The sequence below is a fragment of the Streptomyces sp. NPDC001492 genome (assembly GCF_053597275.1).
This window is the reverse complement of record NZ_JBSFHW010000004.1, coordinates 340481-387888: the sequence shown is the minus strand read 5'-3', so window position 1 is coordinate 387888 and position 47408 is coordinate 340481. Positions and strand designations below refer to the sequence as shown.

Genomic DNA, 47408 nt, shown 5'->3' with positions numbered 1-47408 from the left:
GTGGTTGGGTGTTTTGTTTTTTTCTTTTTGGTTGTGTCTTGGCTCGACGTGGGGGCGGCGGCGCCCGGGGGGCGCGCCGCGGCGGGCGCGCCCCCCCCCGCCCCCCCCCCCCCGCCCCTCAGCTGTCGGCCGGGTCAGACCTTCAGCGTCCTGATGGACGTCGGGGCGTGCCCCGGCTCGGTCGCGAGCTCCTCGAACTCCACGACGTTGCTGATGTCGTTGGTGGTCGACATGGCGATGTTGGTGACGCGCTCCAGGATCGCCTCGACGACGACCGGCACCTGGAACTCGGCGGCGAGCTTCTTGGCCTGCTCCAGTGCCGCACCCAGCTCGTTCGGGTCGGTCACCCGGATCGCCTTGCAGCCCAGGCCCTCGACGACCTTGACGTGGTCGACGCCGTAGACGCCGAGCTCGGGCGAGTTGATGTTCTCGAACTCCAGCTTGACCTGGAAGTCGATGTCGAACGCCCGCTGCGCCTGCCGGATCAGGCCCAGGTAGGCGTTGTTCACCAGGACATGGACGTAGGGGATCTTGTGCTGCGCGCCGACCGCCAGCTCCTCGATCATGAACTGGAAGTCGTAGTCGCCGGACAGGGCGACCACCTGCGCCTCCGGGTCCGCCTTCGCGACGCCGAGCGCGGCCGGGATGGTCCAGCCGAGGGGGCCCGCCTGGCCGCAGTTGATCCAGTGCCGTGGCTTGAAGACGTGCAGCATCTGGGCGCCGGCGATCTGCGAGAGGCCGATCGTGGAGACGTACCGGGTCTCCGGGCCGAACGCCTTGTTCATCTCCTCGTACACACGCTGGGGCTTGATCGGGATGTCGTCGAAGTGCGTACGGCGCTGGAGCGTCGCCTTCTTCTCCTGTGCGGAGGCCGCCCAGGCGGAGCGGTCGGGCAGCCTGCCCGCCGCCTTCAGTTCCCTTGCCACCTCGACGAAGAGCTCCAGAGCCGCCTTCGCGTCGGACGCGATGCCGTAGTCCGGGGCGAAGATCTTGCCGATCTGGGTGGGTTCGATGTCCACGTGGACGAACGTGCGGCCGGCCGTGTAGACGTCCAGCTTGCCGGTGTGGCGGTTGGCCCAGCGGTTGCCGATGCCGAGGACGAAGTCGGACTCCAGGAAGGTCGCGTTGCCGTAGCGGTGCGAGGTCTGCAGGCCCACCATGCCGGCGTTCAGCTCGTGGTCGTCGGGCAGGACGCCCCAGCCCATCAGGGTCGGGACGACCGGGGTGCCGGTCAACTCGGCGAACTCGACGAGGAGTTCGGCCGCGTCGGCGTTGATGACACCTCCGCCGGCGACGATCAGCGGCCGCTCGGACTCGTTCAGCAGCCCGATCGCCTTCTCGATCTGGGCGCGGGTCGCGGCCGGCTTGTACGCCCGGAGCGGCTCGTACGTCTCCGGGTCGAACTCGATCTCCGTCAGCTGGACATCGATCGGCAGGTCGATGAGGACCGGGCCGGGACGGCCCGAGCGCATCAGGTGGAAGGCCTGCTGGAAGACGCCGGGGACCTGTGCCGCCTCAAGGACCGTGACGGCCATTTTCGCGACCGGCTTGGCGATCGAGGCGATGTCGACGGCCTGGAAGTCCTCTTTGTGGATCACGGCGGTCGGGGCCTGGCCCGTGATGCACAGGATCGGGATGGAGTCCCCGGTCGCCGAGTACAGGCCCGTGATCATGTCGGTTCCCGCGGGCCCCGAAGTGCCGATGCAGACACCGATGTTGCCCGGGTGGGTGCGGGTGTAGCCCTCGGCCATGTGCGAGGCGCCCTCGACATGGCGGGCGAGGGTGTGGTTGATGCCGCCGGAGGCCTTGAGCGCCGCGTAGAACGGGTTGATCGCCGCGCCGGGCACACCGAACGCGTTGGTGACGCCCTCGCGCTTGAGGATCTCAACTGCCGCGCGGGCAGCGGTCATACGTGCCATCGAGTTCTCCTGCTTCGGCTGTCGGACCAGCCCTCCCGTCGCGCCCCGCGGTGAGCTCTTCCGTAATCGACTTCCTAGCTAGTTTCCACAATGCGGAAACTGTTTTCTACTATCTGGAAGCAATGTAGGTGGGTGAAGGAAGGCCGTCAAGAGACGGACAAGCGGGGGCCCGCTGGAGGACGATGTGGGCCATGTCAGAGAGCGTCTCGGTGCGCTGTCCGGCCTGCCGGCGCGAGCACCTCTATGCGGCGCCGTCGTATCCGTGCACGTGCGGGGCGCCCGTCGCCCCGGAGCTGGACCGGCACGGGACGGCGGTGGCCGTCACCCATCGGGCCTGGGCGGAGGACTGGATCACGTTGCGGTGCGGCTCCTGCGGCCGCCGGGACCAGTGGCCGCGCCCGGAGCTGGGCTGCGAGTGCGGGACGGTGCTGCGGATCCCGGTGGCCGGGCAGACCGCCACCGCGGAGGCGGGCACCGAGGCCGCCGCCGCCGCTCCGGCCAAGCGCCGCCGGCCCTTCCAGCCCGTCACCATCCGCACCGCCCGGGACGCGGTGACGGCCGCGGCCGTGTATCTGCGCTGGCTCGGCTACCGGGACATCCGCCGGGCCGACCAGCGGCCCCCGTCCGGCATCGGCATCGCCGCCCGCGGCCTGCTGGCCCAGGTCGACCCGACCGTGCGCCTGGCCTCGCTGCGGGACGTGGAGTGCCTGTGGCTGACCGCCATGACGGAGTCGGCGGCCTGCGTCTACTTCTCCCTGGCCGGCTACGACACCGACGCCCGCACCCGCGCGGACAGTCTCGGCGTCCCTCTGTTCGTCCTGGACTTCACGGGAGCCCCGCAGCCGGTCAACAGCCTCGCCGACGAGCTGGACGCCACCGGGGTGCGGTAGTTCCGCGCGCCGCGGTACCGCAGCGCGATGCCGCAGCAGCCCGGGATGGTGAGCAGGCCTGGTAGCGAGGCGCTCGGGCTCGCGCGACGGACCGCGTGGTCCACGAGCGGCGCAGCGGACGGACCGGCCCGGGCGCGGGCAGGCACCCGGGCGGGCAGAGCGACGGCACCGGCCTCGTCGTTCTGCTGGAGCGGCATCTGCTGCACGGCCTGGGGGGGGCGATGCCGCGTGCTGCTCCAGCCGGCCGCCTGATCCGGCCGGCTGGAGCAGGCCGCCCGGCTACAGGGCGTACTTCTCCCGCAGCTCGACCTTGCGCACCTTCCCGGACACCGTCATCGGGAAGGCCTCCAGGATCCGCAGCCGGCTCGGCACCTTGTAGTGGGCCAGCCGGCCCTCGCAGAAGGCGCGCACGTCCTCAAGGCTCGGCGGGTCGGCCGGGTCGCGCGGGATGACGCAGGCGAGGACCTCCTCGCCGTACTTCTCGTGCGGTACGCCGACGACCTGGACGTCCTGGATCTTGGGGTGGCCGTAGAGGAACTCCTCGATCTCGCGCGGGTAGATGTTCTCTCCGCCCCGGATGATCATGTCCTTGATGCGGCCGACGATCTCGACATAGCCGTCCTCGCGCATCACCGCCAGGTCCCCGGTGTGCATCCAGCGGCCGGAATCGACGGCCTCGGCGGTCTTCTCCGGCTCGTTCCAGTAGCCGAGCATCACGCTGTAGCCGCGGGTGCACAACTCTCCTGGGACACCGCGTGGTCGGGTCACTCCGGTCGCCGGGTCGACGACCTTCACCTCGATGTGCGGGAGGACCCGGCCGACCGTCCCGGTGCGGTGTTCCAGGTCGTCGTCCCTGCGGGTCTGGAGGGAGACCGGGGAGGTCTCCGTCATGCCGTAGCAGATGGAGACCTCCTCCATGTGCATCTCGGCGACGACCCGCTTCATCACCTCGACCGGGCAGGGCGAGCCCGCCATGATGCCGGTGCGGAGGGTGGAGAGGTCGTAGTCCGCGAAGTCGGGGAGGTTCAGCTCCGCGATGAACATGGTGGGGACGCCGTAGAGGGATGTGCAGCGCTCCTGCTGGACGGCTTCGAGGGTGGCCCTGGGGTCGAAGGACGGGGCCGGGATGACCATGCAGGCACCGTGGGAGGTAGCGGCCACATTCCCCATGACCATGCCGAAACAGTGATAGAACGGGACAGGAATGCACACCCGGTCCTGCTCGGTGTAGGCGATCAACTCACCCACGAAATAACCGTTGTTGAGGATGTTGTGGTGGGAGAGCGTGGCTCCCTTCGGGAAGCCCGTCGTGCCCGAGGTGTACTGGATGTTGATGGGGTCGTCGCAGGACAGCTCCTCGTACGAGGCCTCGGCGGTCCCGCGGCCGAGCAGTGCCTGCCAGCTCGGGTCGCCGATGTACACGACCTCGCGCAACTCGGGGCACCTGCCCCGCACCTCCTCGACCATCGCCCGGTAGTCGCTCGTCTTGTGGCTGAGGGAGGCGAAGAGCAGCGAGATCCCGGCCTGCCCCAGGACGTACTCGACCTCGTGGGTGCGGTAGGCCGGATTGATGTTCACCATGATCGCGCCGATCCGGGCGGTGGCGTACTGGACCAGCACCCACTCGGCACAGTTGACCGCCCAGATGCCCACGCGGTCGCCCTTGGCGACCCCGCTCGCGACCAGCGCCCGCGCCAACTCGTCGACGTCCGAACCGAATCGGGCGTACGTCCAGCGCCGCCCCGACGGCACGTCCACCAGCGCCTCGCGGTCCGGCCAGGTCGCCACCGCCCGGTCCAGGTTGGCGCCGATGGTGTCCCCGAGCAGGACGGTCGGGCTCGTCCCGTGCGTGTACGACAGCGCGGTCACCGGAAGTCCTCCTCGCGGTACTCGTCGGCCGAGCCCGCGGCGGTCGCCTCGCGCAGCTCGATCCGGCGGATCTTGCCGGAGACGGTCTTGGGCAGCGGCGCGAACTCCAGGCGGCGGATGCGCTTGTACGGGGCGAGGACCTCGCGGGAGTGCTCGAACAGCACCTTGGCGGTGTCGGGGCCCGGCTGCCAGCCCTCGGCGAGGACGACGTACGCCTTGGGGACGGCGAGCCGCAGCTCGTCCGGGGCGGGCACGACGGCCGCCTCGGCCACCGCCTCGTGCTCCAGGAGCGCGCTCTCCAGCTCGAAGGGGCTGATCTTGTAGTCGGAGGCCTTGAAGACGTCGTCGGCGCGGCCGACGTAGGTGATGTAGCCGTCGGCGTCGCGGGAGCCGATGTCGCCGGTGCGGTAGTAGCCGCCGGCCATCGCCTCCGCCGTACGGTCGGGGTCGCCGTGGTAGCCGGTCATCAGGCCGACGGGCCGCGCCGACAGGTCGAGGGCGATCTCGCCCTCGGCGGCTCCGGGGGCACCGGTCACCGGGTCGAGGAGCTCGACCCTGTAGCCCGGGCTGGGCCGCCCCATCGAGCCGGTCTTGAGCTCCTGGCCCGGGCTGTTGGCGACCTGCACGGCCGTCTCGGTCTGTCCGAAGCCGTCCCGGATGGTGACGCCCCAGGCACGCCGGACCTGCTCGATGACCTCGGGGTTCAGGGGTTCGCCCGCCGCCACCACCTCGCGCGGCGGGGTGCGCAGCTGGGTCAGGTCCGCCTGGATGAGCATCCGCCACACGGTGGGCGGGGCGCAGAAGGTGGTCACCCCTGCCCGGTCCATCTCGGCCATCAGGCGGCCCGCGTCGAAGCGGGTGTAGTTGTGGATGAACACGGTCGCCTCCGCGTTCCACGGGGCGAACAGGTTGGACCAGGCGTGCTTGGCCCAGCCGGGCGAGGAGATGTTCAGGTGCACGTCGCCGGGCTTGAGGCCGACCCAGTACATCGTCGCCAGATGGCCGATCGGGTACGAGGTGTGGGTGTGCTCGACCAGCTTGGGCCGGGCGGTGGTGCCGGAGGTGAAGTACAGCATCAGCGGGTCGTCGGCGAGGGTGGGGCCGTCGGGGAGGAACTCGGCGGGGGCGAGGACGTACGCGTCCTCGTACGGCTCCCAGCCCTCCTCCGGCAGACCACCGACGGAGATGCGGGTGTAGGCGCCGGGGACGTCGTCGAACTTGGAGGTGTCCTCGGCCCGTACGATCACGTGCTTCACTCGACCCCGCTCGACGCGGTCGCGCAGGTCGGCGGGGCCGAGCAGCGGGGTGGCCGGGATGACGACGGCGCGCAGCTTCATCGCCGCGAGAGCCGTCTCCCACAGCTCGGCCTGGTTGCCGAGCATGACGAGGATGCGGTCCTCGGCGCGCACGCCGCGCTCGCGCAGCCAGTTCGCCACCCGGTCGGAGCGGTCGGACATCTCCGCGAACGAGACCCGGACCTCGCTCCCGTCCTCCTCGACGATGTGCAGGGCGGTCCGGTCGTTGCCGTCGGCGATGACGTCGAACCAGTCGAGCGCCCAGTTGAAACGCTCGGGCCGGGGCCAGCTGAACCCCTCGTAGGCCTTCGCGTAGTCCTCGCGGTGCTCCAGCAGGAAGTCCCGCGCACTGCGGAAGAGCTCCGTCGCCGTCGTCATCGTGGTTTTCCTCCTCATCACCGGACCATTGCCGGGCGGCTCTCTGCCATCGTGTAATCCGTGATGCAGGTCTCACTACCCCCGAACGGGGGTGTGCGCCGCAGGGAGAGGGCAAGCAGGTGACAGCAGACGCGGCCGGGGCGGTCGAGATACGCAGTGCGCTGGTACGGCTGCGGCGCACCACGGGGCTCCCGGTCGCCTTCGGCGGCCTGGTGGAGCCGGGGCGCCGGCACATGCGCATCAGCGAACTCAGCGGCACCGAGACACCCGCGCTGAGCGGACTGCCGGTGACCTCCGGCAACGGCCTGGGCGGCCGGGCGGTCGCGCTCGCCCGGCCGTGCGCGGTGACGGACTACTCCTCCTCGCGGCAGATCAGCCACGAGTACGACATCCCGGTCGCCACGGAGGGGCTGCATTCGATCCTCGCGGTGCCGGTGGTCGTACGACGCCGGGTACGGGGTGTGCTCTACGGGGCCCTGCGCACCGCGCAGCCGCTCGGTGACCGGACGCTGGACGCGGCGATGGAGGCCGCGCGGGACGTGGAGCAGGCGCTGGCCGTGGGGGACGAGGCACGCGGACTGCTGGCGGCGGCCGCCCGCGGCGAGCCGGAGCGGGCCCCGGCGGCCGGTGCCGCCTGGGAGCAGGTGCGGGAGGCCCATGCCGCCCTGCGGGCCCTCACGCCCCGGATCGCCGATCCCGCACTGCGGGCGGAACTGCTCGGCGTGTGCGGGCTCCTCACCCCGAAGGCGCAGGCCCACGGGGTCGACCTGGCCCCCCGCGAGCTGGACGTACTGGCCTGTGTGGCCGCGGGGGCCACGAACGCGGTGGCCGCCGAGCGGCTCGGACTGCGCACCGAGACGGTCAAGGGGTACCTGCGGTCGGCCATGCGGAAACTGGGCGCTCACACGCGGGGCGAGGCGGTGGCCGCGGCCCGCCGGGCGGGGCTGCTGCCGTAGCGCTCTATTCGTTCACCGGCGCTCTGAATTTCGCCATCCCTGACCGTTGTTATATCCCTCACCACGTCGTCCGTCCGAAATTCAAAGAGAGATTGCCTAGAATTTGGCCCGAAGCACGACACTTGGAGGGGAGCGGTGACCGTGCGAGGGGACTTGAGGGAGCCTGCCAGACGCCACCCCGACCTGGTCATCGGCCGGGACGAGCTGCTCAGCGCGGCGCGCGAGCAGCTCGCGCGTGGCGGCAGCGTGCTGCTCCACGGCCCCGCCGGAATAGGAAAGTCGACCGCTCTGCGGGCTTTGGCATCCGAATACGGGACGGCCGCGCGCACCGTGCTGCGCTGCTCGGCGACCGAGTCCGAATCCCACCTCCCCTTCCTGGCCCTCGCCGACCTGCTCGGCCTGGTCGTGGACCAGGTGTACGACAAGCTGCCCGCCGCCCAGCGCACGGCACTGGAGTCGGCGCTCACCGGCCGCGGCGAGTCCACCCTCCAGCGCGACGGCCTGGCCCTGCGCCTCGCCGTCCTGTCCGCGCTGCGCGCGCTCGCCGAGCGGGGCCCCGTCCTCGTCGTGGCGGACGATCTGCAGTGGCTGGACCCGGCGAGCGCGGAACTCCTCGGCTTCGCCGCCCGCCGCCTCGGCGACACCCCGGTGCAACTGCTGTGCGCGGTCCGCACCGAGGGCCAGGAGTACGACCGTCACCTCAGCGCGTCCCCGCCCGACACCCTGGCCGTGCGGCTCGGGGCGCTCTCCCGTGCCCAGGTGTCCGCGCTGCTCGACCACCGCGGCTACACCGGCCTGCCACGGTCCACGGTCCGGGACATCCACCGCACCAGCGGCGGCAACCCGTTCTTCGCCCTCGAACTGGGCCGCGCCCTCGCCGAGAGCCCGACCCCGCCGCGGCCCGGCGAGCCGCTGCCGGTGCCCACCTCGCTGCGCGCCCTCGTCCTGAACCGGCTCGACATGCTCTCCGTCGAGGCCCGCCGCACCCTCCTGGTGGCCAGCGTGGGCGCCCGCCCGACCCTGGCCCTGCTGCACGAGGCCGGCCGGGAGAACGCCGAGGCGGAGACCGCGCAGGCGGCCGAACTCGGGCTGCTGGCCACCGAGCCGGAGGGCCCCGCCGTCCGCTTCGCGCATCCGCTGATCTCGGCCGCCCTGTACGCGGAGGCGCCCGCGCAGGAGCGGCGGGCCGCGCACGCCGCGCTGTCCACGGCCGCCTCGGACCCGATCGAGCGCGCCCGCCACCTCGCCCTCGCGACCACCGGCACCGATCCGGAGGCCGCGGCCCGGCTCGCCGAGGCCGCCGCCCTGGCCCGGGACCGCGGGGCCCCCTCGGTGGCCGCCTCGCTCGGGCTGCTCGCCGCCCGGCACACCCCGGCCGACGGCGAGCCGGGTCCGGACGAGCGCCGGCTGGAGGCCGCCGAGGACGCGATCACCGCCGGTGAGGTGGACCTCGCCCGGGACATCGCCCGCGACGTGCTGACCCGGGCCGCCGAGCCCGCGGACCGGGTGCGGGCCTGGATGGTGGTCATCGAGGCGGCCGGGCAGGCCCTCGGCGACGTCGACACCGTCTACCCGCAGGCGCTGGCCGACGCCGGCGCCGACCCGGGGCTGCTCGCCCTGGTCCACTACCAGCTGGCCTGGCGCGGACTGGTCGTGGAGGGCGACTTCGCCATCGGCCGGGAGGAGGCCGCGCACGCCGCTGAGCTCGCGGCGCGGGCCGGCGACCGCCGCACCGAGCTCCTCGCGCTGGCCTTCCAGGCGACGACCGAGACCCTGATGGGGCACCCGGACGCCCCGGCGACCATCAAACGCGCGCTGAAGGAGCCTCAGCTCCCCGACGTGGCCTGCCACCACAACGGCGCCGGCGCGACCCGCTACCGCTGGCTGATCATGAGCGACCAGCTGCCCGAGGCCCGCTCCACCGTCAGCGCGCTGCTGCGCGAGGCCCGCAGACGCGGCATGGTCGAGAGCGAGGTGCACTTCATGCGTCTGCTCGCCGAGACCGAACTGCGCTCCGGGCACTGCGGCCGGGCCCTGGACCTGGCCCGGGAGAGCATGCGGCTGGCCCGCGACTCGGGGATCGGCGAGGCGTCCTCCGCCGTGCTCGCCTCCCTCGCGGAGGCCTCCGGCGGGGATGTGGAGCGGGCGCTGACGCTGGGCCGCGAGGCGGTGGAGCTCGCCGAGCGGGCCGGCGACCAGATGTACATCTCCCGAGGGCTGACCGCGCTCGGCCACGCCCAGCTGGTCGCCGGGGACGCCGAGGGCGCGGTCCGCTCCCTGCGCCGGGTGCGGGACCTGGAGGACGGGCTCGGCATCACCGACCCCGCGCGCGGCCGCTGGCACGGCGACCTCGCCGAGGCCCTCGTGCGCACCGGTGAGACCGACGAGGCGCAGCAACTCCTCGACGTGGCACGCGGACAGGCCCAGCGGCTCGGACGCGAGGGCGTGTTGGCGGTGCTGGACCGGGCCGAGGCACTGGTGCGGGCGGCACGCGGCGAGCACGAGGCCGCCCTCGCCCAGCTGGCCTCGGCGCAGGACCGGCTGGCCAAGCTGGGCTACGGCCTGGAGGAGGCACGCGCCGCGTTCGCGCTGGCATCGCTGCGTCCCGGCCGGGCGGGGCGCTCGTCGTACGACGAGGCGGCCCGGCTGTTCCGCCGTTGCCGGGCGCTGCCGTGGGTGCGTCAGGTGGAGGCGGCCACCGCGGCGAACCCGGTGGAACCGATCGCCCCCACGGACGCGTCCGAGGGCCTGGAGGGGCTCGCCGCGATGGAACGCCAGGTCGCCGCGCTCGTCATGGAGGGCGCGACCAACCGGGAGATCGCCGCGCGGCTGTTCATCAGCGTCAAGACGGTCGAGGCAACACTGACCCGGGTCTACCGCAAGCTGGGGATCCGCTCGCGCGTGGATATCGTCCGTTTGGCGGCGGCACGGCGAGCGAAGTGACGGCGCGACAGGTTAACTGAAGCCGACCGAGGGTTTTCCCTTACACAACCCCCTAGGGGGTTCCCTCATTGGGAGCCGGGGGTTCTGCGTCCTAGCTTGAGGACGTGCCGCTCGCCCGGGCATACGGGGGTCGGTCCCGCGACCCCCGTGCACAACCCCCCACACCCGCGCGACCCCCCACCGGCAACCCCCACTGAGGAGACTCATGTTCGGGTCCAACCGTGCCAGGAAGACCGCCGCGGTACTCACGGCGGCCGCTGCAGCGGCCACCACCGCACTGCTCGGCGCGTCTTCCGCGGCAGCCGCGCCCCAGCCCATCGTGGGCGGCACCACGACCACGACCACGGCCTACCCGTTCGTCATGCAGATCACGGACGCCTCGCAGAACCAGTTCTGCGGCGGCACCCTCGTCTCGGCCACCAAGGTGATCACCGCCGCTCACTGCATGGTCGGGGAGACGACGAGCAGCGTCAGAGTCGTGGGCGGCCGCACCTATCTGAACGGCACCAACGGCACGGTCAGCAAGGTCAGCAGGATCTGGATCAACCCGAACTACACGGACGCCACCAACGGCGACGACGTGGCGGTACTGACGCTGGCGACGTCGATGCCGTACACGACGGCGTCGTACGTGAAGTCCTCGGACACGTCGGTGTACGCGGCCGGCACCACCGCCCGCATCCTCGGATGGGGCACCACCTCGGAGAACGGCAGCTCCTCCAACCAGCTGCGGACGGCGACCGTGCCGATCGTGGCCGACTCCAGCTGCAAGAGCTCGTACGGGTCTGAGTTCGTCCAGACCGACATGGTTTGCGCCGGATACACATCCGGCGGCGTAGACACCTGCCAGGGCGACAGCGGCGGTCCCCTGCTCATCGGGGGCGTCCTGGCAGGGATCACTTCTTGGGGCAACGGCTGTGCGGAGGCGGGATACCCGGGTGTCTACACCCGGCTGACCACCTTCTCCAGCCTGGTGACCGCACAGGTCAACTCGTAGGAAGAGTGCTCCAGAAGATCTCCTGAGCACCCCTCAGGTGAGAGACAAGGGGGCGTTGCGGGCTACCACGAGCAGCTCGCAGCGCCCCCTTTCCATGCGCTGCTCGTCGCGCGCAGCGGGCACTACTTGTCGGCGATGAGCTTCCCCGCCGCGCCCCAGCTGTCCGCCGGCACCTCGTGGATCCACACCTGAACGGTCTCGGCCGGGATCCGGTACGCGTCCACGAAGGCGTCGGTGATGCGCTTGACGAGGTCCCGCTTGAGCTCGGTGTCGCGAGGACCCTGCTGGACGGTGACGATCGGCATGGCTGAACTCCCTTGAATACGTTGCCCGTCGGGGCCCGTTGCAGGCCCCCTTCCGGTGAGTCCAGTCCATCGCGCCGGACGCCCGCGACCAAGAACCAGACCGCGACCGCAGCGATCAGTTCTCGTGATCGCCGCAGGCCAGCAGCAGGGTGTCCAGGTGCGGGGGCGGGGCACCGACCGGCACGGCGAGACCCGTGGACAGGGCGAGGCCCGGCGCGCGGAACGGTACGAAGGCCACGCGGGGGCTGTGCAGCACGCGCGCGTGGGACGCGTACACGACGGTCCACAGCGGGCGGCTGCCGATGGTGGCGAGGGTGTCCTGGAGGGAACCGCTCGACGGTCCGGGCAGCGGCTCGAACCCGGCCTCGTAACAGGCGCCGACGACCAGGTCGACCAGGGCGGAGTTGTTGCGGCGCCCGGTGAGGGCGAGCGGAACCTCGGCCAGCTCCTCGATGCCGATCTCCGCACGGCCCGCGAGGGGGTGCGTGGCGGGGAGGGCGGCCACCAGCGGGTCGGGCCACAGGGGCAGCACACGTACGCCGGGCACCGGTTCGACGGCTCGTACGAAAGCGGCGTCCAGCCGGCCGCCCGCGACGCCGGCGAGGCGTTCGGCGACCGGCAGCGAGAACAGCTCGACGGGCACGTCCGGGGCGCGGCGCGCGAACGCGGCGAGCACACGGTCGAGATGCGTGCCCATGCCCGTACTGGTGCCGATCCTCAGGCCGGGCGGCGGGGCGACGGCGGCACGCGCCCGGTCGGCCGCCGCCAGCACCTCCCGCGCCTCGGGCAGCAGCCGCTCCCCCGCCGCCGTGAGCCGCACCCGGCGCGGCGTCCGGTCGAACAGCTCGGCCCCCAGCTCCCGCTCCAGGCGCTGTATCTGCATGCTCACCGCGGACTGCACGATGTGCAGCCGCTCGGCCGCCCGCCCGAAGTGCAGCTCCTCGGCGACGGTCACGAAATAGGTGAGCTGCCGCAGTTCCATGGGCTCGACTCTAGAGGGATCCCGCGGGCGGCTGTTTGAATGAGCGCCCGAGGGGAGCGACCGGAGGAGAGCGGTGTACATGGTGTCCACGGACCGTTTCCTCGCCTTCGCCGCGATGTCCCTGCTGGTGATCGTGATTCCGGGCCCCAGCGTCCTGTTCGTCATCGGCCGCGCGCTCGCCCACGGCCGCCGTACGGCGGTGGCGACGGCGGTCGGCAATGTCTTCGGCTCGTATCTGCTGGTGGTGGCGGTCGCGATCGGGATCGGCTCGCTGGTGGAGCGCTCGGTGGCCATCTACCTGGCGGTGAAGCTCGCAGGCGCCGCGTACCTGGTGTACCTGGGCGTGCAGGCCTTCCGGCACCGGCGGCAGCTGAAGGCGTCCGCGATCCGCACACAGCCGAAGGGACCGGCGCGCGGCGATCTGCGCACGGTGCTCGACGGGGTGCTCGTCGGGGTGACCAACCCGAAGGGCGTGGTCTTCTTCGCCGCCGTACTCCCCCAGTTCGTGGACCACGCGGCGGGCCACGTCCCGGTGCAGATGCTGCTGCTCGGCCTGATCCCGATCTCGATCGGCCTGGTCACGGACACCCTGTGGGGCCTGACCGCCTCGGCCGCCCGCACCTGGTTCGCCGGCTCCGACCGCCGGCTGTCGATGATCGGCGGCGCGGGCGGCTTCGCGATGATCGGGCTGGGCCTGACGGTGGCGGTGACGGGCCGGGCGGACTGAGGCCTACGGGATCACGGTCCCGAACCGGATGTCGTACGAGGTTCCGGGGTGCATGGTGTCGAGCATCCGCCCGCCTTCCTCCACGAGGTCCGCACGCTGGGCCTTGGTGAGGGTGCCGAACGGCTCGATGACGAGCGCCCCCTCCGCCGGCCTCCACACCCCCGCCAGGAAGCCGTCGACGAGGAACGTGCAGTAGGCCTGGTTTCCCACCCAGCTGCGGCCCCAGTGCTCGGACGGGACGACCCGGGTGCGGTCGGCGTGGGAGAGGAGCAGGTTGTCGAACTCGGGGAGGAAGCGGGGCGGCGCAGGAGTCTCCGCGTCGGGCCGCGGCGCCTCCGGCAGATCGAAGAGCTCGACCCCACGCTCGTCCCGAAAGGTGACGAGCTGCGAACGCAGCCGCTCGAAGACCTCTCGCAGCCGGGTCAGCCCGGCCCAGGTCTGCATGTCCTTGACGGATGCGGGCCCGAAGGCGGCGAGATAGCGCAGCACCGTGGCGTCGGCAGAAGGGGCGGTCGGGCGGGCGGCGGGGGCGCGGCCCAGCCAGTGCTCCAGGGTGGTCAGGGCGACCTGGCCGCTTTTGCCCCACAGGCCGCGTGGGGTGACCTGGACGAGGGGGAGCTTGCAGCGGGCCGCGATGGCGAGAGCCTGTGGGTCGGCGTCGGGCCACTCGGTCAGCAGGGCCTCGCGCAGCTGCTTCATGGTGCGCGGCTCGGCCTCGACGAGCTCGCGGGCGAGGGCGGCGAGCCGGTCGAGGTCCACGCCCCCAAGTCCCTTGCGGAAGTTGGTGAGTTCACGGTCCCGGGCCGGCTGGACCAGCGGACGCAGGGTGAGGGCGTCGGCGGCGGTGTGGGTGTGGATGGTCGAGCGCATGGTGACGATACGGACGACCTCGCGGTCCGCCATCAGACGCGACAGCTCCTCGGGGTTGAAGCCGGCGAGGCGGGCGGCGAGCGCGTAGTACGGCGGCTTGACGTTCTGCGCCTGCAGCCCGAGGAGATGCTCGACGGCGGTCCTGGCGGAGAGCGCGGACCGGCGCAGGAGCAGCTGCCGTTCGAGGGTCGCGCGGTTGAGAGCGCGGGTACCGAGCACAGGAGCCGTCGCTGTCGTCTTCGTCATGCCCCGCACGCTAGCCGCGCTTGCGGACACCTACTGTCCGCAACGTCCGTCCGATCCCGGATGCCCAGGACACCCCGGCGTCGTTTGCCCCGTATATCCTGCCCGGGATCACGCAGCCGCAGGTTTCGACCCGGGAGGCAGCCGCATGTCCGAGCGACGCGCCCGTCCGGTCTCCAAGGACGCGAGGAAATCCGTCTGGCGCCGCGCGCCGACCCCACCGCAGCCGCCGGCGCCGAACAGCGCACCGGCGCCCTCCGATCCGGCACCTCCGTCGTCGCCGGAGGTGGCCAGCGTCGTCCAGGCGGCGCTGTACCGGGACGGCGTCCGTGTCTCCGCCCCGGCCACCCTGGCCGAGACCTTCCGCGAACTGCGCGACCAGCCCTCGGGCATGGCCTGGATCGGCCTCGCCCGTCCCACCGAGGGCGAACTGCTCTCCCTGGCCGCCGAGTTCGACCTTCACCCGCTGTCGGTCGAGGACGCGATGGAGGCCCACCAGCGCCCCAAGCTGGAACGCTACGGCGACACGCTCTTCGTCGTGCTGCGGGCGGCCCGGTATCTCGACGCCCCGGAGGAGGTCGACTTCGGCGAGCTGCATGTGTTCGTGGGACCCGACTTCGTCATCACGGTCCGCCACGGCGCCGCCCCCGACCTCTCCGCGGTCCGCCGCCGTATGGAGGAGTCTCCGGAGCTGCTGAAGCTGGGCCCGGAGGCCGTCCTGTACGCCATACTCGACGCGGTCGTCGACGGTTACGCCCCGGTGGTGGCGGGCGTCCAGAACGACATCGACGAGATCGAGACCGAGGTCTTCCGCGGCGACCCGGAGGTCTCCCGCCGCATCTACGAACTCTCCCGCGAAATGGTCGAGTTCCAGCGCGCCACCCGGCCTTTGGTCGGCATGCTGCACGGCCTGATCGCCGGGTTCTCCAAATACGGCACGGACGACGAACTCCAGCGCTACCTCCGGGACGTCGCCGACCACGTCACCCACACCAGCGAACGCGTCGACGGCTTCCGCCAGGCCCTCACCGACATCCTCACGGTGAACGCGACGCTGGTCACCCAGCAGCAGAACGCGGAGATGCGGGCCCTGGCGGAGGCGGGGTTCGAGCAGAACGAGGAGATCAAGCGGATCTCCAGCTGGGCCGCGATTCTGTTTGCTCCCACCCTCGTCGGCACTATTTACGGCATGAACTTCTCCCACATGCCCGAGCTGCACTGGGGCCTCGGATACCCCTTCGCGATCGGCTTGATGGGCGTGATCTGCGTGAGCTTGTACCTTATTTTCAAGCGCCGGGGCTGGCTGTAGGACGGCTGATGCCGCCCCGGCAGTGTGCACTGGCCTCGTACCGCTCGGATCGGGTGGTAGGGCACCAACAACAACCACGGCACCTCTGACCGTCGGTGACGGCGGCAACCCGCAGCCATCGGCTTTGGCCGGTCAGGAGCCCTATCGCCCTAACCAGGTCAGGAACCGCGTCCGCTCTTCACCGCACTGACCATCACTGGAGGAGTGGGTGTTGTCTGGGGTGAAGGTGGAGCCATACGGCTCGGAGCTGAGCGAGCAAACCTCTCGGACGGGCTGGAGAGCGTAGTAGCCGAACGCGACCAGTGCCACGACGGCCAGGGCAGACAGAAGGTGGCGGCGGGCTATCGGCGAAGGCATCACGTGATCCTCCCGATATTTCGCAACGGGTCTCTGCCGCCTTTCTGAGGTTCCCCAGAACCTGCTTCTGGGCAGGGGAGTTGGGCTGACAACATGGTGAAGCCCCTGGTAGACGGGTCTTCGACCAAGAGAACCGTCTCCACCAGAGGTTTCACATGCTGGTCTACCCGTCGGGCGTCGACGTGTCCAGCCCTGCCCTCCGTTTCCTCACCCAGCAGTTGAGGCGGCACCGCCGCGAGATCGGCTCACGCTGGCGGCGTCTGAGCGCCGGCCGCCAGGCCCTGCTCACACTCGCCCACCTGCGGGTGGGCCACACCTATGCCCAACTCGCGGCAGGGTTCGGCGTCGGCACCGCGACGGCCTACCGCTACGTCACCGAGGCTGTCGAGCTCCTAGCCGCTCTCGCCCCCAGCCTGGCCGACGCGGTACAGAGCGCGTCAGCGACGGCGTACCTGATCCTGGACGGCACGCTCTTGCCCTACCCGGGTTCAGGCTGCACGGTCCGCGTCCCACGCTGGGGCCGGTGGGAGACCCTTTCCGCAGGCCAGAAGGCGGTGAACCGATCTCACGCGAAGATCCGGGCACTCGTCGAGCCCGGCCGTCCTCACCCTTCATCTGACCAGCTCAGAGCGAGGATGGAAAGGGCTCATTGATCATGATGTCGTGTCAGCCGGAAGATGCCTCAAGAATTTTTTGCCAACCATGAGGCAACCGAGAGGCAGCGCAGGGTTTCTGACGTCTCGCGTCCCCCGATCGATTGGAGACACGGGATGAAGGCTTATGGAGGGGACGACCGTCGGTTTCGGCCGACGGCGTCGGTCCGCCTGTCCGGCTGGGTTCCGGCTGCGGCATTCCTTCTGACCATGACGACCTCCTGCACCGGCACGGCGCCGGGGGACGGTGCCGCCGCGGCCTTGAAGCCCGGCTCGGCCGGGGTGGGTGACCGGCTGTTTCCCGCGCTCGGCAATGGCGGCTACGACGTGGCGCATTACGGACTGACTCTGGATTACGTGCCCGAGACCAACCGCCTGAAGGGCACGGCTGTCATCACAGCCCGCGCTACCCAGGACCTGAGCCGCTTCAACCTTGACCTGTCAGGACTGCGGGTACGCCTGGCCACGGTGCAAGGCGTGAAGGCCCAATATTCGCGTGAGAAGGACGAGTTGCTGGTGACACCGGCGAAGCCCGTCAAGGACGGTGACACCTTCAAGACGGTCGTCACCTACGACGGCACCCCCCGCACGATTGAGGACGACGACGGAGGCCTGGAGGGCTGGATAGAGACCGATGACGGCTCGACCGCCCTTGGCCAGCCTGCCGGTTCCATGACCTGGTTCCCGGGGAACCACCACCCTTCGGACAAGGCCACGTACGACATCACGGTCACCGTGCCCAAGGACGAGGACGGCGATCCCTACGACGTAGTCAGCAACGGCGAGCTGATCGCAGAGGAGGACAGGGGTGAGACAGTGACCCGGCACTGGCGCACCAAGGAGCCCATGGCCAGCTACCTCGCCAACGTCTCTGTCGGCTACTTCGAGGTCGCCCAGGGCTCGACCGACGACGACCTGCCTGTCTACGTCGCCATCGACCCCGAGGAGTCCGAAGACGCCGCAGACGTCAAAGATCTGGTATCCGAGATCGTCGGCTGGGCGAGCGAACGCTTCGGTCCCTACCCCTTCTCCTCCACCGGCGCCATCGTCGACCACCTGCCCGAACTTGACTACGCCCTGGAGACCCAGACCAAGCCCTACTTCGATGAGGCGCCGGACGAGACGCTGCTTGTCCACGAGTTGGCACACCAGTGGTTCGGCAACTCCGTCACCCCACGCAAGTGGAAAGACATCTGGCTCAACGAGGGCATGGCCACCTACGCGGAGTGGCTCTGGGAGGAGCAACAGGGCGGCAGGAACACCGACGAGATCTTCGAGGACTTCTACGACGGCACAGATCCCGAGAGCGAGGGCATCTGGGCCTTCCCCCCGGCCGATCCGCCCAGCGCGGCGCGCGTCTCCGACCCGCCCGTCTACGGGCGCGGCGCCATGGTCGTGCACAAGGTGCGCGAGGCCGTCGGCGACAAGACCTTCTTCGACATTCTCCGCACCTGGAACCGACAGCACCGGCACGGCAACGCCGACACCGGCCAGTTCATCGCCCTGTGTGAAGGCAGGTCCGGGAAGAACCTGACGAAGCTCTTCGATGTCTGGCTCTTCAACAAGAAGAAGCCGTCCCGGATGCCATGAGAGAGATCCGAACTCTGGAGGAAGCCCTTCCGCGGGTGGGTACACCAGCGTGATCTCGCGGTCATGGAAGGTCAGCATGGGTGGATGCTCGCTGCGACACTCGCCGCCGGTCTTGACGCGTGGTTGCGGCTGCTGGCCCTGCACGACATCGACGATCTGGCCGACGCCGAGCCGGACACCATGCGTTTCTGCCGCTACCACCTGCCCGCCCGCCTCGCCGACCACGCTCGCCGCCGTCGGCTGCGGACCGAGCGGACCTGGCCCTGGGAAGGAGTTCACCACCTGTCGGCGCCGGGCTGACCACCCTGCCGGCCATCACCTGACCGGGTGCAACGCCGCCCCGGCAGTACGCACTGAACTCCTGAAGCCGCCGGGGAGAATCCGCGCACGGGCCAAGGCGCCGGACATCGCGGGTGCAGCGAAGATCGCCTGCACACTCGACGTGAGCGTGGTCCGGTACCCACAGGAGGGGTGACCCCGGCACACCGGGATCACCCCTCCTATCGCCTCACCTGTACGTCAGTCGCAGTCGCGCACCTTGATGGTGTAGATGCCGCGGCCGTGGGTGGCCGCGTACAGGACGCGGCCGTCGGGGCTCAGCTTCAGCTGGAGTACGCCGACGGCCGGCAGGGAGCCGACGCGCTGCCAGGTGGTGTGGCCCGGGGCGCGGTAGACGACGCCGAGGTCGGTGGCGACGGCGAGGCCGCCGTTCGGCAGGACGACCGCCGAGTTCGTCGGCACGTCGGGAAGGTTCGCCGAGACGTCCTTCCAGGTGGTGCCGCCGTCGGTGGACTCGAAGACGTGGCCGACGCCCGCGCCGGGGCCCTCGGTCCAGTGCCGGGAGAAGCCGTTGACGGCGAGGAAGACGTGGTCGGCGTTCTTCGGGTCGACGGCGAAGCCGCTGAGGTAGCGGTTGGGCACGGTCCCGTCGGCGGGCAGGGTGATGTCGTGCCAGCCGGTGCCGTCCGCGTTGCCGACCGAGATGCCGCGGGCGAAGCCCTGGTTGTTGCAGGGTCCGCACCAGGCCGCGTAGACCTTGCCCCCTGAGGCGGCCACGGCGGTCGCGGTGCGCCCGGCGCCGAGGTCGTACAGGCTCTTCCACTCGGATCCGCTGCGGATGGCGTAGCCCTTGGTCTGCACCCAGATGTGCCGGCCGCCCGCGATCCAGGTGTTGCTGTCCTTCGCGTCGGCCGCGAGCGGGGCGATGAAGCGGGCCTCGCTGGTGGCGTTGTCGGCCGGCGCGACGTTGTACGACGTGGCCTTGCTTGCGTCCGTGGACCAACTGCCGTCGTTGACCGCGCAGTTCTGCGTGATCTGAATCGCGAGATAGACGTACTCCTCGGCGATGTTGCAGCCGTTGGCCGGGTCGGTGAGGGTGTCGCCGCCGTCGCCGCCGAAGTTGGAGCCCATCACGGTGTCGTTGCTGCGCAGGACGGACTGGCCGTTGTCCTGCAGCCCACCGGTGACGGACACGCCGCCGTGGTCGAGGTCCTTGCCGACGCCGACCGAGTAGTACTGGAGGGTGTCGATGGTCCCGTCGTTCAGCGAAGTCCAGTCGGTGGCGTGCCCGGAGGCATCCTGGGAGCCGCTCACCGGCCGCTTGTAGACACCGCCGTCGTTGCCGACGTACACGAAGTTCTTGCCGTGGTAGCTGCCGATCGCGACGCCGTGCTGGTCGGAGTGGGTGGTGGGGTTGCAGTCACCGGTCTGCTTGGCCGGGTCGATCGACCAGCAGGAGAAGTTGAAGTTCCAGTACGGGCCCACGGTCGACCAGCTGGAGCCGCCGTCCTTGGACTCGAAGACCTCCTCCAGGCCCGCGTACACGTGCTTGGGGTCGTTCGGGTCCACGGTCAGGAACTGGTTGTACCAGGCCTGCACGCCCGGCATGAAGCCGCTGGAGGTCAGCGCCGAGCCGTCGGCGGCCAGCTGCTTGTAGTCGGCGACCTTCGTCCACGGCCCGAACGGCGAGGCGGCGCTGTAGATGCCCTGAAGACCGCTGTCCGGGTTGGACGCCATCTGCTCGGGCGACTGGTCGATGGCGTAGTAGCGCGAGCCGTCGGCGGCGCGGGCGAAAGTGACCGTGCCGACGTTGTCCGCGTCGGTCGGCAGGTCACCGAAGCCGCTGGTGATCCGCGTCCAGGCGCCGCTTGCGTCCTTGGTGTAGAAGCCGTTGTAGTCGTCACCGCTGCGCCAGCCGACCGCGAGGATCACCTTCGAGGGGTCCTTGGGGTCGATCGCGATGTCGTTGGTGATGTTCTTGTAGGCGGCCGACGGGTCGCTCGCCTTCGAACCGCCCGGCAGATAGCCGGGGTTGGGCGCGTACTCCAGCTTCCAGGCGCCCTTCAGGGTCTTCGTGGAGTGGCTCCACACGCCCTCGCTGGTCGCCGCCCACACCTTGCCGCCGCCGAACCGCAGCTGGCGGATGGTGGTGGACTCCAGTTCGTCGCCGCCGACCCGGCTGCGGGCGGAGAAGCTGCCGTGGTGGGGGTCGGACAGCACGTACACACCACTGCCGAGGTACGCGTCCGCGTTGGTGTTCGCCTCGCCGGTACCCAGCCACAGCCGGCCGGCCCCGTCCAGCGCGAGCGCGCCGGTGGACTGCGACGGCAGCTTGTCGCTGATCGGCTTCCAGTGCCCGCCGCCCCGCTTGGACCGCCAGACGCCACCGCCCGCGCTCCCCGCGTACACGTACCCGTCGTCGTCGGCGGCGATCGCCGCCATGCGACCGGTCACGTTGCCCGAGCCGCCGCTGGAGTTGGAGTCGATGTCCCGGTAGCGGGAGTCGTCGGAGTTGTACGGCAGGTCGGTAACGCCCTGCCAACGGCCGCCGGTGTTCGGCAGGTTGGTCAGACTCGTCCACGCGGCACCGTACGCGCCGGGGGCGACAATGCCGGGCGAGGTGCGGGCCTCGGCGTACTGGTCCGCGCCCTCGGCTATCTCGTCCGCCTCGTTGCCGTCGTCCCCGTCCTCGCCCTTCAGGCTGGGGCTCATGGCGCTGACCGACTGCTCGCGCTGGGCGGCGAGTCGCGCGAGGGTGCGCGCTCCGAACGGGCTCTTGCCCTTGCCGGCCGCTGCCCCTGCGGGGGTCGTGACAAGCGCGGCGGACGCGGTGATGGCGCAGATCGTGAGCCATCGTCTCTTACGGGTTGGTGCTGACACCAGATCCTCCGAAAACGGGTGGTCGTACAGCCGTCGTGGAGAACCAGATCACTGGCCACAGAAGGCGTCCGGTTTTTGGACAAGTCTTTGACCGGAACCTGCCACCAGCGACATGGTGGCTGTGGCTCTGATCGAGGTTGGCCGCGAAAGTGGTGTCGTCGCCGGGGCAGGCTTGGGCGGCGGCTTCTGGGGCCGCTTCACCGGCCGTGAGCGGGGGGTCTGTCCGGCGGCCGGCCGCCGGACAGACCGGGTCGGCTGTCGGTCAGGGGCTGTCCTCGCCGCCTTCGGTGCCGCCGTTGGCCAGCCACTGCGCGTAGGCGATCGCGGCAAGACGGGCCGAGAGGGCGTTGTCACGCGCGGTGGCGGGCGTGACGGCGGTGGTGCCGGCGGCCGCGGTGAGGCCCGAAGTCGGCGTGTACATCGCCTCGTTGAAGACCGAGCCACTGGGGGCGGTGGCGACGGCGAACACGGGATGTGCGGTTGCGCCGGAGAACGACGTCGAGATGTAGTCGCCCACCATGGTGCCCTGCGTGGTGCTCGCCAGCCAGGAGTGGGTCATCGGACCGGCCAGCTGGGTCGGCGCCGTCCAGGTGCTGCCGCCGTTGGTCGAGGAGACGTAGCCGACGTCCAACTGGCAGGTGGAGGCAGTGCAGTTGGCGGTGGGGTGGTAGTAGTACGTCAGCGCCAGGTGCGCGGTGCTGCCGGAGGTGGCGGGGTCGACGGCGAGGCCGGGGATGAAGTGGTCGACGGTGCTGCTCGTCGCGTCGATCGGGATGCGGGTCACCGACGACCAGGCGGTGCCGTTGGTGGTCGTCGCCATCACGATGTCATTGGAGGTGCACGAGCCCCCACTCGCGCGGAAGCGGCAGTCCTGCCAGACGACGTACACCTTCCCGGCGGCGTCGATCTCGGCGGAGGGCAGCGGGCCGCTGCGCAGCCCCCCGCCCACGGTGAACGTACTGACCGTGGCCACGGTGCGGGCATTGGTCCAGGTGCTGCCGCCGTTGGTGGAGGTGAAGGCGCGGATCGCGGTCTCCGAGGCGTTGGCGATCGGGACCACCACGGTGCCGTTCGGCTGGACGACGGGCTGCCCGCCCAGGCCGGTGGCGTTGTTTCCGGTGTTCTTCGAGGCGCCCCAGGTCAGTCCGCCGTCGGAGGAGGTGGTCATCTTGATGCGGTCGCCGTCGCCGTTGTTGTCGTACTCGGTGTAGCAGTTGCCGTAGAAGGCGCTCGTGGCGGTGTTGTCGCAGACGATCCAGTTCTTGTCGAGGTTCGAACCGGTCGCGGTGACCACGGGGTTGCTCCAGGTCAGTCCGCCGTCGGTCGAGCGGCTGGTGAAGACCTCCGGTACGGCGACGGAGGAGGTGATGGGGATGGTGGAGATCAGCCAGGTGTGGTGCTTGGCGTCGTAGGCCACCGACGGGTCGCTGACCCGCTGGAAGGTGCCGCCCGCCTGCGTGGTGATCCCGGGCAGGAATCCCTTGGTCCAGGTGGCGCCGCCGTTGCCTGAAGTCGCAAAGCCGACGTTGGAGGAGCCGCCGTCGTTGAACCGGCCGACCTGGAAGGCGGAGACGATCGTCGAGCCGTAGGAGAAGGTGTCCGGCTCGACCTCGGTGGCGTGCTGGCTGGTGGAGTTGGTGTAGGGATCCGTGCTGATCTGGGTGAGCGCGGGCGCGGCACTGGCCGTGGTCGTCGACAGGGCCAGCGCGCCGGCGGCGAGGGCCGCCGTCACCAGGCCGGGTCTCGCCAGTCGGCGGAGCAGGGATGCCAGAGACATGATCCGTTCCCTTTCGCAGAAGGGGCACGTCCGGCATCGGTGCGCCGCGGAGTGGGGACGGGAGGATGCCTCGTACACGTCCGCGCCATCAGGGGGGCGGAGCCCAGCCGGACCGAACATCGTGCAGGACGTGCTGAGGGACGCCGACACTCTGCTGCGCCTACATGATCATGTCAACACATACAACCCCAATACCCCCCGAACCAAAGGGAATTGACGTCCCTTTGACCATCACCAGGACCCTCAACGACAACACGGCCGCGCCCCTCTGAGGCGCGGCCAGTTGCCGCCCCCTCCCCTCCCCCACGCGGCCACGACCGCGGGTCCACCCGGCCGCATCCGACCTGTCGCTGCACCTCCCGGTACGGTTCGGCGACGGATTCGGGCCCGGTGACCTGGGCCCGTACCGCGAGCGGCTGCAGTCGCTGCCTGGCCAGCGAGGACGGCCACTCCCAGCTCACCCTGGAGAACCACGCCCGGGTCGGCAGAAACCGCACGGAGATGAACGCCGCGGTGGAGGAGAACCTGCGCAGCACCGCCACCGAACTACGCGCGCCGGCCGCCTCGCTGCACGACCGCGTGCGCGTCGCGGAACAACTGGGGGCGCCACGGGACCACCGGGAGACCCTGAGGTCCCGGGCCCGGCTCGCCGACCTGCTGGTCGAGTTGAGGGAGGCCCGCGACCGGGGCGTGCCCGCGAACGAACAGCAGGGCGCGCTCCGCACCGCGGAGACGCTCATGCTGCACACCGCCCCCATGATCGACGGCAGGGGCCAGTGGTACTTCCGCTCCTACAGCAGGCGGCCGGGGGAGTCGATGCACGAGTCCCACGCGGAACTGCTCTCCGACCATGCCTCGGCCGAGGCGAACCCGTTCACCCTGGTCGTCCTCCACGGCCACGCCGTGTCCGCGCCCGAGCACCGTTTCCTCCCGTTCGAGGCATCCGGTGACATGGCGGACAGCGCGGGCTACAAGCTCGACCACCTGGCCGAGCACCTGGTCCGCACGGGCCTGTGGAACCTGGCCCACGGGCTGCCCCTGCCGACGACCCGTCTGACCGGCCACGCCGACGGCCGCGCACCGCACCTCGACCGGGACCGCACCACCGCCATGGCCACCCGGGTCCGCGACGAACTGCTCGTCCGCATCGCCGCCATCCTCCGCGACCGCGCCGCCGCCGTCACCGCCGAAGCCTTCACGATCTCCGTCTCAGCCGGGCTCCGCCGCGACAACGCCCCGAACCGAGGCCCCGAGGTCACCTTCGACGTCGGCCACTGGCGCACGCCCCCGACCGACGACGAAGCCCCCACCACCTACCGACCCTGCACTTCGCCGGGACAACCGGGGTGCAAGTGCCTTGCAACCGGGCTTCGAAGACTGGGTGTCATGACTTCGAGCAACACTTCCGACTCCACCGTCCACCCCTACACCCGCGAAATGGCGATGATCCACCAGGTGTTCCGCCGTGAGTCGCGCCTGCTGGCCGAACTCGTCCAGGAGGTGCGTCCCGCCGACACCGCCCGCGCCCGGATCCTCGCGGAGCACTGGCGGCAGTACGCCGTCGGTCTGCACGCGCACCACACCGGCGAGGACGAGATGCTGTGGCCGGTGCTGCTGCCCCACCTGGACCTCGATGCCGAACAGGTCCTGGCGATGGAGACGCAGCACCGCGAACTCGACGAGGGAATCGCCGAGGTCCAGGGGCTCATGAACCGGTGGGAGGCACAGGCCCTGCCCGAGGACCGTGACGAGCTCGTCGAGGCGCTGCACAGGCATCGCCGGCAGCTGTGCGCCCATCTCGACGAGGAGGAGCGGGAGGTCATGCCTCTGGCCGCGCTCCACGTGACCGAGAAGCAGTGGCATGCGGTGGGCGAGCGGGGTCTGGCCGAAACACCACGGAACCGGCTGATGATCGCGCTGGGCGCCATTCTGGAGGACACCCCGCCCGAGCAGCGGCAGGAGTTCCTCGCCGGGCTGCCCCTCCCGGCCCGGGTGCTGTGGAAGCTCCTCGGGCAGCGGCAGTACCGCCGCGAGACCGACAGGATCCGCGGCCGCCGTACGACCGGTTGACGCGCCCTCCCGGTCCGGCCGCCCACCCCGATTGCCCACCCTGCCCCGCCCTGTACCGATCGAGGAACTCCCACCGATGCGCATCGGATTCTCCGTCCCCCAGTTCGGCCCGTTCGCCGACCCCGACCGCACCGCCGGGATGTGCGCGGCGCTGGAAGCTCTCGGCTGCCACAGTCTCTGGGCGGCCGACCGGCTCCTGGCGCCGCTCACCCCGCCCGAGGGCTATGTCGGCGGGAAACAGATGCCCGTCCGGTACGGCACCCACCTCGACCCGCTGCTCGCCCTGGGCATGGCGGCCATGGCCACCGATCGGGTCCGTCTGGGCAGCAGCACGCTCAACGCCCTGTGGCAGCCTCCCCTCGTGCTCGCCCGGTCACTGACCACCCTCGATCTGATCAGCCACGGGCGCCTGGACGTGGGCATCGGGATCGGCTGGATGCGCGAGGAGTACACGGCCGCCGGGGTGCCGTGGCGGGGCCGCGGAGCGCGGCTGGAGGAGACCCTCGACGTCCTCGACGCCGTATGGGGGTCCGATCCGGTCGTCCACACCGGCCCCCTGTGGACGATCCCCGAGTCGACCGTCCTTCCCAAACCCGTCCAGGGCCCGAGGCCGCCGGTCCTGCTGGGCGGCTTCACCCCGCCCGCCCTGGAGCGGGTCGGCAGGCGCGCGGACGGCTGGCTGGGGGCCTCGATGCCGCTGCCGTATCTCCACGGTCTCTGGGCGGTCGCCGTCGAGGCCGCCGAGGGGGCGGGGCGGGATCCGGCGGGACTGCGCCGGGTGTTCCGGGTGAACCCGGAGGTCACCACGGCCGAGGCAGACCCCGCGGAGACGTACCAGCGCGGGACGGTACGCCAGATCTGCGACCATCTCCGGATCATGTGCGAGGCCGGGACCGACGAGGTGCTCGTGGATCTCCAGCTGACGACGGACTCGCCGGAGGAGTTCCTGGACCTCGCGGCGGCCTTCCTGGCCGAACTGGCCTGACCTGCCCGGAAGGGGTACGTCTACGCGGGCGCCGCCGGCAGTCCGGCCAGGGCGGTCCGCGCCGCGTCCGCCCAGTGCGGGGAGCCCCACGCGGCCGCCACCCGCGCGGCTTCGAGGTAGTGCTGCCGGGCCTGTTCGGGGCGGCCCAGGAACCGGGCGAGTTCGCCCAGGGTCTGCGCGACGGGCCGGAAGACGATGCTGAGGCTGCTCGCGCCGGCCGCCAGCCCGTGCAGCGGAAGCAGGTCCTGGTACACCTCGGCGGCCAGCGCCCTGTCGCCGAAGGCGACGGCGGCCGTGCCGCGCACCGCGGCCAGGGTCGAGTAGGCGAAGTCGCGCCGGAGCGGTACGCGTCGGCCGAGAACGTCCCGGGCCTCTTCGGGACGGCCCGCGGCGAGCAGCGCGAGTGCGGTGAGGGATTCGTTGTGCGGCTGGTAACGCTCCCACACGGCGAGCAGTTGGGGCAGCAGCTCGGCGAGGCGTCCCTGCTGCAACCGCATGCACCCGATGCCCAGCGCGGCCAGGCCGCTGACGTCCACCATCCCTCCGGCCCGCAGCGCCTCCACCGCCGTTCCCAGGGCCTGTTCCGCCTCCTCGAAGCGGCCCTGGGCCATGGCGAGCATGGGGTGCCGCAGCCTGGCCACCGCGAACGCGCCCCGGAGCTCGTAGGTTTGGGCGATGTCGTCCGCACGGCCGAGGCAACGCTCCATCTCCGCCGGGTCGTTGCGGCCGGCGGCGATCCGGGCGGCGGCGTAGGAAGCCATCCAGGAGTACTCGGGGCTGTCCTGGGAGTCGGCGACCTCGGCGAGTTCTCGGTAGGCCTCCCGGTAGGCGTCGGGTACGAGGTCGCAGTCGAGCCGGCGCAGCTGCGAGGTGAGCGTCAGGCCCCGCAGCCGGGGCTCGCCCACGGTCCGGGCGAGCGCCACGGCCTGGTGTCCCACCGCCGTGGCCCGTGGATCGGTGTCGTCGAGGGCGTCGGCCAACTGGTCGAGGAGCAGGCACCGTTGCCGGTCTGTCAGGCCCGGGCTCTCCAGCAGCTTCCCGAGTTCCTCGACGGCCTCGGGGTCGGACTCCGCATAGGCGCGCACGCGCCAGGGCGTCGGTTCCGTCCAGGTCGTGTAGGCGGCGGTCAGCAGGTCGGCCCGGGCGACTTCCCGGGCCACCCGTACGGCCTGCTGCTGCGCCTCGCGGGCGGGGACCACGGCCCCCATCCGGATCCGGCAGTCCACGAGTTGGCCCAGCAGTGTCACCCGCAGCAGCGCGACATCCTGGTCGGTGAAGGCCTCGGGATGGCCGGCGAGAAGGTCGAGGGCCGCGTTCAGGATGGCTTCGGCGTTCTGCGGGGCGTAGCGGCGTACTGCCTGCTCGCCCGCCAGCATGGCGTGGTGGACCGCGGGCCCGGCGTCGGCGTTCACGACCGGGGCCGCCTGGAGGAGGTGGTGGGCGGTGGTGGCGACGTCGTCCGAGCCGAGGGCGATCAGGCCCCGGCCCAGGCGGGAGTGCATCCGGGCCAGCCGCAGCCGCGTGAGGTCGCCCGCCAGAGCGTCCCGCACCAGGGCGTGGGTGATGCGGACGGTGCCCGGACGGGGCTCGGTGAGCAGTCCGGCGGTGACACCCTCGTCCAGGGCGTCGAGAAGCTGCTCGGCATCGCTGTCCGCCGCGTGGACGAGAAGGGCCACCGAGGCCTCGCGCCCGGCGACGGCCGCCAGCCGCAGTCCGGCCGTGACGGTCGGCGCGAGCAGGGCGAGCCGCCGCCGCAGCACGTCCTGTACCCCTTGCGGGACGCGGGCCAGGGCCTGCTGCTCGCCCTCGCCCGCCAGCAGGAGCGAACTCTCGCGGAGGTAGAAGGGGTTTCCCCCGGCCCGTTCGGCCAGCGCCGTCGCGGCGTGCTCGCTCATGCCGGCCGCGCCGCGTCGTAGCAGTTCCTTCGCCTGGGCGTCCGACAGCCCGCCCATCGCCAGCCGTACGGGCGAGCAGACGGCCAGCCGTGCCAGTGCCCCGGTCAGATCGCCCTCGCCGGTGCGGTACGAGCCGACCAGGAGCAGCGGTACGTCGCGCAACTGCTCGGCGCAGAGCAGGAACAGTTCGACGCTCTCCTGGTCGGCCCGGTGCAGGTCGTCCAGCACGATCGCCAGCGGCCGCCGCACGGCCGTGTCACTCAGCCAGCCGAGCAGCGCCTTGTGCATGCGGAAACGCCGGGCCGGGCTGCCCTCCGGCTGCTCGGAACCGCTCGCGGTGCCCGGAGCCAGAAGCGGAGCGAGCTCTTCGGCGTACGGCCCCGGTGGTGCGGCTTCGGCCAGGACCGGCAGCATGTCGAACCAGGCCCGGCCGGGCGGGGCGCCGTCCGTCTCCGGGCACTGCCCGGACCCGACCAGCCAGCCCTGCCGGGGCAGTTGCCGGATGCCGACCTCCAGCAGACTCGACTTGCCGATACCGGCCTCACCCGAGACCAGGACCACCTGGCTCCGGCCGCCCCGGGCCCGGTCCGCCGCGGCGGCCAGCTCCGCCAACTCCACGTCACGGCCCAGGAGCCGGTCCGCCGCCAGCACGGTCGGCGCCCCGCGTCCGGCGGCCGCCACGGCGGTGACCACCTCGGCGCTCGCGCCGGTCGCGGCCGAAGCCCCGGTCGCCCGGTGAAGCACATCCAGCCGCTGGTGCAGCAGGGCCTGTTCCAGCTCCAGCAGGGCGGGCCCGGGCTCGATCCCGAGATTCTCGTCGAGGACGCGCCTGGCCCGCCGCAGCGCGGCCAGGGCATCTCCCTGACGGTCGCGAGCCCACAGGGCCAGAGCCAGCAGCCGCCACCCCTCCTCGTGCAGCGGCTGCTCCCGGGTCAGCGTGCCCGCGTCGGCGAGGGCCTGGGCGGCCTGTCCACAGCGCAGCCGTGCCGCGGTGAGCCGTTCGCGGGCGGTGCGGTGCACCTCCTCCAGACGTGCGCGCTCGCCGGCGGTCCACGGCTCGTCCGAGAACTCCGCGTACGGCTGCCCGCCCCAGGAGGCGAGCGCCTCGGCCAGGCCCTCGGCAGCGACATGGGCAGGCAGCTCGGCCGCCGTGCAGGCCGCCACCCGGTCCTCGAACACCCAGGCGTCCACCGCGTCCTGCTCCACGGCGAGGGCGTAGCCGTAGGGCGCGCTGACCAGCAGCCGCGCAGGGGTTCGCGGCGCCCGTTCCGGTTCGAGGACGCGCCGCAGACGCGCGATGTAGACCTGAAGCGACGGCTGCGCGCTCGATGGGGCACGTGTGGGCCACAGCCGTTCGATGATCCGCTCCGTGGGCACGACGGCCCCACGGGCGAGCAGCAGTTGGGTCAGAACCATCCGGGCGAGCCGCCCGCCCGGATCGACCACACAGCCGTCGACCTCGACCTGGAACGACCCGAGCACTTTCAGTGTGACCATGACATGGGAATCGTAAGCGTCGTCGCTGCACGGCCCACCGCGACGCCCGTGCCGCGCATCACGCACACTGTCCGAACTCTCAGGTCAGGTGGCCTTTACGGCAGGTTCGAGGATCGCCACGCACTCGACATGACGAGTCATCGGAACGACATGGAGCGCATCACGGCACGGCTACAAGGACCCGACCGTGCCGTGAAAGCCCCGGATGGCCAGCGACAGTACGGGCCGGCGGTGGGTGAGGAAGGACAGGGCGGGGGCCGGCGCGGCCTCCACCCGGGTGCGGCCCACCGCCGGCCGGCCGTGCAGGCGCAAGGGGACACGGCATGTGGTTCCGTCGGGCAGCTCCTGGACCAGATGGGCGCGGGCCGGCAGGCGAAAGGGCAGACGGAGCATGTCACGGTGCACGGCACGCACCGCAGCCGTGCTCCCGGTGCCGGTCAGTTCGGAGCGGGTGCTGTCCGCGTCCTTCTCCAGAGTGATGGTGCCCAGCTGTTTGGGAATTCCCCAGAGGGTGCGTCCGCCGACCAGCGCCTGCTCGTTGTCGACCCAGGCGGCGACCGTGCTGGCGGCCAGGCGGCCTCGGTGCCGGACGGCCAGGGCGACGAGGAATTCCCGGTAGGTGAGGACACCGCCCGGCTGGTAGTCGACCCAGAAGGTGACCAGCGTGCAGCGCTTGCGGGCCACCCATGGCCGGACCCCGCGCGGGAGCGGCCAGGCCGGCAGCTCGGCCTGGGGGACCTGCCACACCGAGCTGATCATGTCGCCGGTGAGATGCCACGGGGAAGGGGGAATGCCGTGCGGTGCCGGCGTCATGTCGTCACCCGGCCGCGGAGTTCGGCCTCGTACGGGCTGCGGACGGCGGCGTCCGCGTCCTGGGCGATGGCGTCCGTGCCGAGGAGCGCGTCGATCATGTCGCCGGCCCGGTGCGGCAGCAGGGCGGTGAGCGACAGCAGCCGGGCCGCGCGCGGTACGAACACCTGCGGGCGAGGCCGTCGAAGGACGCCGGCGACCGCGTCGGCCACCTGCTCGGGCCTCAGGGCGGGCAGAACGCAGGGGCGGACACCGGCTGCGGCAGCGGTGTGGACCATGTACGGCAGGATGGCGGTGACGTGGACGCCGTCGACGCGCAGTTCGCGGTGCAGGCTCCGGGACAGGGCCAGCACGCCGGCCTTGGTCGCGCTGTAGGCCGCGAAGCCGGGCAGTGGCTTGACGGCGAGCACGCTGGCGACGTTCACGATGTGCCCGCCGCCCTGGGGGCGCATCCGCAGCGCGGCGGCGCGGCAACCGTGCACGGTTCCGGTGAGGTTGACCTGGCAGGCATGGGCCAGCAGACCGGCTTCCTGATCGTCCAGCCGCCCCAGGGGGACGACCCCGGCATTGTTCACCCACACATCGAGCCGCCCGAAGTGGGCCTCGGCGGCTCCGGCGAGTTGCTCCGCGGCTTCCGCACGGGCGATGTCCACCTCCATCAGGGCATGTTCTCGGCCGAGTTCGGCCGCGGCTCGGTGCAGCCGGTGTCCGTCGACGTCGCCGAGCACGAGCCGGTAGCCGTCGCGGGCGAGCCGTCCGGCGATGGCGTGCCCCACCCCGCGTGCTGCTCCGGTGACGACAGCGACCGGTGGCGGGCCGGTGTCGGTGCCTTCCTTGCGCGGCCCGCGCGGCGAGCGCCAGTTGCTCTTATCTACCTGCACGTCCCTCCAACGATGCCGGTCCCGGTCCGTCACCGCAGGAAAGGAGGAAGGCAGCCAAGCCTCGTCGCGAGGACGACACAGCCCGTGCCGTGTGATGGTCCGATCAATCTGATGGCCGCCACCTGGTCGCGCCATGATCGTTGGGTCAGGGCGTGATCAGAAATGTCGATCGTCCGACCAGAATGACGGGGCGCACGAGCAAGCTCCGATTCGCCCTGGCTCTTGCGCCCTTGTCCATCGGCGGCACCGCCCTGCTGGCCGGAAGCGCGCAAGGTGCCGTATCGATGGCCTTCGCGGGCCAGGTACCGGTCACCGTGCACGCCGCGCGGGTCTCCGGGTCCGGCCTGACGGCCTCCCCGGCGGGATCCGGCCGTGGCGGGCTGCTGCCGGCACTGGCGACACGCATGGAACGCGCTCGCGTGGACGACGCCTGCGTCACGTCCACCGCTCAACTGCCCCTCGTCGGGGCAGTGACGGCGGTCGTCCACATCGACCGGGCCTCCGCCACGGGGCTGACGGTGGAGGCGGGCCGAGCCACCGCGCGATCCGTGTCCGTCTCCGGTGCCGAGTTCAGCACCCCGCAGGTGTCGGTGGCCCGGCCCACGGGTCTGTTCAGCATCGGCGCGAGCAAGGTCAGCGGCCGCGAAGTCAGCACCGAGCCGCGGGCCTTCACCGCCGGGACGATCACAGCCAGTGGAGTCACCATCGACCTCCACCAGGGCGAGGGCGGCTGCGCGCGGGAGGAGCACCGGTGAGCGCCGCAGTCGTCACCGATGGCTGGTCGAGGTGGCGGGAATGGCGAGGAAGCCGCCCGTTCGCCGCCGGGCTGTTGCTGGCTCTGGGCGGGCTGGAGATGATCTGCGTCTCCTGGAGCGGCCTGGGGTTCCTGCGGCTCACCGGCACCGCGGGCGCCGCGTCGTGGACCTTGGGTGCGTTGTTCGCCGTGGCCGGGCTGACGACCTGGCAGAACCCGCCCCTGCGCTACTTCGCCGGAGTTCTCTCCGCCGTCCTGTCCCTGGTCAGCCTGATGGCCGCCAACCTCGGCGGCCTCCTGCTCGGCTTTCTGCTCACCGCCGTGGGCAGCGCCCTGGCCCTGGCCTGGGTCCCCCAGCAGCCCGCCGCCGCTGAAGAGGAGGCGTGAGATGAGCCGGTCCGCCATGCCGCGCGCCCGTTGGGGGTCCGTCCACCACCGCGGCGGTGTCCACGACCCCGCCCTGCGCCACGGGTACGAGATGTGCCGGCGCGCCACCCGCTCCACCGGGGAGATCGAGTACGCCGTCTCGCTGCTGCTGCCCCCGCCGCTGCGGCTCGCCGTCTGGGCGCTGTACGGCGCCGTGAGAGCCGTCGACGACCTGGTCGACACGGTCGGCACCGAGGCCGGCGAGGCTGCCGCCTGCGTGGGGCGGGCCGAGCGGCTGGAGGCATGGATCGCGGCGTTCGACGCGGACCTGCGTGCGGGCGCCGGCTCCGACCCGGTCCGGCTTGCCCTGATCGACACCATGCTGAGCTGGAACCTGCCGCCGGAGTTCCTGCACACCCTGTTCGAGGAACTGCGCCAGGACGTTCACGGCCGGCACTTCGCCACCTGGGGTGAATGGAGGCGTTACAACGCCCTGATCAACACCCCGCTCGTGCTGCGGACCGGCTCGTTGCTGCTGCGGGCCGCGGGCCTGCCCGCCGAACCCGAGGCCATCGCCACCGCCGTGCCCGGAGCGGCCGCGGCCTGGCAGACCGCCGTCGACGCCGTCTACCTCACCGACGCGCTCGTCGACCTCGCCGACGACCTCGGCCGCGGCCATGTTCCGCTGCCCCAGGAGGCCCTGGACGAGGCCGGCGTCCGGCGCACGGACCTGCTGAAGCGGCGCAGCACCCCGGCCTACGAACGCATGGTGCGCGAGCTGACGGTCCGGGCCCGCGGCTGGTTCGACCGCACCCCTGTCCCGCCGGTGCTGCACCCGGCCGTGGGCATCGCACTCGGCACCTACACCGACCTGTACCGGCTACGGCTGGCCGCCGTCGCCCGCGATCCCGCCGGGCTGCTGCACCGCAGGCCCGCCCTGCCACGGTCCGCCCGTCTGCGGCTGCTGCCGCTCGCCCGCGCACGCGCCGCGCTGGCCTGCACCCTGTTCCCCTTCACCGTCGTGACCGCCTCGGCGACCGCCCCCGCGCCACCGCCGACCGGCCCGGCCATGGGTCCCGCCGACGAGACGAGACCAGGCGAAGCCCGGCGGCAGCAGGTCACGGCACCGACGCCTCACCCGTCCGGCGCCCGCCCACCCGAGGTGCCCACCCATGCGATGCCACGCCACGTCGCGATCGTGATGGACGGCAACGGCCGCTGGGCCACGGCCCGCGGTCTGCCCCGGACCGACGGCCACCGCGCCGGCGCCGACGCTCTGATCGACGTGGTTCACGGCGCCCTGGAAATCGGCCTCGAGTACCTGAGCGTGTACATGTTCTCCACCGAGAACTGGAAACGCCCCGCCGACGAACTGCACTCGCTGATGCACGAGATCCCGCAGTGCCTGCGCCGGCTGTTGGACGACAGTCGCGGGCTGAATGTGCGCCTGCGCTGGGCCGGACAGCGGTCCCGGCTGCCCGCGGAGGTCGTCGACACCCTCGTCGAGGCCGAGCAGGCCACCCGCGACTGCAGCGGGCTGACCGTGACAGCGTGTGTGAACTACGGCGGCCGCGCCGAGATCACCGCCGCCGCGGCGCGACTCGCCCGCGAGGCCGCCGCCGGACGAATCGACCCGGCCTCGCTCTCCGAGCACTCCTTCGCCCGCTGTCTGCACGTCCCCGAACTCCCCGACGTCGACCTGCTCCTGCGCACGGGCGGAGACCAGCGCACCTCCAACTTCCTGCCCTGGCAGGCCGCCTACGCCGAACTGCTCTTCCTCGACACCTGCTGGCCCGACACGGACCGTCGCGACCTGTGGCGGGCGATCGAACAGTACGCACACCGCACCCGCCGCTACGGCGCCGTCCCTCGCGTCCCCGCCCCCGCACCGGCGCCCGCGTGAGCGGCTCCGCCATACCGGTCTACCGCCGCACGATGATCTTGCCGGTGTTCCGGCCCCGCAGCATCCCCAGGAACGCGTCCACGATGTGTCCGAACCCGTCGACCACCGTCTCGTCCGGAGCGAGCCGGCCGCTCTGCAGATGCGGTACCGCGAACTGGTACAACTCCTCCTGCAGATCACGGTAGTTGCTGACGTTCACCGGTCTCGAAGCGCCAGCCCGCGCTGGACTCGATCTGCCACAGCCAGGCGCCGGCGTCCTGGTCCGTGAGGGCGCCGACGGGGAGATGGCGGCCGGTGGACCAACCGCCCTGCGAGGAGCGTTCGAAGCAGCCGCGCCCCTCGTGTCCGTGGGCGGCCCGGCCGAGCGGGACGACCTGCTCGCGGAAGGCGGCCTGCCGCCAGCGGCATTCGGCGAGCCAGTTGTTGTCGGCCCAGTGCAGGGTCAGGCCGTCCGGGCGGCCGCCTGCGTCGGTGATGCCGCCGAGGGTCAGGGTGGTCACGCTCTCCAGCCGGAGCGGTGCGCCGCCCTCGTTGACCAGACGTACCCGGGCGCGCAGGAAACCGGCGCCCGGAGTCGTCTCCAGCACGACGTCTGCGGCCAGTTCGGTCACCGGGTCGGCCAGCCTGATCGTCGTACGCTCGCGGCTTGCGTCCTTTGCCGTCTCGTGGCCGCGGTAGGCCAGGCGCTCGCCGATGGCCGTCTCGACGAAGCGTTCGCCCGACCACAGGCGTCCGTGGCCGGTCGCGGTGACCTCGACGAGGGGGAGGAGGGCGGCCCAGTCCTGGTCGGGCGTGCCCAGTCTGACCGAGCCGGTTTCGTCCAGGAAGGCGTGCAGGCCGAGTTCCGGGTGCGACCAGACGCGGGATCTCTCCACTGTTGCGACGTCGGGCGTCAACGCTCTCCCCTTCCAAGGCTCTTCCGCGACGGTTCCGGGCACTCGGGCGGTCCGAACGAGGGACATTGCGTGTGTCAGCGGGGTGCGCCGAGACGCAGAGCGCCAAGGTGGCCGCCATGAAGCAGAAGATCATGCGCTTGTTCGCGCTGTCGACCGTCCTGACCTGCCTGCTCGGTGCCGCCTCCGGCGAACCGAAGGAAGGGGCGGAGTACTTCCGCCTCAAGCACCCGGTCAGCGGTGTGCCCGCGCGGGAGGTGGCGGAGCTGTTCTGGTACGACTGCCCGCACTCCTACGAGCTCGAGAAGCCGCTGGAGGACTGGGCCGCACGGCAGAGCCCCCCGGTGAAGGTGGTGCGGATCCCGGCCACCTGGGAGGACCAGCCCGAGATGGTCGCCTACGCCCGCCTCTACTACACCCTGGACCGGCTGGGCCTCGCGGAGAAGGAGGCGATCCCGGTCTTCCAGGCCGTACGGGACGAGGGCAAGGACCTGACCACCGAGCGCACCGTCCTGAGATGGGCGGCCAGGGAGGGGCTCGACGTGGCGGCGGTCAAGCACGCGTACACGTCCACGGAGGTCGACGACGCGGTCAAGGCCGCACCCGCACTCCGTGAGCGCTACCAGGTGAACGAGATGCCCACCGTGGTCGTGGCCGGCCGCTACCGCACCACACCCATGCTGCTGGGCAGCTCGGCCAAGACCATCTCGGTGCTGGACCACCTGTATCGCACCGCGGCACGTCACTGAGCTACGGCCCGGCAGGCGCGAGCTCAGCGGTAGGTGAGCAGTCGGCGGCCGTCGCCGGTGAAGTGGGCGTGGTCGTTGAAGGTGAGGAGGCTGGTCCCGGAGCCACCCACGACGAGGGTGGTGACGGAGGCGTTCACGACGACGCGGTTGAGGGCGACCACCGAGGCGGGCGGCAGCGACAGCAGGGCGCCGCAGAGCGCCGCGAGGACGCCGCCCGAGGTGACCACGACCGCGTCGCGGCCCTGGCCGAGGGTCGTGGTCACCTCGGCCAGCGCCGCCCTCGCGCCGCCCGCGAACGCCGTCCAGCCGGTGGGGCCCGTCTCGGCGGTGTCCTCGATCCACCGCCCCAGCGCGCGGTCGAGGACCACCTGCACCGCCCGGGAGTCCGCCCCTTCGTCGGGCCCCGGGTGCTGGGGGTAGCGGGACATCAGGGCGATGTGGTCGTACTCGTTCCAGCGCGGATCCTCGGGCGAGGGCTTCTCGAAACCGGCCGCTTCGGCGAGGAGCCTGGCGGTGTCGCGCTGCCGGGTCAGCGTGCCGGAGACGACCTGCGGGTCGCGCAGGCCGCGGCGGGCCAGTTCCCGGCCGACGGCGGTGCTCTGTTCGCGGCCGAGGGCCGACAGTTCGTCGTAGTCCTGCGCGCCGAAGGAGGCCTGGCCGTGGCGGACGAGGCAGATGAGCGGCATACGGTGTTCCTGCTTCCTGCTTCCTGCTTCCCGCAGCTCGGCGGTCGGTATGGCGGATCGTCGGACGTCGGTCAAGGTAGCCGACGGCGCTGTCCTGCGGTCGCGGGCGGTCCCAGTCTGCGTTCGGCGAGGGCCCTCGCTTCGTGCAGCGGGGTCGTGCCGTTCGTGCGGGACCTGTCGAGCAGCAGGCGTACGGTGTCGCCGATGGCCACCACCCGTCGTTCGGCCTCTTCCCGGGTGCAGCCGTCGCATTCGCGGCCCAGGGTGAACACGACGCCCCCCGCGCTCGCGACGAAGTCCGGTACCCACACGATGTTCTGCTTCGCCAGCAGGCCGGCGATCGAGTCGTCGGTGAGCTGGTTGTTCGCCGGGCCCACCACCAGACGTACGTCGAGCCGAGCGACCGTCCCGGGGCCGAGTACTCCCCCGACCGCGGCCGGCACCAGCACGTCCGCCCGGGTGCCGGGCACCTCGTGGGGTTCGAGCCAGCCGAGGCCCGCGCCCACGGCGGTCTCCCGTTTCGCCGTGTCCACGTCGGAGACCAGGACCCGTGCGCCGTCCGCCGCGAGTCCCGCGGCGATACGGCTGCCGACGGAGCCGTAGCCGCTGACCACGACGGTGCGGCCGGTGAGCGAGGAGGAGCCGAAGACGTGGTCCGCGCCGGCGCGCAGGGCGGCGAGGACTCCGGTGGCCGTGGGCGTGCTGGAGGTGCCCGTGCCGCCGTGCTCCTCGGGCAGGCAGAACACGTACGGGGAGGAGCGGCGCAGCACCACCATGTCGTCGGGGGTGGTGCCCACGTCGGGACCGGCGCGGTAGGAGCCCTCGAAGGAGGCGATGAGCTCGCCCATGTCGGCCAGTGCCGCCGAGCGCAGTTCCGGGATGAGTTCGGTGTGCTCGTCCAGGGCGATCACGCTCTTGCCGCCGCCGAAGTCCAGTCCGGACGCGGCGCACTTGAAGGTCATCGCCTCGGACAGGCGCAGCGCGTCCGCGAGGGCCTCGTGCGGGCTCCTGTACCGGCGCAGGCGGCAGCCGCCGACCGCGGGGCCCAGAGCACGGGAGTGGACCGCGATGATCAGGGGGAGCCCCGAGCGGGCACCGCGGCGGATGGTCACCTCTTCGTGCTCGAGTGTTTGCGTCATGGCCCGGAGGTTAGGGAGATGTTCCGGGCCGTGGACGAGGTCCCGAACGACATTCGGGAGCGGGCAGGGGGAGGCGATCGTGGACGAACTTGATACGGCGATCCTGCGGCATCTTCAGGAGGATGCGCGGCAACCCAACCGGGCCATCGCGCAGAAGGTCGGCATCGCGCCGTCCACCTGTCTGGAGCGGATCCGGCTGCTGCGGCAGCGCGGTGTGATCCGCGGCTATCACGCCGAGGTCGCGCTGCCGGCGCTGAACCGCGGTGTGCAGGCCATGGTGGCGGCGACGGTCCGGCCGCTGAGCCGGCAGGTGGTGGCGGAGTTCGAGCGGTCGGTGTCCCGGCTGCCCGAGGTGCTGTCCGTCTACACGATGGCGGGCAGCGACGACTTCCTGGTGCATGTCACGGCCCAGGACATCGAGCACCTGCATGCGTTCCTGCTCGACCGGTTCACCGAACGCCGTGAGATCCTCAGCTTCCGCACCATGATCATCTACCAGCATCTGACCAACCAGGTGCTGGATCCGCTGCCGCCGTCCTGAGTCACCAAGCCAGGTGCAGGCTCACCGGTGACCGGTGGATCATCGTCGGCCGCATGCTCACCGGACGGTCGTCCGCCAGTCGCAGGCCCGGCAGCCTGCGGGTCAGCTCCTCCAGGGTGAGGCGGAGTTGCTCGCGGGCCAGCTGGGAGCCGGGGCAGCCGTGCGCGCCGAAGCCGAAGGCGAGATGGCGTTCCGGCGGGCGGGTGATGTCGAACTCGTCGGGGCGGGGGTGCCGTGCGGAGTCCCGGTTGGCGGCGCCGAAGGCCACGAACAGCGTTGCGCCGGGCGGGAGTTCGGTACCGGCGAGCATGGCCGGGCCGGTGGTGACCCGGCGGAAGCCCTGCAGGGCGGTGTCGAAGCGGGCGGCCTCCTCGACGGCCGCCGGGATCCTCCCCCAGACTCCGTCCGGGGGGACCCCCATTCGCTCCGACTGCGCTCCGCTCGGCTCGGCGCACAGCAGCTCCCACTGGCGGGGGTGCCTCAGCAGGTGCAGGACGGTCGTGCCGATGAGCGCGGTCGTCGTCAGATGCCCGGCGATCAGCAGGTTCTGGAGATGGGCGACGAGTTCGTGCCGGTGCTCCAGGGTGAGTTCGCCCTCGCCGACGACCGAGGTGACCAGCTCCGTGCACAGGTCCTCGCGGGGCTCGGCGTGCCGCTGTCGGGCGTACCGGTCGAGGATGTGCTGCATCGCGACCACGTCCTCGGCCGCGGCGATCTGCTCGTCCTCCTCCAGGGGGCGGAACAGCAGTTCCTCGGCGCGATGGCCGCCGTGTACGACGGCGGGCACGTCGGCGGGGTCGAGGCCGACGATACGGCCGATGACCTCTCCGGGGAGCTTCCCGGCGTACGCCGACATCAGCTCGACGTGCCCGTCCTTCACGAACCCGTCCACCAGGGCGGCGGCCCGCTCGGCGGCGTACGGCACCACGGCCGCGACGCGCGCCGGGGAGAGCCCGCGGACGATCGGCGCCCGTAACCGCTGGTGCTCGGCGCCGTCGGCGGTGACGACGACGGGCCGCCCGCCGAACCCGCCGCCGAGGACGGCGAGCGCGGCGGGCCGGGGCAGCACGTCGGGGACGAGGGCATTGGCCGACGAGAACTCCTCGGGCCGGCGCAGGACCTCCCGTACGTCGGCGTCCCGGGCGACCAGCCAGGCGTCGAGCTCGGCGACGTAGGTCAGGCCCTCGGCGATCCTGGCCCGCTCGTAGTGCGGGTAGGGGTCGCGCTGCAACTCGTCGAGCCTGCCGTGCAGTTCACGGTCCACGGGACACCCTCCCGGCCGGCGGTGGTGCGGGTCGGGCTCATCGTGCCGTACGGGTGTGCGAGTGCGGTAGGGGGTGCCCCCGGGTGCGGTCAGAAGACCACGGACCAGCCTTCGCGGGCGGCCTGTTCGGCGGTGTACGACACCCCGTGCACCTTGAGGCCGTCCGCGTTCTTGAGGGTGATCTCCCCGCCGTGGTTGCCGAGTTGGGCGCCTCCGGTGAGCGGGACGAGCAGACAGGCGCCGGCGGCGAGCCGGCCGGGCGGCACAGCGGAGCTCTGGCCGATGCGGTCGACGAGGTGCCAGCCGGTGAGATCCACCGGGGTAGGCGAGGCGTTGAGCAGGGTCACCGTCTCCTGCTCCGGCGCCGGGCCGGCCGGGTTGACCAGCGCCGCCACGATCCGGACGGGCTGGGTGCCCGGCTGCGGACGGTCGCCGTCGACGTCGTCGAGGGCATGCCCGGTGACGTCGTCCGTGTGCCAGGACTGGCTCTGGAAGGCGAGGAAGATGCCGACCCAGCGTTCCTGCGCCGGGAAGTGCAGCAGGAGTCCGCCGTCCTGCCAGACCCCGTCGTCGCCTTGGAACTTCCGGCTGTTGCCCTGGTTCATGTGGATGTCGTGCACGCCGTTGCCGGGCAGGAAGCCGAACACCTTGTCCCTGACCGCAGGTTCGGGGCCGAAGCGCTCACCGAAGACGTACAGCCGGGCTTCCCGGTCGTCGACCGCACGGCGTACGTAGTGGTCCAGGAGGTCGGCCAGGTCGTTGTCGGGGCCGGAGACGTCCGGGGGCAGGGTGCGCATCTTCGCCGGGTCGAAGAGGTTGCCGCGCACGAAGTCGAGGTTCGGGCCGCCGGGGCCGGACGGCAGGGTGCTCCAGCCGCCCGGCAGGCCGTCCAGACGGGCGGTGACCGGGTGCCGGAGGTCCTCGTCGACCAGGTACAGCAGCTCGGAGGGCCGCTCCTGGGAGAGGACGTTGACGGCGGCGCGGTAGTCCGTGCCGGTGTCGTCCTGGAGATGGATCTGGTAGTGCGGCGTGTCGGTGGCGCCCTCGCGCCGGGTGTCCACCGCGCGTGCGATCAGCACGCCGTAGGCCTTGAGTGGCATGACGTCCAACTTCCCCCGGGGGCAGGCGGATTGCCCGCCCATGGGAGGAATGGTAGAGGGATGGGAGGTATGTGACCCCTCCTTTGCCGCATTCCACACCCACCGTCCTCTCTACGTCTTCTGGCGATTACGCCGCTGGGCCAAGTGCGTGACGAGCGGATGAACACGCCGCTGAGCAGCCCGGATTCCCTACGATTCGTCACGTGGTCAACTTCCTCGTCCAACGCACGGCACCGCTCCCCCTCGACGAGGCATGGCGCCGCCTGACCGAGTGGCCCCGGCACGGCCAGGTGGTCCCGCTGACCCGCGTCACGGTGACCACTCCCCCGCCGACGCACGAGGGCACGGTCGTCGTGGCCCGTTCGGGACTCGGGCCGCTCGCCTTCGACGACCGGATGGAGGTCACGGTGTGGCGGCCGCCGGGCGACGACACCCCCGGCCTGTGCCGCCTGGAGAAGCGGGGCCGGGTGGTGACGGGGTGGGCTGAGATCGAGGTGCGACCCGGACCCGGGGGCCGCAGCCGGGTGGTGTGGCGGGAGGAGCTGGGGATCCGCTGGCTGCCGGGGTTCTTCGACCCGCTCCTCCTGCGGGCGGCCCGCCATGTCTTCGGGCGGGCGGCGAACCGTCTTCTCAGGATGCCGTGATGCCCGCCGGCCGGGACCACTGGGAGAACCACTTCGCGGCGGGCAACGGCTTCCACCGAGCCGACGCCCGCGAGATACGTCTGCTCGGCGAGACGCTACGACCGCGCCACGGGGCGCGGGCACTGGACGTCGGGTGTGGCCTGGGCGCTTACGCCGCCGCACTGGCCGGCATCGGTTACCGGACGCTGGCCGTGGACTGGGCGGACGCGGCGGTGGCTGCGACCCGGGACCGCTACGCGGACCTGGAGCCTCGACTGGAGGTCGCCCGGCTGGACTTCGAGGATGCGAGGGTACGCCTGCCGCGGGCGGCCTTCGATCTGGTGACGATGCGGCTCGTCTTCGCGTTCATGGCGGACAAGGAGGCGGCCGCCGAGCGCGTGCGCGGACTGCTGGCGCCCGGCGGAGCGTGGGTGGTCACCACCTCGCTGGCTCAGCGCCTGCCCGAGGAGCGTCGGCGCATCGGGCTGACTGCGGCCGATGTCTCCGGGCTTCTGGGCGGCTGGAGCCGGGGGCACTGGTACGACCTGGAGCCGGACGGGCTGCGCGTCTTCGTGCTGCGGGCACAGGACACCTGAGCGGGCGCCACGGCCCTCTCCCTGCCGGCGGACCGTCCCACGAAGACCGCGAACCGGGGCCGGCAGGCCCGGGCAGCAGCTCTCAGGCCACCGACCCGATCCGCCCCACCGCCCCCGGCGTGGCGTCGTGATGGATCGGCGTATGCGCCCCGGTGAGTGAAACCCCGCTGCCACCCCGCCGGTTGGCGACGATCTCCGAGGCGATCGACAGGGCCGTCTCCTCCGGGGTGCGGGCACCGAGGTCCAGCCCGATCGGGGACCGGAGGCGGGCCAGTTCCAGCTCGGTCACGCCTACCTCGCGAAGGCGTTCGTTGCGGTCCAGGTGGGTGCGGCGGGACCCCATCGCTCCGACGTAGGCGACCGGGAGGCGCAGGGCCAGCCGCAGCAGCGGTATGTCGAACTTGGCGTCGTGGGTGAGGACGCACAGGACGGTGCGGGCGTCCACGGACGTCCGCTCCAGGTACGTGTGGGGCCATTCGACGACGATCTCGTCGGCCTCCGGGAACCGGGTCCTCGTCGCGAACACGGGGCGCGCGTCGCACACCGTCACGTGGTAGTTCAGGAACTTGCCGATCCGCACCAGCGCCGACGCGAAGTCGATCGCGCCGAACACGATCATCCGGGGCGGCGGGACGGAGGACTCCACCAGGACCGTGAGCGGGGCTCCGCAGCGTGAGCCCTGCTCACCGATCTCCAGGGTGCCGGTCCGCCCGGCGTCCAGGAAGGCCGCCGCCTCCCCGAGCACCGTGCGGTCCAGTTCCGGGTGGGCGCCGAAGCCGCCCTCGGACGAGCCGTCGGGCCGCACCACGAGCGCCCGGCCCCGCAGTTCGGCCGGTCCCGACACGATCCGCGCCACCGCCGCCGCCTCCCCACGGGCGGCGGCGGCCAGCGCGGACGCGACCACCGGACGGGCGGGATCACCGGCCCGTACCGGCGTGACGAGGATGTCGATGATGCCGCCGCAGGTCAGGCCGACTGCGAAGGCGTCCTCGTCGCTGTACCCGAAGCGCTCCAGGACGGTTTCGCCGTCCTCCAGCGCCTGCCCGCACAGGTCGTACACGGCGCCCTCCACACAGCCGCCGGAGACCGAGCCGATCGCCGTGCCGTCGGCGTCCACCGCGAGGGCGGCCCCCGGCTGGCGGGGTGCGCTGCCGCCGACGGCCACCACGGTGGCCACGGCGAAGTCACGTCCCTGCTCGACCCACCGGTTGAGCTCCTCGGCGATGTCCAGCATCTCTCGGTCTCCTAACGGGGTTGGTGTGGAGGGCCATTCAAGAGCGTCTAGTGGACGCCCATCCAGCTCTCGATCGGATTGAGGGCGAAGTAGACCAGGAAGATCACCGTCAGGCCCCACATGAAGGCCCCGATCTCCCGCGCCTTGCCCTGAGCGATCTTGATGGCGACGTAGGAGATGACTCCGGCCGCGACGCCCGCCGTGATGGAGTACGTGAACGGCATGATCACCACGGTCAGGAAGACCGGGATGGCGGTGGCGCGGTCGGCCCAGTCCACATGGCGGGCGTTCATCATCATCATGGCGCCGATGACCACCAGGGCCGCGGCCGCCACCTCGCCGGGGACGATCGCCGTCAGCGGGGTGAAGAACAGACAGGCCGCGAAGAACAGGCCGGTGACGACGGAGGACAGGCCCGTACGGGCGCCTTCGCCGACGCCGGTCGCGGACTCGACGAACACCGTCTGGCCGGAGGCGCCCGCGACGCCGCCGATCGCGCCGCCCGCGCCGTCGATGAACAGCGCCTTGGACAGGCCCGGCATCCGGCCCTGCTCGTCGGCCAGCTTGGCCTCGGTGCCGACGCCGATGATGGTGGCCATCGCGTCGAAGAAGCCGGCGAGCACCAGCGTGAACACGATCATGCCGACCGTCATCGCGCCGACGCTGCCCCAGCCGCCGAACTCGACCTTCCCGAAGATCGAGAAGTCCGGCATGGACACCGCGCTGCCGTGCAGTTCGGGAGCGCCGCTCGCCCACTGCTTGGGGTCGATGACACCCAGTGCGTTGAGCAGTACGGCGACCACGGTGCCGCCGACGATGCCGATCAGGATCGCGCCGGGGACGGCACGCGCCTGGAGCATGAAGATGACGAGGAGGGTGGCCGCGAACAACAGGACGGGCCAGCCCGCGAGTTCACCCGTCGGGCCCAGCGACACCGGAGTCGCCTTGCCCTGGTGCACGAAGCCCGCCTTGACCAGGCCGATCAGGGCGACGAACAGTCCGATGCCCATGGTGATGGCGTGCTTGAGCGCGAGCGGAATCGCATTCATGATCATCTCGCGCAGGCCGGTGACGACCAGCAGCATGATGACGACGCCGTACATCACGCACATGCCCATGGCCTGCGGCCAGGTCATCTGGGGCGCGACCTGCGAGGAGAGCACACCGGAGACGGAGAGGCCGGCGGCGAGGGCGAGCGGCACCTTGCCGAAGAAGCCCATCAGCAGCGTGGTGAAGGCCGCCGCGAACGCGGTCGCGGTGATGAGGGCCTTCTGGCCGAGCGTGTCCCCCGCCGCGTCCTTGCCGGACAGGATCAGGGGGTTGAGCAGGAGGATGTACGCCATCGCCATGAAGGTGGTGATGCCGCCGCGCACCTCACGCGCGACCGTGGATCCTCGCTTGGATATGTGAAAGTACCGGTCGAGCCAGGACCTGCCGGCCGGGATACGGGTTCCTTCACCCGCATCGTCGGCGGTGGTCGACGGCTCCAGTGACTGCTGGGTCATGTGGGCCTACTCCCAAGGTTCACAGGGGCACCCGCGGTTGTTCTCTGGGTTCGCGGGATTTGGGAAGGTGCTTCGGCCGCACGACCCGGGGGACGGCCCGAGACGAACGAACTCTCTGGTACTGAAGGTGGTGCCGTGGTGCGGTGATGCGGTGATGCTTCAAGTGCCGCGAGCGGTGCGGTGCTTGAGTACTCCGGGCGGCGCGGCGAAGTGTGACGTTCCCGGCGCCGCCCGGAGAGACGGTGCCTACGCCGTTCCGGTGAGGTGCTCCGGACGTACCGGCGTGCGGTTGAGCTCCAGCCCGGTCGCGTTCCGGATCGCCGCGAGGACGGCCGGGGTCGAGGACAGGGTGGGTGCCTCGCCGATGCCCCGCAGCCCGTACGGGGCGTGGTCGTCGGCGAGTTCGAGCACGTCGACCGGGATGATCGGGGTGTCGAGGATGGTCGGCAGCAGGTAGTCCGTGAAGGACGGGTTCCTGACCTTCGCGGTCTTGGGGTCGACGATGATCTCCTCCATCACCGCGATGCCCATGCCCTGGAGGGTGCCGCCCTGGATCTGGCCGAGGACGGACAGCGGGTTGAGCGCCTTGCCGACGTCCTGGGCGCAGGCCAGCTCGATGACCTTGACCAGGCCGAGCTCGGTGTCGACCTCGACGACGGCGCGGTGCGCGGCGAAGGAGTACTGGACGTGGCCGTTGCCCTGGCCGGTGCGCAGGTCGAAGGCCTCGGTGGGGCGGTGCCGCCACTCGGCCTCGACCTCGACGGTCTCGCCTTCGAGGACGTCCGCCAGGTCGGCGAGGACCTCGCCGCCGTCGGTGACGACCTTGCCGCCCTCCAGCAGGAGTTCGGCGGTGGCCCAGGCCGGGTGGTACGTGCCGAACTTGCGGCGCCCGAGCTCCAGGACCTTCTCGCGGACGAGCTCGCAGGAGTTCTTGACGGCGCCGCCGGTGACGTACGTCTGCCGCGACGCGGACGTCGAACCGGCGCTGCCCACCTGTGTGTCCGCCGGCTGGATCGTCACCTGCGAGACGCCCAGCTCGGTGCGGGCGATCTGGGCGTGGACGGTGACGCCGCCCTGGCCGACCTCCGCCATGGCCGTGTGCACGGTGGCCACCGGCTCGCCGCCGACGACCTCCATGCGGACCTTCGCGGTGGAGTAGTCGTCGAAGCCCTCGGAGAAGCCGACGTTCTTGATGCCCACCGCGTAGCCGACACCGCGTACGACGCCCTCGCCGTGGGTGGTGTTGGACAGACCGCCGGGCAGTTGCCGGATGTCGGAGCCCTCGCTGGACTCCCACTGGCGCTCCGGCGGCATCGGCATCGCCTTGACGCGGCGCAGCAGTTCGGCGACCGGGGCCGGGGAGTCGACCGGCTGCCCGGTCGGCATGATCGTGCCCTGCTCCATCGCGTTGAGCTGCCGGAACTCGACCCGGTCCATGCCCACCTTGTCGGCCAGCTTGTCCATCTGCGCCTCGTAGGCGAAGCACGCCTGGACCGCGCCGAAGCCGCGCATGGCGCCGCAGGGCGGGTTGTTGGTGTAGAGGGCGATGGCCTCGATGTCGACGTCATCGACGACGTACGGGCCGACGGAGAGGGAGGAGGCGTTGCCGACGACGGCCGGGGAGGCGGAGGCGTAGGCGCCGCCGTCCAGGACGATCCGGCACTTCATGTGGGTGAGCTTGCCGTCCTTGGTCGCCCCGTGCTCGTAGTAGAGCTTCGCGGGGTGGCGGTGGACGTGCCCGAAGAAGGACTCGAAGCGGTTGTAGACGATCTTGACCGGCTTGCCGGTGCGCAGGGCGAGCAGACAGGCGTGGATCTGCATCGACAGGTCCTCGCGGCCGCCGAACGCGCCGCCGACGCCGGCGAGCGTCATCCGGACCTTGTCCTCGGGCAGGCCCAGGACCGGGGCGATCTGGCGCAGGTCGGAGTGGAGCCACTGGGTGGCGATGTAGAGGTCGACGCCGCCGTCCTCCGAGGGGACCGCGAGACCGGACTCCGGACCGAGGAAGGCCTGGTCCTGCATGCCGAAGGTGTACTCGCCCCGGACGATGAAGTCGGCCTTCTTGGCGGCCTCTTCGGCGTTGCCGCGCACGATCGGCTGGCGGTGGACGATGTTCGGGTGCGGGACGTGGCCGATGTGGTGGTCGTCGCGGTTCTCGTGGACGAGGATCGCGTCCGGCGCGGTCGCGGAGGCCTCGTCGGTGATGACCGGGAGCTCCCGGTAGTCGACCTTGATCTTGGCGGCGGCGCGGCGGGCGGTCTCCGGGTGGTCGGCGGCGACGATGGCGACCGGCTCCCCGTGGTGGCGTACCTTGCCGTGCGCGAGGACCGGGGTGTCCTGGATCTCCAGGCCGTAGTTCTTCACCTCGGTGGGCAGGTCGTCGTACGTCATGACGGCGTAGACGCCCGGGGTCTTCAGCGCCTCGCTGGTGTCGATCGAGACGATCTCCGCGTGCGCGACGGTGGAGCGCAGGATCTGGCCCCAGAGCATGTCCTCGTGCCACATGTCGGACGAGTACGCGAACTCGCCGGTGACCTTGAGGGTGCCGTCCGGGCGGAGCGTGGACTCACCGATGCCGCCCTTGGTCTTCGACCCCTGGGTGACCTTGGTGGGAGTGCCGATGGGAGCACCGTTGGTGGGCATCGTCAGACCGCCTCTCCCTGCCTGGCGGCCGCCAGACGGACCGCGTCCATGATCT

General features: G+C 71.3%; 37 protein-coding genes and 2 pseudogenes (1 of these 39 cut by a window edge). 18 read left to right on the top strand and 21 right to left on the bottom strand.

Features of this window, described 5'->3' with window-relative positions:
- Positions 1–134: 134 nt before the first annotated feature.
- Positions 135–1919 (bottom strand): glyoxylate carboligase, encoded by a 1785-nt coding sequence (gene gcl, locus ACWC1K_RS07725; RefSeq protein WP_450829337.1) that lies wholly within the window; start codon positions 1917–1919, stop codon positions 135–137.
- 182 nt (positions 1920–2101) lie between these two features.
- Between gcl and ACWC1K_RS07720 the strand changes: the two genes are divergently transcribed.
- Positions 2102–2809: a hypothetical protein gene (locus tag ACWC1K_RS07720; protein WP_450829336.1), complete on the top strand. Its 708-nt coding sequence runs from the start codon at positions 2102–2104 to the stop codon at positions 2807–2809.
- A 279-nt stretch (positions 2810–3088) separates the two neighbouring features.
- Here ACWC1K_RS07720 and ACWC1K_RS07715 read toward each other — a convergent pair whose 3' ends face one another.
- Both ACWC1K_RS07715 and ACWC1K_RS07710 read right to left on the bottom strand, forming a co-directional pair.
- A complete protein-coding gene (locus ACWC1K_RS07715) occupies positions 3089–4678 on the bottom strand; it encodes an AMP-binding protein (RefSeq protein ID WP_450829335.1) in 1590 nt (529 codons plus the stop codon).
- Positions 4675–6351 (bottom strand): AMP-binding protein, encoded by a 1677-nt coding sequence (locus ACWC1K_RS07710; protein WP_450829334.1) that lies wholly within the window; start codon positions 6349–6351, stop codon positions 4675–4677. The genes ACWC1K_RS07715 and ACWC1K_RS07710 overlap by 4 nt, the downstream gene beginning before the upstream one ends.
- A gap of 119 nt (positions 6352–6470) precedes the next feature.
- Between ACWC1K_RS07710 and ACWC1K_RS07705 the strand changes: the two genes are divergently transcribed.
- The 3 genes from ACWC1K_RS07705 (at position 6471) to ACWC1K_RS07695 (ending at position 11247) form a co-directional block, all read left to right on the top strand.
- Complete coding sequence (locus tag ACWC1K_RS07705; RefSeq protein WP_450829333.1) at positions 6471–7307, top strand: response regulator transcription factor; 837 nt, start codon at positions 6471–6473, stop codon at positions 7305–7307.
- 135 nt (positions 7308–7442) lie between these two features.
- The gene (locus tag ACWC1K_RS07700; protein WP_450829332.1) at positions 7443–10250 is read left to right on the top strand and encodes an ATP-binding protein; all 2808 of its coding nucleotides are present in this window, start codon (positions 7443–7445) and stop codon (positions 10248–10250) included.
- Between the two features lie 205 nt (positions 10251–10455).
- Positions 10456–11247: a S1 family peptidase gene (locus tag ACWC1K_RS07695; RefSeq protein WP_450829331.1), complete on the top strand. Its 792-nt coding sequence runs from the start codon at positions 10456–10458 to the stop codon at positions 11245–11247.
- 122 nt (positions 11248–11369) lie between these two features.
- Here the strand turns inward: ACWC1K_RS07695 and dmpI are convergent, their stop codons facing one another.
- Positions 11370–11552, bottom strand: coding sequence for a 4-oxalocrotonate tautomerase DmpI (gene dmpI, locus ACWC1K_RS07690; RefSeq protein ID WP_450829330.1), 183 nt, complete (start codon positions 11550–11552; stop codon positions 11370–11372).
- 115 nt (positions 11553–11667) lie between these two features.
- A complete protein-coding gene (locus ACWC1K_RS07685) occupies positions 11668–12534 on the bottom strand; it encodes a LysR substrate-binding domain-containing protein (RefSeq protein ID WP_450829329.1) in 867 nt (288 codons plus the stop codon).
- Between the two features lie 79 nt (positions 12535–12613).
- On the opposite strand from ACWC1K_RS07685, the gene ACWC1K_RS07680 reads away from it, so the two are divergent.
- Positions 12614–13261 carry a LysE family translocator gene (locus ACWC1K_RS07680; protein ID WP_450829328.1) on the top strand — a complete coding sequence of 216 codons (648 nt, stop codon included), beginning with the start codon at positions 12614–12616 and terminating at the stop codon, positions 13259–13261.
- A gap of 3 nt (positions 13262–13264) precedes the next feature.
- Here the strand turns inward: ACWC1K_RS07680 and ACWC1K_RS07675 are convergent, their stop codons facing one another.
- The gene (locus tag ACWC1K_RS07675; RefSeq protein WP_450829327.1) at positions 13265–14377 is read right to left on the bottom strand and encodes a winged helix DNA-binding domain-containing protein; all 1113 of its coding nucleotides are present in this window, start codon (positions 14375–14377) and stop codon (positions 13265–13267) included.
- A 145-nt stretch (positions 14378–14522) separates the two neighbouring features.
- On the opposite strand from ACWC1K_RS07675, the gene ACWC1K_RS07670 reads away from it, so the two are divergent.
- The 4 genes and pseudogenes from ACWC1K_RS07670 (at position 14523) to ACWC1K_RS07655 (ending at position 18583) form a co-directional block, all read left to right on the top strand.
- Positions 14523–15683, top strand: coding sequence for a magnesium and cobalt transport protein CorA (locus tag ACWC1K_RS07670; RefSeq protein ID WP_450829326.1), 1161 nt, complete (start codon positions 14523–14525; stop codon positions 15681–15683).
- 512 nt (positions 15684–16195) lie between these two features.
- Positions 16196–16633 (top strand): annotated as a pseudogene (locus tag ACWC1K_RS07665) (helix-turn-helix domain-containing protein); the annotation flags it as partial.
- Between the two features lie 270 nt (positions 16634–16903).
- Positions 16904–18283 carry a M1 family metallopeptidase gene (locus ACWC1K_RS07660; protein ID WP_450829325.1) on the top strand — a complete coding sequence of 460 codons (1380 nt, stop codon included), beginning with the start codon at positions 16904–16906 and terminating at the stop codon, positions 18281–18283.
- 84 nt (positions 18284–18367) lie between these two features.
- Positions 18368–18583, top strand: coding sequence for a hypothetical protein (locus tag ACWC1K_RS07655; protein WP_450829324.1), 216 nt, complete (start codon positions 18368–18370; stop codon positions 18581–18583).
- A 219-nt stretch (positions 18584–18802) separates the two neighbouring features.
- On the opposite strand, the gene ACWC1K_RS07650 is transcribed toward ACWC1K_RS07655, so the two are convergent.
- Both ACWC1K_RS07650 and ACWC1K_RS07645 read right to left on the bottom strand, forming a co-directional pair.
- Entirely contained in the window at positions 18803–21442 is a 2640-nt protein-coding gene (locus tag ACWC1K_RS07650; RefSeq protein WP_450829323.1) for a glycosyl hydrolase, read from the bottom strand.
- 262 nt (positions 21443–21704) lie between these two features.
- Entirely contained in the window at positions 21705–23219 is a 1515-nt protein-coding gene (locus ACWC1K_RS07645) for a sialidase family protein (protein ID WP_450829322.1), read from the bottom strand.
- A 390-nt stretch (positions 23220–23609) separates the two neighbouring features.
- Here ACWC1K_RS07645 and ACWC1K_RS07640 point away from each other — a divergent pair, with 390 nt between their 5' ends.
- On the top strand, positions 23610–25289 hold the full coding sequence (locus ACWC1K_RS07640) for a hemerythrin domain-containing protein (RefSeq protein ID WP_450829321.1): 1680 nt from the start codon (positions 23610–23612) through the stop codon (positions 25287–25289).
- A 76-nt stretch (positions 25290–25365) separates the two neighbouring features.
- On the top strand, positions 25366–26274 hold the full coding sequence (locus ACWC1K_RS07635) for a TIGR03619 family F420-dependent LLM class oxidoreductase (protein ID WP_450829320.1): 909 nt from the start codon (positions 25366–25368) through the stop codon (positions 26272–26274).
- A gap of 20 nt (positions 26275–26294) precedes the next feature.
- Here ACWC1K_RS07635 and ACWC1K_RS07630 read toward each other — a convergent pair whose 3' ends face one another.
- The 3 genes from ACWC1K_RS07630 to ACWC1K_RS07620 all read right to left on the bottom strand — a co-directional run bounded on the left by ACWC1K_RS07630 (position 26295) and on the right by ACWC1K_RS07620 (position 31357).
- Positions 26295–29666, bottom strand: coding sequence for a BTAD domain-containing putative transcriptional regulator (locus tag ACWC1K_RS07630; RefSeq protein WP_450829319.1), 3372 nt, complete (start codon positions 29664–29666; stop codon positions 26295–26297).
- 171 nt (positions 29667–29837) lie between these two features.
- Positions 29838–30479, bottom strand: coding sequence for an acetoacetate decarboxylase family protein (locus tag ACWC1K_RS07625; RefSeq protein ID WP_450829318.1), 642 nt, complete (start codon positions 30477–30479; stop codon positions 29838–29840).
- Positions 30476–31357, bottom strand: coding sequence for an SDR family NAD(P)-dependent oxidoreductase (locus tag ACWC1K_RS07620; protein WP_450829317.1), 882 nt, complete (start codon positions 31355–31357; stop codon positions 30476–30478). Before ACWC1K_RS07620 ends, ACWC1K_RS07625 begins: the two co-directional genes overlap by 4 nt.
- Before the next feature lie 182 nt (positions 31358–31539).
- Here ACWC1K_RS07620 and ACWC1K_RS07615 point away from each other — a divergent pair, with 182 nt between their 5' ends.
- Genes ACWC1K_RS07615 through uppS form a run of 3 tightly spaced genes read left to right on the top strand, consistent with a single transcriptional unit; the run spans position 31540 to position 34380 of the window.
- The gene (locus ACWC1K_RS07615) at positions 31540–32112 is read left to right on the top strand and encodes a DUF6230 family protein (protein ID WP_450829316.1); all 573 of its coding nucleotides are present in this window, start codon (positions 31540–31542) and stop codon (positions 32110–32112) included.
- A complete protein-coding gene (locus tag ACWC1K_RS07610) occupies positions 32109–32498 on the top strand; it encodes a DUF6114 domain-containing protein (protein WP_450829315.1) in 390 nt (129 codons plus the stop codon). The genes ACWC1K_RS07615 and ACWC1K_RS07610 overlap by 4 nt, the downstream gene beginning before the upstream one ends.
- A gap of 1 nt (position 32499) precedes the next feature.
- Positions 32500–34380, top strand: a complete 1881-nt coding sequence (gene uppS / locus ACWC1K_RS07605) for a polyprenyl diphosphate synthase (protein ID WP_450829314.1) — start codon at positions 32500–32502, stop codon at positions 34378–34380.
- 19 nt (positions 34381–34399) lie between these two features.
- Here uppS and ACWC1K_RS07600 read toward each other — a convergent pair.
- Positions 34400–34558, bottom strand: a pseudogene (locus ACWC1K_RS07600) (NADP-dependent oxidoreductase); the annotation flags it as partial.
- Complete coding sequence (locus tag ACWC1K_RS07595) at positions 34557–35276, bottom strand: hypothetical protein (RefSeq protein WP_450829313.1); 720 nt, start codon at positions 35274–35276, stop codon at positions 34557–34559. The gene ACWC1K_RS07595 and the pseudogene ACWC1K_RS07600, both read right to left, overlap by 2 nt.
- Before the next feature lie 116 nt (positions 35277–35392).
- Here ACWC1K_RS07595 and ACWC1K_RS07590 point away from each other — a divergent pair, with 116 nt between their 5' ends.
- The gene (locus ACWC1K_RS07590) at positions 35393–36022 is read left to right on the top strand and encodes a thiol:disulfide interchange protein DsbA/DsbL (RefSeq protein ID WP_450829312.1); all 630 of its coding nucleotides are present in this window, start codon (positions 35393–35395) and stop codon (positions 36020–36022) included.
- Positions 36023–36045: 23 nt separating this feature from the next.
- On the opposite strand, the gene ACWC1K_RS07585 is transcribed toward ACWC1K_RS07590, so the two are convergent.
- Both ACWC1K_RS07585 and ACWC1K_RS07580 read right to left on the bottom strand, forming a co-directional pair.
- Entirely contained in the window at positions 36046–36708 is a 663-nt protein-coding gene (locus ACWC1K_RS07585; RefSeq protein ID WP_450829311.1) for a histidine phosphatase family protein, read from the bottom strand.
- Positions 36709–36779: 71 nt separating this feature from the next.
- Positions 36780–37847: a Glu/Leu/Phe/Val dehydrogenase dimerization domain-containing protein gene (locus ACWC1K_RS07580; RefSeq protein WP_450829310.1), complete on the bottom strand. Its 1068-nt coding sequence runs from the start codon at positions 37845–37847 to the stop codon at positions 36780–36782.
- Positions 37848–37926: 79 nt separating this feature from the next.
- On the opposite strand from ACWC1K_RS07580, the gene ACWC1K_RS07575 reads away from it, so the two are divergent.
- Entirely contained in the window at positions 37927–38388 is a 462-nt protein-coding gene (locus tag ACWC1K_RS07575) for an Lrp/AsnC family transcriptional regulator (RefSeq protein ID WP_450829309.1), read from the top strand.
- A gap of 1 nt (position 38389) precedes the next feature.
- Here ACWC1K_RS07575 and ACWC1K_RS07570 read toward each other — a convergent pair whose 3' ends face one another.
- Together ACWC1K_RS07570 and ACWC1K_RS07565 are read right to left on the bottom strand one after the other, a co-directional pair.
- Positions 38390–39652: a cytochrome P450 gene (locus tag ACWC1K_RS07570; protein ID WP_450829308.1), complete on the bottom strand. Its 1263-nt coding sequence runs from the start codon at positions 39650–39652 to the stop codon at positions 38390–38392.
- Between the two features lie 89 nt (positions 39653–39741).
- Complete coding sequence (locus ACWC1K_RS07565) at positions 39742–40752, bottom strand: DUF2278 family protein (protein WP_450829347.1); 1011 nt, start codon at positions 40750–40752, stop codon at positions 39742–39744.
- Between the two features lie 203 nt (positions 40753–40955).
- On the opposite strand from ACWC1K_RS07565, the gene ACWC1K_RS07560 reads away from it, so the two are divergent.
- Both ACWC1K_RS07560 and ACWC1K_RS07555 read left to right on the top strand, forming a co-directional pair.
- Positions 40956–41396, top strand: a complete 441-nt coding sequence (locus ACWC1K_RS07560; protein ID WP_450829307.1) for an SRPBCC family protein — start codon at positions 40956–40958, stop codon at positions 41394–41396.
- Positions 41396–41971, top strand: coding sequence for a class I SAM-dependent methyltransferase (locus ACWC1K_RS07555; RefSeq protein ID WP_450829306.1), 576 nt, complete (start codon positions 41396–41398; stop codon positions 41969–41971). The genes ACWC1K_RS07560 and ACWC1K_RS07555 overlap by 1 nt, the downstream gene beginning before the upstream one ends.
- 82 nt (positions 41972–42053) lie before the next feature.
- Here ACWC1K_RS07555 and ACWC1K_RS07550 read toward each other — a convergent pair whose 3' ends face one another.
- The 4 genes from ACWC1K_RS07550 to ACWC1K_RS07535 form a co-directional block, all read right to left on the bottom strand.
- The gene (locus tag ACWC1K_RS07550; RefSeq protein ID WP_450829305.1) at positions 42054–43205 is read right to left on the bottom strand and encodes an XdhC family protein; all 1152 of its coding nucleotides are present in this window, start codon (positions 43203–43205) and stop codon (positions 42054–42056) included.
- A gap of 47 nt (positions 43206–43252) precedes the next feature.
- Positions 43253–44710: an NCS2 family permease gene (locus ACWC1K_RS07545; RefSeq protein ID WP_450829304.1), complete on the bottom strand. Its 1458-nt coding sequence runs from the start codon at positions 44708–44710 to the stop codon at positions 43253–43255.
- 246 nt (positions 44711–44956) lie between these two features.
- On the bottom strand, positions 44957–47353 hold the full coding sequence (locus ACWC1K_RS07540) for a xanthine dehydrogenase family protein molybdopterin-binding subunit (protein WP_450829303.1): 2397 nt from the start codon (positions 47351–47353) through the stop codon (positions 44957–44959).
- A gap of 2 nt (positions 47354–47355) precedes the next feature.
- Positions 47356–47408 carry the final stretch of a (2Fe-2S)-binding protein gene (locus ACWC1K_RS07535; RefSeq protein ID WP_450829302.1) on the bottom strand. 532 nt of this gene lie beyond the right edge of the window, so only the last 53 of its 585 coding nucleotides appear in the window; its start codon lies off the right edge, out of view; its stop codon occupies positions 47356–47358.

Excerpts from the sequence above, each read along its gene's own strand:
- ACWC1K_RS07710 (WP_450829334.1), bottom strand. The coding sequence starts at position 6,351 with ATGACGACGGCGACGGAGCTCTTCCGCAGTGCGCGGGACTTCCTGCTG.
- ACWC1K_RS07625 (WP_450829318.1), bottom strand. The coding sequence starts at position 30,479 with ATGACGCCGGCACCGCACGGCATTCCCCCTTCCCCGTGGCATCTCACC.
- ACWC1K_RS07615 (WP_450829316.1), top strand. The coding sequence starts at position 31,540 with ATGACGGGGCGCACGAGCAAGCTCCGATTCGCCCTGGCTCTTGCGCCC.
- ACWC1K_RS07545 (WP_450829304.1), bottom strand. The coding sequence starts at position 44,710 with ATGACCCAGCAGTCACTGGAGCCGTCGACCACCGCCGACGATGCGGGT.
- gcl (WP_450829337.1), bottom strand. The coding sequence starts at position 1,919 with ATGGCACGTATGACCGCTGCCCGCGCGGCAGTTGAGATCCTCAAGCGC.
- ACWC1K_RS07680 (WP_450829328.1), top strand. The coding sequence starts at position 12,614 with ATGGTGTCCACGGACCGTTTCCTCGCCTTCGCCGCGATGTCCCTGCTG.
- uppS (WP_450829314.1), top strand. The coding sequence starts at position 32,500 with ATGAGCCGGTCCGCCATGCCGCGCGCCCGTTGGGGGTCCGTCCACCAC.
- ACWC1K_RS07685 (WP_450829329.1), bottom strand. The coding sequence starts at position 12,534 with ATGGAACTGCGGCAGCTCACCTATTTCGTGACCGTCGCCGAGGAGCTG.
- ACWC1K_RS07590 (WP_450829312.1), top strand. The coding sequence starts at position 35,393 with ATGAAGCAGAAGATCATGCGCTTGTTCGCGCTGTCGACCGTCCTGACC.
- ACWC1K_RS07550 (WP_450829305.1), bottom strand. The coding sequence starts at position 43,205 with ATGCTGGACATCGCCGAGGAGCTCAACCGGTGGGTCGAGCAGGGACGT.
- ACWC1K_RS07675 (WP_450829327.1), bottom strand. The coding sequence starts at position 14,377 with ATGACGAAGACGACAGCGACGGCTCCTGTGCTCGGTACCCGCGCTCTC.
- ACWC1K_RS07720 (WP_450829336.1), top strand. The coding sequence starts at position 2,102 with ATGTGGGCCATGTCAGAGAGCGTCTCGGTGCGCTGTCCGGCCTGCCGG.
- ACWC1K_RS07670 (WP_450829326.1), top strand. The coding sequence starts at position 14,523 with ATGTCCGAGCGACGCGCCCGTCCGGTCTCCAAGGACGCGAGGAAATCC.
- ACWC1K_RS07580 (WP_450829310.1), bottom strand. The coding sequence starts at position 37,847 with ATGACGCAAACACTCGAGCACGAAGAGGTGACCATCCGCCGCGGTGCC.
- ACWC1K_RS07565 (WP_450829347.1), bottom strand. The coding sequence starts at position 40,752 with ATGCCACTCAAGGCCTACGGCGTGCTGATCGCACGCGCGGTGGACACC.
- ACWC1K_RS07645 (WP_450829322.1), bottom strand. The coding sequence starts at position 23,219 with ATGTCTCTGGCATCCCTGCTCCGCCGACTGGCGAGACCCGGCCTGGTG.
- ACWC1K_RS07585 (WP_450829311.1), bottom strand. The coding sequence starts at position 36,708 with ATGCCGCTCATCTGCCTCGTCCGCCACGGCCAGGCCTCCTTCGGCGCG.
- ACWC1K_RS07540 (WP_450829303.1), bottom strand. The coding sequence starts at position 47,353 with ATGCCCACCAACGGTGCTCCCATCGGCACTCCCACCAAGGTCACCCAG.
- ACWC1K_RS07695 (WP_450829331.1), top strand. The coding sequence starts at position 10,456 with ATGTTCGGGTCCAACCGTGCCAGGAAGACCGCCGCGGTACTCACGGCG.
- ACWC1K_RS07555 (WP_450829306.1), top strand. The coding sequence starts at position 41,396 with ATGCCCGCCGGCCGGGACCACTGGGAGAACCACTTCGCGGCGGGCAAC.
- ACWC1K_RS07655 (WP_450829324.1), top strand. The coding sequence starts at position 18,368 with ATGCTCGCTGCGACACTCGCCGCCGGTCTTGACGCGTGGTTGCGGCTG.
- ACWC1K_RS07635 (WP_450829320.1), top strand. The coding sequence starts at position 25,366 with ATGCGCATCGGATTCTCCGTCCCCCAGTTCGGCCCGTTCGCCGACCCC.
- ACWC1K_RS07660 (WP_450829325.1), top strand. The coding sequence starts at position 16,904 with ATGACGACCTCCTGCACCGGCACGGCGCCGGGGGACGGTGCCGCCGCG.
- ACWC1K_RS07630 (WP_450829319.1), bottom strand. The coding sequence starts at position 29,666 with ATGGTCACACTGAAAGTGCTCGGGTCGTTCCAGGTCGAGGTCGACGGC.
- dmpI (WP_450829330.1), bottom strand. The coding sequence starts at position 11,552 with ATGCCGATCGTCACCGTCCAGCAGGGTCCTCGCGACACCGAGCTCAAG.